Here is a 57,671-nt window from a genome sequence, read left to right as displayed (position 1 = left end):
CGCGAAACACCACCAAGGTTGCATACAACATCGTCGCTATCACTTGAAAAACAAGCAATACAACAAAAGGAAGTGCCAAACTTGTTAATGTCCAGAGTTGAATACTCATCAAAGACATCGCCAAGAATAAACCAAGACAGAGGTCAGAAATAAACGAAAGCGATGCACTATCACTCGGCCAAGAACGAATTTTGAATAAGTAAGGTACTGTATTGCTCAGTATAATGCCCACAAATAAGCAGCATACAAATAAGGGTAATTCAAAATTTAGATGTTGTAATAAAACGGCTAAATGATGGCCCAAACCAATCGCCGCTAAAATAATAAAAATACTTATTAAAAATTGGTCTATATTTACACTTGCAAACTTGGCGTTACGATATGACACACCAACCGCGAGCGGTTTTGCACTTCGTACCGTAGGTTTAAGTTTATGTCTTTCGACCAGGTATTTAGCAATTGGACCACCGAGAATACCACCAAAAATTAAGCCAAATGTGGCGCAGGCAAGTGCCAATTCTAATGCGCCATAAATGGCGTACTGCTCATGAAACTCTGAAGACCAAGCGATCGCTGTACCATGACCTCCGCTTAATGAAATCGAACCACCTAACAAGCCACTAATAGCAGGCATACCAAAAAAGCTAAACACACTCACACCAATAATATTCTGAACCACTAAGAACATCACTGCTAGTATGAGTAATAATAATAAGCTTTGGCCCCCTTTCACTAGACTCGAAATTTTCGCATTAAGGCCGATAGTAGTGAAAAAAACAATCAGGAATAGGTCACGAGATGCCAAAGAAAAGGTAATTTCTAAAGAAAAAAGATAGTATAAAAAAGCGCTAATCGAGGCTGCTAAAATGCCCCCAGTCACCGCTTCAGGAATATTAAACTGTTGTAGCACCTTAAAACGACGATTTAGCCATTTACCTAAAAAGTAAACGACAATGGCTGTCATTAATGTGGTCCGTTCATCTAAAACCATTGTTTAGTGTCCTAAAACTTTAGCAGGGTCCGTTTTGCTTGCTTTTATTGCGGGAAAAATACATGCAATAATTGCCATTAGGAATGTTATAGCTGATGTGATCAGTAGGTCAACCCATTTTAATTGGCTCGGTAAATAGTCGATAAAATAAACACCAGATAGCACATTATTACCACTTAATCTTGAAATCATTTCATAGATGTCACTGATACTTAGCGATAATAAGATGCCAAACAAGAGTCCAAAAAATAACCCTTGCGCTGCTTGATAGATGCCTTGTAACAAAAAGCATTTAATAATGGTGTTATCATTGGCACCCATGGTCTTGAGTATAGCGATGCTAGACTGCTTCTCTTTAACTTCCATCACCAGTGTAGAAACAATATTAAAACTTGCCACCGCCACAATTAAAAATACGGTGATATAGACAATAAGCCGTACCATTTGGATATCTTGATATAGGTTACCTTGCGAACGGTACCAAGTTTCAATGTAAACCAATTCATCGAGTGATTGCCCAATAGACAAAGCGCTTTGCCTTGCAGCAAACACATCAGCTACTTTGACTTGTAAGCCATCGAATTCAGCATTTGAAAAACGCTTTAGTTGCTGCGCTTTTCCTAAGGTAATTTGGCCAAAATTCATATCTAATTGACCACCTAAGTTTATCGTACCTGCTAGAGTTAAATTGATACGATTAATACTGGCGAGTGATTGCGTACCTGGCTCGGGTAATAGTACAGTTACCGTGTCACCTAGAGATAGTGCCAGTTTTTCAGCCAATGCTTTGCCTAAAACAACTTCGCCATCGGCTAAATTAATACTGGATTTTGGTGTAATGTAATCAGCACTTTTAGACACCGTTTGCTCAAGTGATGGATTGATGCCTTTAAGTACAACCCCATGCATTTTGCCTTTGTGCGACACCATTGCGTTTAATTTGATATAAGGTGCAACTGCTTTTACTTCGGGATGCGTTAATAAACGCTGTTGATGGTGAGTAAAATTATTGAGCGGTTTTGATGGTGCATAATATTCAATATGCGGTATTACACTGAGTAAGCGGTCTTTTAGAGCAAATTCAAAGCCATTAATCACCGACAGTGCCAGAATAAGTACGGCAACACCTAACGAAATACCAATGGTTGACGATTTACTAAAAAACCCACTAACGGATTTTTCACCCTTGCCTCGCCTAAACCCTTTTACCAAATAAACACTTAAACTCATTGGCTTACCAATTGCCCCTGTTTAATAAACATGGTTTTATCAAGTTTTGCCGCCAACTCTAAATCATGTGTAACAACAATAAATGCCGTGTTATGACAGACTTTTAATTGGTTAATGAGTTCGTAAATTTTCTCACCGTTTTCTTTGTCTAAATTACCTGTTGGCTCATCAGCCAATACTAATGCTGGTTTTGTTATGAGAGCACGAGCAATTGCAACACGTTGACGCTCACCACCAGAGAGTTGATCAGGTTTATGTGACACACGATGACTTAAACCCACGTTATGTAACATCTCAGTCGCTTGCAATTTTGCATCACTTTTAGCAACACCGCCGATTAACAATGGCAGCATCACATTTTCTAGCGCACTAAACTCCATCAATAAGTGATGAAATTGATAAATAAAGCCTATGTGTTTGTTACGAAACTCAGCCTGTTGTTTGCGATTGAGCTCCGTGGTATCAACCCCTTTGATTTTTATCGTACCTTGATTTGGTTTATCAAGTGTTCCTAGTAAATGCAGTAAGGTACTTTTGCCAGAACCAGAGCTGCCCACAATCGCTAATGTTGTACCCGCTTCAAGATCTAAATTAAGGTCATTTAAGATGTCGAGTTGCACTTCGCCATCTTGGTATGATTTAGTTAAATGCTCACATTTAACAACAACGTGATTATTCATAGCGTAATACCTGTGCTGGGGCTAATTTAGCTGCGCGGGTTGCGGGGTAAAAAGTAGCTAAATAACTCATAATAATACTTAAAGAAAAAATTACAGTAACTTGAAACCAAGATACATCTACTGGTAATTGCATGCCTGCGATAATTTGAACGCCTATTTGTGCCAGTATTTCATTAATATTAATTGCCACACTCAAGCCAAGCACAACGCCTAATACACTTCCTACTAAACCGTTATATAGTCCTTGCACCATAAAAACTTGTAACACACCACTTGGGCTTAACCCTAAGGTCTGCAATATCGCTATTTCTGATTGTTTTTCAGAAACCATCATTGTAAGTGCTGAAAGAATATTAAAAACGGCTACTAAAATAATTAAACCAAGCAATAAGCTCATAATGCGTTTTTCCATTGCAACCGCTGAAAATAGCGAGCCTTGGCTGTCTTTCCAATCGCCTACTTTGAGTGGCTGTAATTGAGGTAACTCAGTTAATAGGGTTTCAAGTTGAAATGGGTCATTAAGATAAACGGCGACTTCATTAAAGTCTTTCGGTTTCACTCTATTAAGGCGAAGTAAATCATTAGTGCTAGTTAAAATAACTTGGGAATGGAAAGCTGGATTATCAATCAATACAGCAACCGTGAAGAGACGTTGCGATGGCATGCGACCTACGGGTGTAAACGTAGTCACACTAGGTAGCATCAAACGCACTTTATCACCTACAGCAACATCTAACTGTGTGGCTAAACGGCGCGAAATCGCAACGGCATATTTGGTGTTGCTGAGTGCTTCAACAACGCTTGGATTTAACATGTTTTTGAGTGGGTTTTGTTGTTCTTTCTCCACGCCATATATTTGTGCTGCAAGTAATTTACTGTTCGAAACAACAAGCCCTTCACTGCTTTTGAATTTCGAAATCGCGTTCACGTGCGCATTACTACTGAGAGCTTCAATTACTGTGTGTTGATTATCACTATTCAGAGATAAGGTTAAATGAGGAACAATTTGAAGCATGGATTGTTTTAAACGGTTTTCAAAGCCATTCATAACACTGGTGACACAAATAAGCGCAATCATGCCTAGGATAATACCGGCTATCGAGAAAAATGAAATAAAAGAGATAAAGCCATTGCCTTTGGCTAATTTCGCATAGCGCATGCCAATAAACAAACTAACTGGCTGAAACATGATTAATGATTGTTTAATAAGTGTAATTTTCAGGAAGTTTAACACTTCTTAAGGATAATTGTATTTTTTTCTAGTACACGAATTGTTTTGTTACATAACAGATCTGATCAGTACAGTTTTATGCTTTAAATAACGTCATGCTACTGTAACTTATTGTACAGTCTGGTTAGAATACCGCGTCTGAAAAATTGGGGTAAAACTTTTGATTGAGCGATTTAAGCATTTTCAACTTCGTGGTGACTTATTTGGTGGTGTCACTACAGCAATCATTTCATTACCACTCGCCCTTGCATTTGGTGTTGCTTCTGGAGCCGGCGCTGAAGCAGGTATTTGGGGTGCTATTTTAGTCGGTTTATTTGCAGCCCTCTTTGGTGGTTCAAACTCGCTTATTTCAGAACCTACCGGTCCAATGACCGTTATTATGACAGCTGTGCTTACTGCCATGATGGCTAAACACCCTGAGCAAGGAATGGCCATGGCGTTTACCGTAGTCATGATGGCAGGTGCTTTTCAGTTTTTACTGGGGTCTTTAAAACTCGGGAAATATGTCACCTTAATGCCATACAGTGTTATTTCAGGCTTTATGTCTGGCATTGGTGTTATCTTAATTATTTTACAACTTGCCCCACTACTCGGCCATAAACCTCCGTCTGGCGGCGTCGTTGGTACGTTATCTGAATTACCAAGTTTAATTGCCAACCTTCATTTCTCAGAGCTCTTTTTAGGTCTCGCTACATTAGCTATTTTGTTTTACTTTCCTAAAAAGTATCGAAAATATATTCCTGCGCAATTAGTTGCATTAATCGCAATTACCTTAGTTTCTGTGATTCTATTCACTGACGAGGGCATTCGTCGTATTGGTGAAATCCCTACAGGTTTACCGAATATGGTATTCCCTACGTTTACCTCTGATCAATTCGTGACCATGATTATTGAAGCCATGGTACTTGGTACGCTTGGTTGTATCGACACTCTTTTAACTGCGGTTATTTCTGATTCACTTACGCGCCAAGAACACGATTCAAATAAAGAATTAAAAGGCCAAGGTATTGCGAACATGATCTCAGGCTTGTTTGGCGCATTACCTGGTGCAGGTGCCACAATGGGAACGGTTGTGAGTATTCAAGTAGGCTCTCGCTCCCCTGCTGCTGCAATCATTCGTGCAATTATTTTAATGCTTGTCGTTCTGGTTGCCGGGAGCTTAATCGAACCAATTCCAATGGCTGTCCTTGCAGGTATCGCACTCTATGTTGGTATTTCTATTCTTGATTGGAGCTTTTTACAACGTGCTCACAAAGCAAGTATGCAACAAACAGCGATTATGTATGGCGTTATGTTATTGACGGTCTTTGTAGACTTATTAATTGCTGTAGGCCTTGGTGTATTTATTTCGAATATTATTGTGATTGAACGCTTAAGCCGCGAACAAGCAAAACAGGTAAAAGCAATTAGTGACGCCGACGATGACGATGTGCCACTTAATAATGATGAGCGTGCGATTTTAGATAAAGCGAAAGGTAAAATTCTATTTTTCTATTTATCAGGGCCAATGATTTTCAGTGTATCGAAAGCGATATCTAGGCAGCATACCTCTGTGCATAAATATAAAGCGATGATACTCGATTTAAGTGATGTACCAATGATTGATATGACAGTAGGTCTCGCCCTTGAAAATGCAATAAAAGATGCCATTGAAGCGCACTGTGAAGTTTTCTTATACTGCCCAAATCAAGATGCAAAATATCAGTTAGAGCGTCTCGGCATTGATGAATTAATCGGAAAAGAACGCTTTGTAAATACCCGATTAGATGCACTCAACCAATCATTAGAGGTAGTTGAAAACGTACCTTTTACAGGCAGCTAACTGAAAAATAATAAATTCTTTGCCTGAACTTACATGTTCAGGCTAAGATATTAAATTATTTAGTCAAACAGCTTACGTTATGTCTTATCTGCTCGAGCAATTTAATCAATACTTTCAAATTGAACACGCGATTAGTGTTAATTTAGAACCAGTCGAAGAAGCTAACTTGCCAAAAGACGATAGCGACATAGATAAAATCATTCCCCCACTTTTTTTACTCGCCAATGAAGTCAATATACTTGAACAAACAGCCCTTAGACCACTTCGTCAACTAGGTGATGTGGCTGAAGATTTAGCCCAGTACCTTAAACTACAATCCCGTAAAATTGATTTGATCCTGTCGCATATTTTAGCTAGTGAAAATCAGCAAGAAGACCAACTTGAAACCCATAGTTTTGGTGGCAGTGGTTTTGTACTCAAAACAACTGAGCAATATCAAGCTAATGCGTTTTATCGTTGTAAATTATTTTTAGCAGATGAAGCCGCAGCCGTATTTTGTTTTGCGCAAGTGGTTGATTCACAATCTGGTGAAGGAAATTTTAAAACTCGCTTTATTTTTAGTCACATCCGAGAGCAAGATCAAGAGCTTATGGTAAGGGCGAGTCTACATGCGCAAGCAAAAGTGTTAAAAAAGAAGCAAACAAAGAAAAACATCAATTAAACACTAATAAATAACGCGCCCATTTGATAGTATTGGCCAAAATTCCCTTTGTAAAACATTATGAAAACAGTTTTTCCTGCAGAATGGGCTCCACAAGATGCCGTTCTTTTAACATGGCCGCATAAAGGTACTGACTGGGTAAATATAATAGATTCAGTAGAAGTAACCTATGTTGCTATTGCACGTGAAATTTTATCTGAACAAAGCTTAATCATTGTGGCGCATAACGACGCACTTAAAGCACATATTAGCCAGTTATTTATTGATAACAAAGTAGCTACAGATAACCTTCATTTTGTTGTTTGCCCAACTAACGATACTTGGGCACGTGATCATGGCCCTATTTGCACATATAAAGGTGATAGCTTGCATGCGCTTGATTTTACCTTTAATGGTTGGGGTAATAAGTACCAAGCAGATCTTGATAACGCGATAAACCAGCAGCTTTTTAACTCTGTGCTTGCGGCGGATGCATCAAGTAGCAAAGTTGAACTGGCACTTGAAGGTGGCGGCATTGAAACTGATGGTAAAGGAACATTACTTACTACCAGTGAGTGTTTGTTAAACGAAAACCGTGAAAACAATCTTTCTAAAGAAGCGCTTGAAGCCAAACTCAGTGAAGTATTAGGTGTTGATCATTTCCTTTGGGTTGATCATGGGTATCTTGCTGGTGACGATACAGATAGTCACATTGATACATTAGTGCGTTTTGCGCCAAATGATACTTTGGTTTATGTTGCCTGTGATGACAGTGATGATGAACACTTTAACGCATTACAAAACATGGCTTTGCAATTACAAACGCTTAAAACTCCTAGCGGCGATGCATACACTTTACATGCCCTACCTTGGCCAAGTGCAAAATTTAATGATGAAGGTGATCGCTTGCCGGCAACTTATGCCAATTACCTTATTATCAATAACAAAGTGTTAGTTCCTACATATCAAGATGCTAACGACCAAGCTGCACTTGATGTTATTGCTAAAGCATATCCAGAGCATCAAATTGTGGGAATTGACTGTCTGCCATTAATTCACCAATTTGGCAGTTTACATTGTATTACCATGCAATTACCTAACGGTTTTTTACGGAGCTAATCATGTCTCAGACAATTAAAGTTGCTGCGATTCAGCATTCTAATAGCGGTGATTTACAACATAACCAAGATAAAACGGTTCTTGGTATCAAAGAAGCGGCCAAAAATGGCGCAAAGCTAATTGTACTTCAAGAATTACACCGTAGTTTGTATTTTTGCCAAGTAGAAAGCACTGAAAATTTTGATCTTGCTGAACCTATTCCGGGCCCGAGCACAGCACTCTATGGCCAGTTAGCAAAAGAGCTGAATGTTATTATTGTGACGTCGCTTTTTGAAAAACGTGCAACCGGTTTATACCATAACACCGCTGTAGTGCTTGATACTGACGGCGAAATCGCAGGTACTTATCGTAAAATGCATATTCCTGATGACCCAGGTTTTTATGAGAAGTTTTACTTCACTCCAGGTGATTTAGGTTTTCAACCAATTGAAACATCTATAGGTAAATTAGGCGTATTAGTATGTTGGGATCAATGGTTCCCAGAAGCTGCTCGCTTGATGGCAATGGCAGGTGCTGAATTTTTAATATACCCAACAGCAATTGGTTGGGATTTAGATGATGAAAAAGCTGAGCAACAACGCCAACTTGATGCATGGGTAATCGCACAGCGCGCTCACGCTGTATCGAATGGTTTGCCAGTAATAGCTTGCAACCGTCAAGGTCATGAAGCCGACCCGAGTGGTCAATCTAAGGGAATTCAATTTTGGGGTAACAGTTTTATCACTGGTCCACAAGGTGAAATTTTAGCTCATGCTACCGATAATGACGACGAAATCCTTTATGCCGAAATCGATCGCGCTCGCAGTGAATCTGTTCGCCGTATTTGGCCGTATTTACGTGACCGTCGTATCGACCATTACCAAGATCTAACGAAATTATACCGAGATTAATACTAAGGAGTGACATTAATGCAAAGTCAGTGGCTTAACTTACCTTGGGTTAAAACACGTAATGACAAAATTGCCTGGGGCAATTTAGTTGGTTCGGCCCTAAGTTTAGCAATTTCAGATGCAGTACAAAGCCATACTGGATTTAAATTAATTGTCACTCAAAGTACGCAACAAGCTTTAAAACTTGAGGCTGAGCTCTCTTATTTAGTGCCAGATGTCCCGGTCAATTTATTTCCTGACTGGGAAACACTGCCTTATGACCATTTTTCACCCCATCAAGACATTATTTCGCAGCGTTTAAGCCTGCTTAGTCAACTGCGTAATCAGCATAACGGCGTGCTAATTGTGCCAATTGCCGGTTTGATGTTACGTACTGCGCCATGTGAATTTATTTATGGCAAAGCAATTAAGTACAGTGTTGGTGATACCTTAGATAGTATGACGCTTCGCAGTGCCCTCGAATCAGTTGGTTACATTAATGTGCAACAGGTAATGGCGCATGGTGAATTTGCGATACGTGGGTCGATTATTGATTTATTCCCAATGGGCAGTGATACGCCACTACGCATTGACTTATTCGACGATGAAATTGATTCAATTCGTCAATTCGACCCTGAAACACAACGCTCGCGCGACAACATTCAAGAAATCGACTTATTGCCTGCCCATGAGTTTGGCACAGACGAAGATGATATTGAGCGATTCCGTATTAATTACCGCGAAGCATTTGGTTTAGCACACGAAAAAGGTTCGATTTATTCTCAAGTGAGTCAAGGTAGTTTACCAGCGGGTATTGAATACTACTTGCCGCTCTTTTTTGATAATACAGCGACTCTGTTTGATTACTTACCCTCAGATAATGTAATTTTCACATTAGGCGATATTGAACACAGTTGCCGCGAAACCTGGCTTGATATAGAAAAACGTTTTGAAAATCGTAAAGTCGACCCATTACGCCCGCTTTTAGAACCCAACAAACTTTATCTAAATGTTGAGAATATATTTTCTAAACTCAATGAGTCGCCTCGCATTGCGTTATCACAAGGCAAGTTAGGTACCAAGGCAGCTAATCACAACATTGCACTCCTCGAGCTTCCTGATATTCGTGTAAATCATCAACTGAAACAACCGTTTGAGTTGGTGTTAAATTATATTTCAGCGCTTAAATCGGATAATCACCGCATCTTATTTAGTGTCGAAAGTGATGGCCGTCGTGAATCATTATTAACATTACTAAAGCCAACCGGTCTTAAACTAGCGGAATTTAATAATCTATCGCACTTTTTGAACAGTAACAGTGACGTTGGTCTGATTGTATCGCCACTTGAGCAAAGCATTTCATTACACACTGAAAAGCTCACAATTATTACTGAGCAAGAGTTACTGGGTGTAAAGATTTCTCAGCGTCGTCGCCGTAAACACAAATACGAAGTGAGCCAAGACGCTATTATCCGAAATCTTGCTGAGTTACAAATTGGTCAACCTATTGTTCACTTAGATCATGGTGTTGGTCGCTATCAAGGCTTAGAAACCATTGATGCCGGTGGTGTTACAACTGAATTTGTGACAATTCACTACCTTAATGAAGCTAAGCTTTATGTTCCAGTTGCCTCTTTGCATTTACTGTCGCGTTATTCAGGCGGTGATTTAGAAACAGCACCGCTCAATAAGCTCGGCTCTGAAGCATGGGAAAAAGCCAAGCGTCGAGCTGCTGAAAAAGTCCGCGATGTCGCCGCTGAATTATTAGATATTTACGCTCAGCGTGAAGTAAAACCGGGTTATGCTTTTAATCACGATAGCAAAGCATACCGTCAATTCGCCGATAGCTTTCCGTTTGAAGAAACTGATGACCAACAAAATGCCATTGGTGCCGTGCTTAATGACATGCAAAAACCGCAAGCGATGGACAGACTTGTGTGTGGTGATGTTGGTTTTGGTAAAACAGAAGTTGCCATGCGCGCCGCTTTTGTTGCGGTAAATGACTCAAAGCAAGTTGCTGTATTGGTACCAACCACCCTACTTGCTCAACAACATTTTGAAAATTTTAAAGACCGATTTGCCAATTCGGCGGTTGAAGTTGCTTTGCTCTCTCGCTTTAAAACAGCAAAAGAACAAAAACAAACCCTTGAAGGCTTAGCTGAAGGCAAAATTGATATTGTTGTTGGTACTCATAAGTTACTTCAGCAAGACATTAAGTTTGACGATTTAGGGCTTCTTATTGTTGATGAAGAGCACCGCTTTGGTGTACGCCAAAAAGAAAAAATAAAGTCGTTAAGAGCTGATGTAGATATTTTAACGCTTACTGCAACGCCAATTCCTCGAACGCTTAATATGGCGATGAGTGGCATGCGTGATCTATCTATTATTGCAACGCCACCTGCTAAACGTTTGGCAGTTAAAACCTTTGTTCGCCAAAATGATGATGAACTGACAAAAGAAGCCATCATTCGTGAAATTAAACGCGGTGGTCAAGTTTATTTCTTACATAATAATGTTGAAACTATTGAAAGCTTCGCAAACGATATCGCCGCGTTAGTACCTGAAGCAAATGTGCAATTCGCTCACGGACAAATGCGTGAAAAAGAGCTCGAATCTTTAATGTCAGATTTTTATCATCAAAAATTCAATGTACTTGTGTGTACCACAATTATTGAAACTGGTATTGATATTCCAACTGCAAATACCATTCTTATCGATAGAGCTGATCGTTTTGGTTTAGCGCAATTACACCAGTTGCGTGGTCGTGTTGGACGAAGCCACCATCAGGCTTACGCATATTTATTAACGCCACACGAAAAGCTATTAAGTAAAGATGCCAAAAAACGCCTTGAAGCTATCTCGTCTTTAGAAGATTTAGGTGCTGGTTTTACCCTAGCAACTCATGATTTAGAGATCCGCGGTGCAGGTGAACTACTTGGGGATGAACAGAGTGGTCAAATTGAAAGCATTGGCTTTAGCCTCTATATGGAAATGCTCGACCAAGCAGTTGAAGCATTAAAACAAGGTAAAGAGCCAAGCCTTGACAATTTATTGCGTAAACAAAGTGATATCGATTTAAAAATCCCAGCGCTTATTCCAAATGACTACATTCATGATGTAAACACACGTTTAAGCATGTATAAGCGTATTGCAAGCTGTACCGATAAAGATACAATGGACGAGTTAACAGTTGAATTAATTGACCGATTTGGTTTACTACCTGAAGCATTACAAAATTTGTTTGCAATTCAGCAACTCAAAATTACGGCAGGTGAAATAGGCATTACAAAAATTGATGCCAATATTAAAGGCGGCTATTTTGAATTTAGCCAAGATACCAAGGTTGATCCGAGTTTCATTATCGGGTTACTACAATCGAGCCCACAGTTTTATAAAATGGAAGGTGCAAGTAAGTTGCGTTTTATGATTGAAGAAAAGAATAATCAAGAACGCTTAAAACTTGTAACGGCAATGCTGAAAGACTTTGCACAAAAGGTTTTGAAATAATGATAATAAAATACGTTTTGCTATTTACGCTGCTAAGCGCAAGTTTTATGGCAAATGCCAATTTACGTTGGTTTGATATTGAATTGATCTTTTTTGAAAGACAACTTGATAGTGAATTAAAAGAAGACTTATCCGCTGATGATCTTGCTGCAATAGACTACAGCAAAACCAAAGATATCATCGCAGATGCATACCAAGAAATTCAAAAAATTAAATATAAAGAATGCACTGGTGAATTAGACATTACGGTTAATCAGGAAGAAGCCTCTTTGACCGGTGAGCAGCGTTTCGAACGCACTGTAACAGAGCCTGAAATGCAAACTACTGCTGAAGTGATACCAAAGCAAGATGCCCCGACTGAATTCGACGACGAGCAACTAGCGTGTCAAAAAGACATCGACATTACTGCACTCGAAGCACTCCCGTTAACACCTGAAGCCATTACTCATGAGCATACAGATTATATTTACTTGCTTTCAGAAGAACAACTCGAACTGAAAGCAACAGTAGCACGATTAAAACAGCGTGGTTTAAAACCGTTATTACACACAGGTTGGCGTCAGCCTGAAAGCAATGTCCGTAATGCAACTCCAATGTACCTTTACGGTGGTAAAAATTTATCTGCTGTTGTTAATAAAACAGAAAAAGCACAGTCATTAGAGCAAATGTTAGAAGAATACACGCAATTCGATACTTCATATGAAATGGATTATGGAATTGATGAGTCTTCTACTGAAACGCTTCATCAAGCAATACCTGCAATTGATAACGCCCCTAAAAAATCCATTTTAGCTAAGCAAACTTGGCAGTTAGAAGGTAAGTTCAAAGTGTTTATTCGCCACAACTACCTAAATATCGAAGCTGATTTTGACTTAAATGATTTAACTGAGCAAACTGTAGAACAAATAAATTTTGAGCAAAATCAAAATGCATTTTCTGCAGAGCAGCTTACTGAAACCGTATTAAAAACAGATCGTTTTTCACAATTTCGCCGTGTGATAAGTTCAGAAATTCATTATTTCGACCATCCAAGGCTCGGTGTGATTATGCAAATTCGACGTTATAACCATTAAGGAATAGCCATGAAAAAACTACTAATCACTGCTGCGGCACTGCTTACACTTACTGCTTGTTCAAAAGTGACTTTAGAAAACTACGAAAAAATCAAAGTAGGTCAGAACAAAGAAGAAATTGAAGCAATTTTAGGTGGCGCATCAAAATGTGAAGAGAAAACCATGCACACTGATTGTACTTGGGGAAATGATAGCACCAACATTAAAGTTACATTTGTTGGCGGCAAAGTTACTTTGTATTCAGAAAAAGGCCTGTAATCAGACTTTTTTACACAATAAAAAAGCCGAATCTATCGGCTTTTTTTATTTTTCAATACGTTGTACTCTAAATCAAATTTTAGTTTGTACAATCACTTATGAATATTCGCAATATTGATCTCAATTTACTGGTATACCTTAACGTTTTACTTGAAGAAAAAAGTGTATCTCGTGCAGCTAATAAACTAGCATTAACACAGCCTACCGTAAGTGCAGCATTAAAAAGATTAAGAGAGTATTTTTCAGACCCGCTATTGGTTAGAACATCTGGTGGTATGCAGCCAACGGAAAAGGCGTTAGCATTAAAACCTCAGATCAGCGAATTTATTCGTTTAAGTGAATCAATTACTCAATCTGACAGCCATTTTGATCCAACATCAGCAACTTATACTTTTAAAATTCTTACAAATGATTACATTGAAAGTTGCTTGCTTTTTCCTTTTATTGCAAGTACTGCAAGTAATTACCCAAATCTTAGCTACAATATCACTTCGCCAGGCGATACCCAGCTAACTGAACTACAAGAAGGCAGTGTTGATCTCGCAATTAATCGCTTTAAACAAGCCCCCACCTCTTTTCATCAAAAACGTTTATGGCGAGATAATTTTCGTGTTATTTGCCATCAAGACAACCCGTTTGCAACATCACCAACACTCGAGAGCTATTTATCACAGCCTCACATTTGGGTAAGTAGAAGTGGTATCACGAGTGAAAACCGTATCTCAAAAGATAGCCATCCAAATAAACTAGGAGAACTCGATGAAGCGCTATGGCAATTAGAGAAACGCCGCAATATTCAAGTTTTTACGCGCCATTTTCAAGCGCAAAAGTTAATTGAACAATCGCCTAGTTTACTACTCAGTATTCCAAATAGATTGGCAATTTCTAGCTTTCAGACAGATAACTTAGTCACATTGCCGTTGCCATTTCAAATGGTACCGCAAGAAATATCTATGGTGTGGAGCCCAATAAAACACTACGACCCTGCCCATACATGGTTACGGCAACAACTTAGTGAGTTCGCAACCACGTTAGCGAGTTAAATAACACATTATAGATAGTATCTATAACTACAATTGAATTATTCAATTTTTAAATTGTGATGTTGTTCGATACTCTTTTTGTTAAGGCAAATGCCTTTTATCAAAAAGAACGAGGAACATTACAATGAGTACAGGTCAATTTCATAAGCATCAATTTTTATACATTGAAGAAAACTTATTCAATCAATTAACTAAAACATATCATTTAGAAAACCCAGAATGCCAGGCACAATTTATTGAAAATTATATTAAATTATTAAAAGAGTTTGGTGGTCAAATTAGAAAAACAATCAATGAAACAAATACTCAAACAATTGGTAACGAAAGCTTATGTGAACTTGCCAGTATTTCAACACCATTAATTACTGAGCGTTTATTAACAGGTGAAACACTTGAAATTAAAGATAAATACAGCTGCCCTACACCAACACTTGTTTTTGCTGCATTTATCGCTGCTTCTGGCTCCGCACAAGTGGTAGATACATCGCAAGTACCAACCAAGCTTGCCACTATTTTTCAGCAATGTGTCAATTACTTACGCCCATTTTATCAAGCACAACTTAAGTTATCGGCTTAATTACAGCACCAATGTTTCTTGAAACTGCTTAAAGGATATCGGTTTATCCTTTAAGCTTTTTTCTACCTCAAACAAAGCCTTAGAAAGGCACCTTGCAGCCTCGTCACACTTTAAATGATAAAACAGCGAAACAACCGCATTGAGTAAAGCGACGGGTGTTATTTCATCTTGCCCCACAAGCGCGTGAAGCGGGCCATGTTTTGGCTCAACAATACAAATATTATTGCCATAGTTAGTTTGGCTCACCTTGTTAATCAAGCCTAAACTTCCCGTAAAATACTCATTTAAAATGGTTGCTAGATAATTTGCACACACAAAAATGGTGTCTTCTGATGCTGTGTTTTGATGGCTAAAAAATTGAAGCAGTGAACACACATCAACTGCAATATCATCTACGTATTTTGGCAATGTTTCACTGTCATCATTTGTACCTTGGCTATTGAGTGATGCCAACGCCCAGCGCACCACACTTCCCTCTGAAATCGGTAAACTATTGGCATGATGGACTATAATTATTTTTTTAACGTTTCTTGATTTTGCAAGCGCAATCGCAGATGTTAGAAGCTGTTCTATACTATTTTGTGACAAATATTTAAGTGCCATAACACTTTGCTCGGCTAGCGCTACTTTATTTACACCAAGTTCATCTTTTAAGAAATTAGCAAGTAGCTTGCCGTCGAACGATGCTGTTTGCCATTCAAGTTTTACAGGTAAATCTTCGCTATTATCTCGCAGCACATAAATATCATTTTGATTATTGGTTTGATAACGGGTGTAAGATGTTTTAAGACCAAGTTCATGGCGTAACGCAACGTTTAGAGATTTAAAGCCATAGCCAATGGGTGCGGTAATAGGCCCAATCAGCGCACATTTTTGTTGCTCAATAGTATTGAGGGTGTGTTCTGGAAACCAATCCCCTTGATATTCAAAAGCCGCTTTTTCACCACACAACACAGCTAACCATTCAATTTTCCTGTTGCCGTGATAACAATTAAGCATCACCTTGTCGGCAATTTTACGGGCATAGTTGATAAGCTCTGGACCTACACCGTCACCTTCAACATAGGGTACTGTGTAGTTTAATGTGTTGCTGTTTGTCATAGTGTAATTTATTGCTCTTTTTGATTTACACTATGACAAATTAACAGCCTGAGATTCAAGCTTTATAGCTAAAGTGTTGATAAAACCTTAGTAGCATAGCTTGATCATACTCTGTAAGTTGTAATTTTTGACCTAACTTATCGAGTAATTTGATTACTTTATTGATGTAAACCGCATAGCCAAATTTAACCGACGTCGATTCAGACATATAAAATACAATATGAGCTGCACTATTGGTATATTCATCTTCAATAATTTGAATCACTTCATGCTCAGTGTTGCCAAAATTTAAACTCACCAATTCACCTTTTTGATTCCCACTGCCAGTGACGAAATTCGATTTAACGACTGGATAACGATTTGATGCAACGTAAGCTAAATGATTAATTCCCACTTCTTGTGCAAGCTGAATAAGCAGATGTGAGATCTCTGCATGCATTTGACTCACTTCATAGTTTTGGCTTAGGACCTTTTCATTTAAAAGGTCGCTAAAATTAGCTTTTACAACAATAAACGCTTTGCTATTTCGCTCTTCTGGCAGCATTAAACCTGAACTTTCATAGCGCTTTTCAATCACTCTAAAACCATGGGCTTTTGATTGTGTCGCTGATGAATGCTTTTCTAAGCTAAAGCTAATATGTTGATGATCTTGTAGTTTTATTCCATCAATATAATTAAATGACTGTTTAATTTCAGATACTAAGTTAACTACTTTTTGATGAAATAATGCCGCATTTTCACGCAGGTTATTGCCTGTTGCAAAGCACACTAAACGAATTGATTTAAGTGATTCGGTGCCTTCTGGGCAAATACCAATGACCCCTTTGCTCTTTTCAGGGTTGAAATAAACAATGTGCTGCTCTTGGGTGGTGTTAATCTCATTATCCACACCATAGCGCACTCGTATAAATTTATTCGAAGCAAATAACGCGACAAAGTCGATATCATGCTGAGCAATCACACGACGTACTTTGTTTAATAGTAAACTTAGTAGTTCTTTTGGCGTTGGATTAAGTGTTTTGTCAGAAAGTTGTGCGATTAAATTATCGTTTATTACAAGTTCAGCGATAATGTATTGGTTGTCCCTTGCATCAGCCGGTACATATACGCGGTTATCTTGCTGTTTAATACGACTGATTAAATTTCTATTCCTGATGATACCCATTTACTTTCAACTCAGTTAACAATTTGCCGAGAGAATAGAATGAATGGGTGACAATTACTTTTCAGAACTATGACGCTTTAATGAAACAACTTAATTACTTAAATTAAAAGCCTTAAACACTCCTTTTTATCTTTTTTTAATCGACTGAATTGACATTAATATGACATTTAAGTGTCAATTTATTTAATGCAAAAAAAAACCGCACCAAAAGGTGCGGTTTTATACTGGTTAAATGTTATTAGAATTTAACATTAACACCAGCGTAGAAATAACGACCTAATACATCGTATGTATATGGGTCAGTATTTGAATCGTTGTTACCTGAATAGTATGGCGGTTGCTTATCAAATAAGTTATTGATGCCCGCAGATACTTTTACAGTTTCTGATACGTGGTATGCACCACCGATATCATGATACACAACAGAGCCTGTGCTTGGTGCGTAACATTTAGCTGGGTTATCTAGACATGAATAGCTGTCCATACCTGAGATGTAGCGTGCTTTATAGTTAGCATCCCACGCATCTCCTTTAACAGAAACAGATAGGTTTGATTTGATATCAGCATAACCACCTGAACCAGATGTGATTAAGCCAACATAATCTACTGTTTCATCAGTTAATGTAACTGTTGTTTCCATTAGGTAAGTTGTGTCTAGTGCAGTGCGCCAATCTAAACCAAGTGCTTCAAATGAGTATGCTAAGTTTAAGTCAATACCTTTCGCAGTTTCAGCACCAATGTTTTGTAATTGGTTGTTGAATGAAATACGACGAGAGTTATCCATTGAGATATCAGCAGATTTACAAAGCGCAGAATCTGTATTGATTGGTGTACCTGCAGCATCTAAACAGTTGTCAACAATGTACTGGTTATCTACAGTTGCAATTGAGTTTTCAATTGAAATATCGTAGTAGTCAACCGTCATTGAAGCGCCATCTAACCAGCTTGGCTCATAAACGAAACCAACCGTTAGTGTTTCAGCTTCTTCAGGTGTTAATGCTGCGTTACCGCCAACAGTTACTTCTGCTTGATCTTGACCTACTGGGTGAGATACTTGGTTAAACGAAGGTGATTTACCACCGTATAGCTCATCAACTGTTGGTGCACGGAATGCAGTAGACGCTACACCACGGAACATGATGTCGCTGTTCACTTTCCAAGTAAAACCTAACTTCCATGTTGCATCGCTACCGAATGTTGAGTAGTCAAATGCACGGATAGCAGCGCTTAGCTCTAGGTTTTCTGCAAATGCTTTGTCTGCAAGTACTGGGATAGCTAGTTCAACGAACGCTTCGTTTACATCGTAACGGCCTTCAGTTGGTTCAACTTTAGGGTCGTTAGCAAGACCTTGTGCAGTTAGTGAATCAGGAATGTACCATGCTTTTTCAGAACGGTGTTCAACACCAGCTGCAAAGCCTAAGTAACCTGCTGGTAATTCAAATAATTCTCCTGCAAGTGAACCACTAAACATTAACATTTGGCTGCCGCCAGTGTTTTGCTCAGTGTATAGGTAACCTTGCATGTTATCGTATTGCCATGAAGTTTGATCAAGCGGGTTAAATTCACCTAACTCGATATCTTCTTGGATTGACCCCATGTTATGAAGGTTTGATAAACGGTCAACAGAGTCATTACGACCAAAGTTTAATGCCGCATCCCATGACCAATCATTTGATAAAACACCTTCGGCACCGATCACAACACGTACTGTATCAACAACTTGAGAGAAGTCACGTGTACCTGTATCGCTCATACGACGACCGTAAGAAATCTCGTCACCGTAGTTAACACCGTGTTCAACTAGTGAATCACCCATCCAATCTTGGTAAGTGAAATCGAACCACACTGGCTGTGGTGCCATTTGTTGCTCAGACCAACGCTTTGAGTACATGCTTTCAGCGAATAGCATGGTATCGTCAGATAGTTCGTAAGTCGCAAGACCGGTAAGGTTTAAGCGCTTCATTGGTGTGAATAAGTAACTATCTTCTGAATAGTTGAATTTATCATCATCACCAAAGTCATGCCATGAGTTGTCTGGGTTACCTTGCAGTGACTCATCGCCTGACCAAATGTGGCCGTAAGGTGTGTAGCTAGAACCACCACAATATAACTCTATCGCACCCGAATCATTTGTGCGTTCTGATACAGGACATGAAGAGAAATCACGGTCTGCTTGAGACGCTTCACCACGATCCATGTATTGTACGCCAAGTACAATGTTACCTTTATCGAATGAAGTACCAACAGTGAAATCTACAGAGCTTTCTTCCGCATCGCCTTCACCTGAAATACCCGTTTGAGCATTCATGTCTAGGCCTTCAAAATCCTTTCTAAGAATAATGTTTACAACACCTGCAACTGCATCAGTACCGTATACTGCTGATGCACCATCTTTAAGCACTTCAACACGTTGGATCATCGATACAGGAATGGTATTTAAGTCTACAGTTGACGCAGCACCTGTACCTGAGTTGATCATACGACGACCGTTTACTAGTACTAGAGTACGCTGTGAACCTAAACCACGTAGGTTCATGCTTGCATTACCACCAGAGCCATTATTAATGCCTGGGTTTACCATCGCACCGCCAGCAGCTGTCATATCTTGTAAAATTGAATCAATTGATGTCGCACCTGAAGCACGAATTTCCTCTGCACCAATTACTGTTACTGGGCTTGCCGTCTCCATATCGGCACGCTTAATACGAGAACCTGTTACTTCGATTCGCTCTACGGCGTCTGCTGAGGTTTCTGCTGCGATTGCATTTGTTGCTGAAAACAACGGTAACGCGGTAGCAATAGCTAAACCCAATTTAGTTTTATTCATAATAAACCTTTATTAGTTGTATAACCCGATTAGTTGAATCCACATCAACTAAAGCGAATAACTTGTTGCATTACCCGTTCTAAGAAAGTGACTTTGTGTTTCTTGTATCACATGAGAAACGTGGCTTCGGATAAAAAACCAAGGAGAAATCTTACAACGGACGCTGCAAACTAGGCTTCTGAAAATGAACGAAAACTGAATGAGTGTTCAGCTTTTATTCAGGCACAAAAAATGGCGCTTAGATTGCGCCATTTGTTATTTAATTATTAACAGTAATAACATAACTAATTCATTAAAATCAGATACTTAAGGTTCTACATATGTTTTTTATTGATACTCGTTTTCGTGCGTTACTAGATGTAATCAATTGTAATCACGCTACAACTGTAGATGCTCGGTTAAGTATTTGTTACTACAAAGTTGAGTGTGGCAATTTTACCCTCTTGAGAGCCATTTTTGCGGTAATGTAAATAAATACGCCATACCATTTCTTTTTTACTGCACACGCCAACCATGCCGCTTGCAGTATATTGCATTTGCTTATTACGAGAAAAAAACAAAGGGATTTTCCCCATATACATGTCCACTCCCTCAATATGTGCATCAATTATTTCAACTTCACTGTCAGGGGTAAAAACGATACTAAACTCAGTTTCTGGTATTACTGATTCATCTATGATTTTTAACAATGAAGAAGACTGCAACCCTGATAACTTGGCTGATGGTCTGCTATTTAAATCATCGCAACCACAAATAATTAGTACTGAAAAAATAACTAGGAAAAACCGCATCTATTACTCTTTTATTAGGCGTGTTTAAACATTGGTCGCGAATTTAGACTAAATTTGCACAAAAATAAATCACACTCACTGAGAATATTTGATTGAGGTCATAATTTTGGGCAAATGCGCTATCTTTTTAAAAGCAAAAATTTTATCATTTCTCATGCAAAAAAAGGGTTTTACCGGGTTGGTTTTCTTGCTAACTCAAACTCTGACATCATTTGATGGCAAAAGTTCGAGTAAGTAAGGTAACGAATTTGGTAAATTTTTAGAGGCCCCATTTCTTTAATTAGAATTGGGAAATTCATTTCTTAATGCAATTTATTGCAGCGGAAACCGGAAAATGAGCCAAACAACAGTAGCATCACAAACAGAATACAACTATAAAGTTGTACGCCAATTCGCCATCATGACGGTGATTTGGGGCATTGTTGGCATGGGTGCAGGGGTTTTCATCGCAGCTCAGCTAGTATGGCCTGCGTTAAACTTCGACATTCCATGGTTAACTTACTCTCGTCTACGTCCGTTACATACGAACGCAGTTATTTTCGCATTTGGTACAAGTGCACTATTTGCAACGTCTTATTACGTTGTTCAGCGTACATGTCAAACGCGTTTATTCTCAGATAAGCTTGCATCTTTCACCTTCTGGGGCTGGCAGCTTATTATTCTTCTAGCAGCAATTACACTGCCTCTTGGTTTTACCAGTGGTAAAGAATACGCAGAGCTAGAGTGGCCAATCGACATTCTTATTACAGTTGTTTGGGTTGCTTATGCGGTTGTGTTCTTTGGTACTTTGATCAAGCGTAAAGTGTCGCATATTTATGTTGCTAACTGGTTCTATGGTGGTTTCATTATCACTGTTGCTGTTCTTCACATTGTTAACAGCATGGCAATTCCAGTTTCATTAACTAAATCATACTCAATCTACGCGGGTGCAGTAGATGCAATGGTTCAGTGGTGGTATGGCCACAACGCGGTAGGTTTCCTTCTTACTGCAGGTTTCTTAGGTATGATGTATTACTTCGTTCCTAAGCAAGCTGGTCGTCCAGTTTACTCTTACCGTTTATCAGTAGTTCACTTCTGGGCACTTGTTTCTCTTTATATTTGGGCAGGTCCTCACCACTTACATTACACAGCACTTCCTGACTGGACTCAGTCTTTAGGTATGGTAATGTCAGTAATTCTATTTGTTCCATCTTGGGGTGGTATGATCAACGGTATCATGACACTTTCTGGCGCATGGCATAAGCTTCGTCACGACCCAATCCTTCGTTTCTTAGTTGTTTCACTATCGTTCTACGGTATGTCAACGTTCGAAGGTCCAATGATGGCGATTAAATCTGTAAACGCATTATCTCACTACACTGACTGGACTGTAGGTCACGTTCACTCTGGTGCGTTAGGCTGGGTAGCGATGGTATCAATCGGTGCGGTTTACCACTTAATCCCTAACCTATTTGGTCAGGCTCGTATGTACAGCACTAAATTAATTAACACACATTTCTGGTTACACACAGTGGGTGTTGTTCTGTACATCGTAGCAATGTGGATCTCTGGTGTTATGCAAGGTCTAATGTGGCGTGCAGTTAACTCTGACGGTACATTAATGTACAGCTTTGTTCAGTCACTAGAAGCGTCTTGTGTATTCATCGTTGTTGGTATGTTCATCATGTTATACAACGTTGTTAAAACTGTTGCAGCTGAAAAAGGTGCATTACAAGCTGAAGCTCAGCCTGCGTAAGGAGTAATGTATGAGTCAGAATAATTCACAAAATAAACACGAGATTGTTGAAAAGAACGTTGGCCTTATGGCTATCCTGACTGTTTTCGCAATCAGCTTTGGTGCACTTGTGGAAATTACACCACTAATGTTCCAAAAAGACACTACTGAGCCTGTAGATGGTCTACGCCCACTAACTGCGTTAGAAATGGAAGGTCGTGACATTTATGTGCGTGAAGGTTGTTACAACTGTCACTCACAAATGATTCGCCCTTTCCGTGACGAAGTTGAGCGTTACGGTCACTACTCTGTTGCTGGTGAAAGTGTTTGGGATCACCCATTCCAGTGGGGTTCTAAGCGTACTGGTCCAGATCTAGCTCGTGTAGGTGGTCGTTACTCAGATGATTGGCACTATGCGCACTTGGTAAACCCACGTGACGTAGTTCCAGAGTCAAACATGCCAGGTTACCCTTGGTTAGCGAAAAACGAAGTTGACACCACGCATACACTTAAAAAACTACAAGTGTTCCGTGATAACTTCGGCATTAACCAAGAAGCGTATCCAGGTCGTGGTTACGGCAGTGATGCAGAACTACAAGCTGATGTTGATTCCATTAAAGGCAAAACTGAAATGGAAGCGCTAATTGCGTACCTTCAACAGCTTGGTACTCACTTAAAGTAAACCACTATGGATTACGGCACATTCAGAGGCATATTTACTCTGGTATTATTAGTACTTTTTATTGCCATTGTACTGTGGGCTTACAGCAAACGTTCTAAAAAGAACTTTGATGAAGCAGCAAACGCGATTTTCGAAGACGAAAACGTACATAACAATACAGTTGGCGAAAAGGAAAAAAAGGAGTCTGAGAAATGACTACGTTTTGGAGCATTTGGGTTATTGTATTAACCATAGCATGCTTAGCAATCTGCTTCGGACTACTAGTTTGGAACTTAAAGAACTACGTAGGCGTTGAAGAAAATGAAACATGTGGCCATGAGTTTGATGGCATCGAAGAAATTAACAACCCACTTCCTAAGTGGTGGACAATTATGTTCTTCGCTACTTTCGCATGGGGTGTGGTATACCTGATTCTTTATCCTGGTATGGGTAACTTTGAAGGTATTTCTAAGTGGACAAGTTCAAACCAAGGCATCAAATCAATTGCAGAATCAAAACAAGCTGTAATTGATAACGAAGCTGCAGGTAAACGTGTTCAACTTGACCAAGAAATCCGTAATGCGGATGAGCGTTTTGGTCCTGTTTTCCAACAATTCGCACAGCAAGATATTAAAGACCTTGCTACTAATGAAGAAGCGTTAGAAATCGGTCAGCGTTTATTCTCGCAAAACTGTGCTCAGTGTCACGGTTCAGATGCACGTGGTGGCCAAGGCTTCCCTAATCTGACTGACAATGACTGGTTATACGGCGGTACGCCTGATGCAATTAAAGCGTCACTACTACACGGTCGTATTGCAGCTATGCCAGCATGGCAAGATGCGCTAGGTGATCAAGGCATTCAAGAAATGACTGCTTACGTACTTAGCCTTTCAGGTCGTACAGTTAACCAAAAAGACGCAGCAGCTGGCCAAGCTAAGTTTGCAATGTGTGCAGCGTGTCACGGTATGGATGGTAAAGGTAACTACGCATTTGGTGCACCTAACCTAACAGATAACATCTGGTTATACGGTGGTTCACAACGTGCTGTAGAAGAAACGCTTCGCAATGGCCGTGCCGGTGTAATGCCTGCTTGGAAAGACATTCTTGGCGAAGATAAAGTGCACATTCTTACTGCATACGTTTACAGCTTATCTCAAGATAAGTAATTGATTAGTTATACTTAATGGGTTTTTTAAACTATTTTTAAATTGCCCTTAAGAGTACGAATCTAGATCAAAAAAGCTCCCAATTTGGGAGCTTTTTTTTACCTTTTTTTCAGCACTTCAAGTAGAATAACGCAACTTTTGTTTTTAATGATAAGTCGCTATGTCTACAACCCCTTGGTATAAACAATTTTGGCCTTGGTTTATTATTTTCATTCCTGCCGGTACCATCGTCGCCTGTATCACTTTACTCGTTTATATGTCTGACAAAGGCCCTTCAATGGTCGTTGATGACTATTACAAAAAAGGAAAAGCCATTAACCTAGAATTGTCTAAATTTGACCGTTCAAAGTCGCTTTACCTACATGCTGATTTATTCATTAATGATGGGGTTGTTAAAGTGAGCTTCACTAAGGGTGATTCCCTTAATCCCCCAGCCCTTAAAACATCTTTTTATCACACAACGCTTAAAGATAAAGATGTTGAAGTAACGCTAACACCAAATGCTAATGGTGATTATTCTGGTGTAACAGAGCTACTTGAGGATGGCCGCTATACTGTATTTATCGAACCAATTAACGGTGAATGGAAACTTAAAGAAAACATCACCTTACCTTACGAAAACGCGTTTAAAATTAAACCAGAATATAAGTAAGCCATGGCCAAAAACTGTTTTCACTGCTTGGAGCCTATTCCAAGCGGTATCTCGCTAAGCATTGAATTTGAAAATGAAGCTAAGCCGATGTGCTGTTTGGGTTGTCAAGCAGTCGCTGAAGCCATTATTGAACAAGGCATGTCGGATTACTATAAGTACCGCACAGAGAGTGCTGGCAAAGTTCAAGAGCTAGTACCGGAACAAATTAAAATGTTCCAAAGTTATGATGACGAAGATATTCAATCAGAGTTTTTAGTTAAGCAAGGCGATATTGCTGAAATTCTATTAAGTGTTGAAGGAATAAGTTGTGCAGCTTGTGCATGGCTTATTGAAAAACAGTTACTCAATTTAGGCCATGTGGTGCGCGTTGATGTTAATACATCTACTTATCGCGCTATGATTAAATGGGATCAGTCAAAACTAAAACTGAGTACCATTATAGAATCCTTAGCACGGATTGGCTATCGTGCTTACCCTTTCCAACAAGATCACGAAGAACAACAAAAAAAGCAAACCGCTAAATCTTATGTCAGACGCTTAGGTGTCGCTGGCCTGATGACAATGCAGGTGATGATGTTCGCTTTTGCTATGTATTTTGGCATGTTTTCTGGCATGGATGAGGACTTTGAACAGTATTTCCGCTGGATCAGCTTTATTTTAGCCACGCCTGTAATTCTTTATTCAGCGCTACCGTTTTTAACCTCGGCAGTGCGTGGTTTAAAAGCCAAACAGCTTAATATGGATTTACCCGTATCACTTGCCATTTTTGGTGCCTATGCCGCAAGCAGTTGGGCAACTATCTTTGAAACAGGTGAAGTGTATTTTGAATCCATCTGTATGTTTACCTTCTTATTATTGTTGGGTAAATACCTTGAATTCCGCGCCCGTTTGAAAGCATCTGAATTTACTGCCAATTTACAAAAATTGTTGCCGCTTACCGCTCGCTTGATAAACAACAATGAAGAAGAAATCATTGCGGCAAAACGCCTTCAATTAAATGACAAGGTGATGATCAAAGCCGGTGAAACCATTCCAGCTGATGGTATTTTAATTGACGGTAAAACCTCTGTAGACGAGGCAATGATGACCGGTGAGCACGCAGCAGTGGGCAAATCTAAAGGTGATCAAGTTTACGCTGGCACGGTAAATCACGATGGTGTAATTACTATTTGTGTTAATCAAATTGGGCAAGACACACTAATTAATCAAATTGTTCGTTTACAACATCAAGCGCTTACTTCTCGCCCTAAAATTGCTGAAATTACCGACAAAGTCGCACAGTGGTTTGTTGCATGTTTACTTATCTTTGCATCAATTACCGCTTTTTCGTGGTATCACATTGAGCCCGAACATGCATTTTGGGTGACTATCGCCGTATTGGTCGCTACCTGCCCTTGCGCACTCAGTTTGGCAATTCCCACAGCGCTCACCTGCGCAGTGGCAAAATTAACCCAACAAGGGGTGTTAATAAAACAAGCGCATGTATTAGAAACCCTGACCAAAGTCACAGATATTGCTTTTGATAAAACTGGTACCTTAACCGAAGGCAAATTCACATTACTAAATACAAAATTGTTTAATGCTGATTATTCTCTCGATGAAGTCTATGCAATTGCAAAGACGCTTGAAAATTATTCAGAGCACCCAATCAGCAAGGCTTTTATGGATCTCAATGTGGCACCAGTTGAGTTAAGTGATGTGGTTATTGAAACAGGTAAAGGCATTTCTGCCATTTATAACAAACAAGCCGTTGCAATTGGTAAGGCTAATTGGTTTTGTCAGTTTGATGAAGAGGGTTTTGACGTCTTCTTATACATCAATAACCAAGTAATTGCTGGCTTCAAACTACAAGACAAAATCCGCGATCATGCTAAGTCGACATTAAACGAGCTTAAACAAAGTGATCTAGCATTACAGGTATTAACGGGCGATCCATCGACTGCTGGAAAAGAGTTGGTTCATAGTTTGGGTATAAACAATATCCAAACTGGCTGTAGCCCATCAGATAAACAAAACGTTGTCGAGCAACTTGCAAGCAAAGGCAAAATTGTTGCAATGGTAGGCGATGGCGTTAACGATAGTCCTGTATTTAATAGTGCGCACCTCTCCATCGCAATGGCATCTGGTGCAGATATTTCCAAAAATACGGCAGACGTTGTTCTACTCAACAGTGAGATCAATGGCATCAGCCGGCTTTTTGAAACAGCTAAACTAACACGCCGCGTAATTAAGCAAAATTTGACAATTTCGCTGTGTTACAATGGCTCTATTCTACCATTAGCTGCGATGGGATTAGTTCCACCTTGGGTTGCAGTAATTGGTATGTCCGCAAGTTCACTTATCGTAATTGGTAACTCATTACGATTACTTAAGTAAGGGGCACTTAGTTGTGAGCATCATTTATGTATTAATACCAATTGCAATATTATTGGTTATTGTAGCAATCGGCATTTTCTTTTGGGCTGTGCGCAGTGACCAATTTAATAATCTCGACAAACAAGCCCACAGCATTTTGTTCGAAGACGATAAAGAACAACACAAAAAAAGTAATGACAACTAGTCAGTTGATATCCGCACTTATTATGGGATTGCTAGGCAGTGGGCACTGTTTAGCAATGTGCGGTGGTGTTGCGTCATCTCTTACGCTTGCAGTAAAAGATAAAGCGTTAGTTAAACGCTACACCCTACTCTACAATCTTGGTCGCATTTTAAGTTATTGCGTTGCAGGTGCGCTTGCAGCTGGCATTAGTCAACAGTTTGCATCTCGCTCAACCACATTTTCATTTGTTTTATCAATATTAAGCGGCGTGTTTATGATCTTGGTTGGTCTTTACATTATGCGCTTAACATTTTCTCTTAACTGGATAGAAAAAGTTGGAAAATATGCGATATGGCAACATCTAGTTAAATTTAATAAGCGTTTATTACCGGTTAATACCAATGGGAAAGCGCTTGCGTACGGTATACTTTGGGGCTGGTTACCCTGTGGTTTAGTCTATTCAGCCCTATTATTCTCCATATCAACACAATCGGCTATTTATGGTGCAACCTTTATGTTGTTGTTTGCACTCGGTACTTTACCGGCGATGGTTGGACTTGCTTTTGCAGCAGATAAATTTAAACAAATACTTAACCATAATTTCGTTCGAATGATGTTTGGTAACATCTTCATTTTCTACGGTTTATACCTTTTGATAATTGCGTTATTATAAGGTTTTATTATACATTATTCTGGTATTACGTTTTCTCTAGGTGTGTCATGGAATTGAGCAAAAAATCGGTGTCAAAAAACTGCGCTATTAAGTGTCAGGATTGTAGTATAAGTCAACTGTGTATCCCTGTTTCGTTAAACAGTGAAGAAATGGGTAAATTAGATGACATCATCGAGCGTAAAAAACCGCTACACAAAGGTGATTTCTTGTTTGAAGCAGGTCAACCGCTTCGCTCAATTTACGCTGTGCGTTCAGGTTCATTCAAATCTTACACATTAACTGAAAGCGGTGAAGAACAAATCACAGGTTTCCATTTAGCCGGTGATATTGTTGGCTTTGATGGTATTAGCACCATGAGCCACAGAAGCTATGCGCAGGCAATGGAAACTGCCATGGTATGTGAAATTCCATTTACCACCCTTGATGACTTATCTGGCAAATTACCTAAATTACGCCATCAGGTCATGCGTATGATGAGTAATGAAATCAATTACGACCAAGAAATGTTATTGATGCTTAACAAAAAGAGCGCTGAAGAACGTTTAGCTGCATTTTTAGCAAATCTCTCTACACGTTTTGGTGAACGCGGCTTTAGTAAAAAAGAATTCCGCTTAACAATGACTCGTGGTGAGATAGGTAATTATCTTGGTTTAACTGTTGAAACCATCAGCCGTTTATTAAGTCGCTTCCAAAAAGCGGAAATCATTAAGGTTGAAGGTAAGTTTATTACCATTCTTAATGCTGACGAATTATTCAAAGTCGCTTCTATTAAGTCTTGATCTAAAACAAAATATTCTATTAGAAACCTTTCAAATTAGTTTAGATCCATTACACTGGATTTATACTTTGGGAGGTTTTTATGAATACCATCAAAAAAATACTTGCGGTAATTGACCCAAGTAAAGAAAAACAAATTGCGTTAAACCGATCATTTGAGTTGGCCAGGAAGTCCGGCGCACAAATTACTGCTTTCTTATCTATTTACGATTTTTCTTATGAAATGACCACCATGCTGAGTCGCGAAGAACGTGATGCAATGCGTGATGCTGTGATAAATGATAGAAAAGAATGGATAAATTCACTTATTGAACAACAGGCTGGCGACTTAAACGTTGATTGTCAGGTGGTTTGGCATAACCGCCCTTTTGAATCGATAATTGAAACCGTGCTAGAGCAAGAATACGATATTGTTGTAAAAGGTACCCATCAACATGACACTTTAAAGTCCGTTATTTTTACACCCACTGATTGGCATTTGATCCGTAAATGCCCTGTTTCACTATTGCTTGTAAAAGAGCATGACTGGCCTGCAGGCGGCCAAATCTTAGCAGCAGTCAACGCTTCAAGTGAAGAAGAAACACATCAAGCACTTAATCACACCATTTTAAAAGAAGCGGCTTATCTTGCAGATTTAATTGATGGCAACCTTAATGTTGTTAATGCCTACCCGGGAACTCCTGTAAATATTGCAATTGAAATCCCAGAATTTGATGCTGGTCAATACAGTGAATCCGTAAAGGCACACCATATTGCAGCAACGCATAAACTTGCGGAGCAGTACCATGTGGATGGCAGTCACTGTTATATTAACGAAGGTCTTCCTGAAGATGTATTGCCGCAAGTAGCAAATCAGTTAGATGCAGAGCTCGTTGTAATGGGTACTGTTGGACGTACTGGTATTAGCGCTGCGCTTATCGGCAACACTGCTGAGCACGTGATTGATAGCTTAAACTGTGATGTATTGGCACTTAAACCACAAGGTTATAAAAGTCCATTAGATAAGTCTTAACCTCGCTAATATTTTCACCTATAATACGCCCCTTTATTTGTTTTAGGGGCGTATTTGTATGTCGCATTCAGCAGAAGCTAAAGCGAAATATAACCTTAATAAGTTACAGAAACGACTTCGTCGTTTTACCGGCCAAGCGATTGCAGACTTCAATATGATTGAAGAAGGCGACCGTATAATGGTGTGCTTATCAGGCGGTAAAGATAGCTACACACTGCTTGATATTTTGCAAAACCTACAACGCTCAGCGCCTGTTAACTTTGAGCTTTTTGCGATTAACCTAGATCAAAAACAGCCTGGTTTCCCAGAGCATATTCTGCCTGAATATCTTGATTCATTGGGCATTGAATACAAAATTGTAGAAGAAGATACCTACAGTATTGTTAAAGATATTATTCCTGAAGGTAAAACGACTTGTTCCCTGTGCTCACGTTTACGCCGTGGTATTTTATACCGTACAGCGAAAGAGATGGGCGCAACTAAAATCGCACTAGGCCATCACCGTGACGATATGATTGAAACCATGTTTTTAAACATGTTTTACGGTGGTAAATTAAAAGGCATGCCTGCTAAGTTATTAAGTGATGATGGCCAACATATGGTTATCCGCCCACTTGCCTATTGTAAAGAAAAAGACATTGTAAAATATGCAGAAGCCAAAGAGTTCCCAATCATTCCTTGCAATTTATGTGGCTCACAAGAGAACTTACAACGCAAACACATTAAAGCAATGCTTAATGAGTGGGATAAAACGCAACCAGGTCGCGTAGAAACTATTTTTACTGCAATGCAAAACGTGGTGCCGTCACACTTGGCTGATCCTTCTATTTTCAACTTTGCTGAGCTGAACAAAGATTCGCAAATAACTGAAGGTGATATTGCCCTTGATAAGCCAGAAGTACCAGCAGTACCAGTTGGCCTTGAAATAGAAGAGCAAGACGTCAACATTATTCAACTTTAAATTGTTTTCGTTGTTATCTGTTTAAAAAAGGAAGCGTAGGCTTCCTTTTTTTATTGCTTGAAATAAAGTTATCAACTATTTAATTTGAGTAGATTTTTTACTAGTATTGAGCATTATGCGCAGCCACTTAGTATCTTCATATGAATAAAAAAATTGCACTCATCACCTCTGGCGGCGATGCACCAGGCATGAATGCCGCGATCCGAGCCGTCACCCTGCAAGCAGAAAAGCATCACTACCAAGTACTCGGTTTTATCGGTGGTTATAACGGCCTTATTGACAACCATTTTATCGATTTAAATTGCCATCGTGTTGACGATATTATCCGTAAAGGTGGCACCATTTTAAAGTCAGCCCGCTGCAAAGAAATGTTAAATCCAAGCGGCCCAAATCAAGTTGTAGATACACTTAACGTCAATAATATTGATGCATTAATTGTAATTGGCGGTGATGGTAGCTTTAAAGGATGCCAAGCGATTAGTGCCATATGGCAAGGCAACATTATTGGTATTCCGGGTACTATTGATAACGATATCAATGGTACCGATCAAACCATTGGATTTTGGACTGCAGTTGAAACCGCGCTCGACAGCATAGATAAAATTCGTGATACGGCAAATGCCTTTGAGCGTATTTTTATCGTTGAAGTGATGGGACGAAATTGCGGTTTTCTTGCTGTTGAATCCGCAATCGGCTCAGGGGCTGAACATATTGTGTGTAAAGAAATAATAGAAGATGAAGTGCAATTTATTGATCACTTACTCGTTAATATCAACAAAGCCATTAAAAATCACCGTACAGATAGCTATATTATTGTTATGGCAGAGAATTCGTTAAGTTTTAGCGCTCACGAATTAAGTAAAAAAATTGAACGCTATACAGGCGTTGATAGCAAAGCCGCAATTTTGGGGTATATTCAGCGTGGTGGCAGCCCTGTTGCATCAGATCGTGTACTTGCAACACAACTGGGAGTTGCTGCTGTCGATGCGGTAAAAGAGAATAAAACCGACATAATGGTGGGAATGCTAAATAACTCACTCAATGAGATTGCACTAAGTGCTACCAGTTACAGTAATACTTATAACCAAGCCATTATTAGGCGTTTAAATAAGCTTAACTTCAATTTGGGATAATAAAAAAGCGCGTAAATCGCGCTTTTTTAAATCAACTGGCCAGTGCCGCCTTCACTTTATCGCGATAACTGCGGCTAACTTTCAGCTCTTGACCATTTTCTAGCACAAGTAAATATTCGCCACTTACTTGTGTTACTAATTTATTGATTTGTTTGCTGTTTACAATAGCACTTCTGTGCACACGTACAAACTCTTTCGGATCAAGTTCTGCTTCAAGCTCTTTCATTGTTTTGCGTAGAATGTGTGTTTTGCCATCGGCACAGTGTAAACACATATAATCGCCTGCAGCATCAACCCATTGAATACTGCTTACTTGCACACGTACAATTTCGCCCTGCTCTTTTACAGCAATTGATTCTGGGAAACGGGTTTCTTCTAATTTATCACCAGCAGCAAGCTTTTTAAGAATTTCTTCACAGTTGTTACCCGTAATACCCGCAACAAAGCTGGCAAGTTTACGTTTATGGCTTGTATCTTCTTGTGATTTTAAATATGTTTGCACTTTTTCTACCGCCTTCTTCAATCTGTCGTCATCTACTGGTTTCAGAAGGTAGTCTAATGCATGAATTTCAAACGCTTTTACAGCGTATTGGTCAAATGCAGTAACAAACACAATGGCGGGGATCCCTAACGCCGACTCAGAAAGTTGTTTTACTACTTCTAAACCCGACAACCCCGGCATTTGAATGTCTAAGAACATTAAATCTACTTGTTGGCTTTTACATTCAGCCAACGCTTCTTCACCGTTTTTACAAAGGCCCACTACTTCAATTTGTGGGAAATCTCTTAACCTTATTGATAACCCTTTTCGTGCAAGAGGTTCGTCATCAACAATAAGTGTTTTTATTGTGTTCATGGTTATCCTTTTTCAAACGGTATACGAATATTAACAACAAGACCTTGCGGCTGGTTGCTAGATAATACAAATGAATAGTTATGTTCGTAAAGCGTCTTTAAGCGATCTTGCGTATTTGCTAGACCAACTCCAGAACTTTTTACTAACGCACCATTCTTTATATCAGTGCCTGGACCGTTATCGGATACTTCTAATAGTAATTCGTTGGCAAATACTTGCCCTTTAATCGAGATCAATCCACCGCTAGCTAAATTTGCGATGGCATATTTAATCGAGTTTTCAATAAGTGGCTGTAAAATCATGCTGGGTACTAAGGCATGTTTCGCCTCGTCTGTCACATCAATTTCAATGCTTAAGCGGTCTTCAAATCGGACCTTTTCGATATCAAGATACAAGCCTAATACATGTAACTCTTGCTCAAATGGCACCCGCTTAATTGGGTCGGTATTGAGTGTGTAACGCAAGAATTCACTGAGTTTTGATACCATTTGATTGGCATTTTTATTTTCTTCAACCAGTATCAAAGTCGAAATCGCGTTAAGTGTGTTAAATAAGAAATGTGGGTTCAACTGATAGCGTAACATTTTAAGTTGCGCTTCATGTGCCATGGTATTCGCTTTAAGTGCGTTTTGTTTTTCACCTTGTAGCAATTGATAATATTTAATACCAAAGTACAAACCACTCCAACACAGCACAATGTAAACTGAATCTAAGCCTTGTTTAAAATAGTAAAACCACTCATCTGGGCGATAACCGTGGCGGTATATTTCCCATAGATTAAACTTTTGAATAACAGACCAAGTCGTACCAATCACATAGGATGCAACAAATACAATGAAGATTAGTAATAGCGGTTTTGCATTCCAAATTTTACGATACAAATATCGAAGTGGAATGGTGAGTAAGCAACCAGCATAGGCATTTAGCACGATAACAAATACATAGATGTCACGCATTTCGAAAACACGTGAACCAATATAGTTTACTAAGGCATAACCTACCCATCCGGCGATTTGTAATACCCAAAAAAACTTTTGTCTATCTTCTACTAGTCTTTGCCAGTTCAAAATTCTTACATTCATATATCTTTAGTAACGCTTATTATAAGAATGTGCCTCAAGAAAGGCACTGATAGCCATCCTGCTTTACGTGCAACTCATCGCATGACAGTTGCAATTTTCCATAAAAAAAGCTGGCAGTTGCCAGCTTTTTATCTTAAAGGTTAATTATTAACCTAATTTATCAGATGCAACTTTATATGTTGGATCTTCAATTACATTTACTTCCACTAAATCATTAGCGCGACTTAATAGCTTTTGACAATCTTTAGAAACATGACGTAAATGTAACTTTTTACCTTGCTTAGAATAGCGCTCAGCTAAGCTGTCGATTGCTTCAATTGCACTGTGATCAGCAACGCGGCTGTGTTTGAACTCAACAATCACATCTTGTGGATCATTTTTCACATCAAATAATTCTAAGAAGTTCTTAACTGAACCAAAGAATACAGGACCATGAAGTTCATATACTTTCGAGCCATTTTCATCAATATAAGAAGTTGTGTAGATATGTTTCGCATGCTCCCAAGCAAACACTAATGCAGATACAATCACACCAACACACACCGCTACCGCCAAGTCAGAAATAACCGTAACACCCGATACCAACACAATTACAAATGCATCTGTTTTAGGTACTTTGTTCATAATACGGAAGCTTGACCATTCAAATGTACCAAGTACTACCATAAACATTACACCAACAAGCGCCGCAAGCGGGATCATTTCAATTAAGCTTGCAGCAAACAGAATAAACATTAATAACATTAACGCTGCAGTAATGCCTGATAATCGCGAGCGACCGCCAGAATTAATATTAATCATTGATTGGCCGATCATCGCACAGCCACCCATCGCACCAAAAAAGCCACAAGTAACATTTGCTGCACCTTGGCCGATACATTCTTGGTTACCATTACCACGAGTTTCAGTAATTTCATCAATAAGTGTCAGCGTTAATAATGATTCAATTAAACCAATCGCGGCAAGCACTAACGCGTATGGGAAAATAATCCATAGTGTTTCAAGTGTCATTGGTACGTTCGGAATATGGAATTCAGGTAAACCGCCAGCCATTGTTGCATTTGCATCACCTGTCATATCTTTTAAGAAATCGACTACTGTACGTGCTTCTAAATCTAAACCAATCACTAAACCCGTTACCACCACAATCGCAGCAAGTGACGAAGGAATAGCCGATGTTAATTTAGGTAAAAAGTGAATAATAGCCATAGTTAGCGCAACAAGACCAGCCATAATATACATTGGCTCACCAGTCATCCATTGCATCTCACCATTTGCATCAGGCGCTTTAAATTGGCCAAGCTGAGCTAAGAAAATCACAATTGCTAACCCGTTCACAAAACCAAGCATTACCGGGTGTGGCACCATGCGGATAAACTTTCCAAGCTTCATTACCCCAGCTAGGATTTGCAAAATACCCATCAAGAGCACCGTTGCAAATAAGTATTCAACACCATGGGTCACTACCAAGCTCACCATTACAACGGCTAAGGCACCTGTTGCACCTGAGATCATGCCAGGGCGCCCACCAAATACAGCTGTGATTAAGCCAACAATAAATGCGGCATATAAACCAACAAGCGGTTCAACATGGGCAACGAATGCAAACGCAACAGCCTCTGGTACAAGGGCTAACGCAACTGTCAGACCTGATAAAATATCGTTTTTAGCCGACTTGGGGGCTTTGGATAATAAGTTAAACATGGATCTCCCATTGAATCGCACAACATTGAGCAAAATTTGCTGTTATGACTTTATTTTAGTCTATTTTGAGGGCGCGAATTTTAGCAGAATGAGCGGTTTATAACAATTTAATAAAATTCACAAAAAAACCGCCTAAATGGCGGCTTTTAAAAAGATAAAACGCGATATGTTATTAAATTGGTAACGATGTTGAGCGTTTTACACACGTCATAGTCACATTTGAATGAACTTCCTGCACATAATCCAAGCTTAATAACTTATCACGTACAAACAGCTCATAACCTTCAATGCCTTTTGAAATAATACGAAGCATAAAGTCCATAGTACCTGCCATAGTGTAACACTCTGTCACTTCATCATAACTTTGGATAAGCTCTTCAAACTCGGCTAATTGCGTACGCCCATGGCTTGAAAGTCTGACATGTGCATATACCAACATATCAAAGCCTAGCTTTTTAGGCTCTAAAATGGCGACTTTGCCTTTAATATACCCTTCTTGCTCTAAACGAGATATACGGCGCCAACATGGCGATTGCGACAATCCTACTTTGTCAGCAATTTCTGCCGTTGATAAGCTCGCGTCTTTTTGAATTAATGCGAGTATTTGACGATCTACTTGGTTTAATGACATAGCTTATTCTTAAATTAACTCATTAAGGATTAAATAATACTATATTATTCAGATCTCGTCTGCCAATTTATTTATATTTAGCCAAAACGACCACTAGTAAATGGGTTAGTTTGTTTTTCATAACCGACAGTTGTGCAAGGTCCATGCCCTGGAAATACCGTATAGTCATCTGGCAAACTGTATATTTCAGATTCAATCGAATTTTTTAATTGTGCGGCGTTTCCACCAGGAAAGTCAGTACGGCCAACAGAGCCTTTAAATAGTACATCACCGACAAATACACGTTTTGTTGTGTGTTCGACAAAGATAACATGGCCAGGCGTGTGGCCAGGGGTAAAGCGCACTTCAAGTGTTACATCACCAAAAGTAAAGCTATCACCCGCTTCCAACCATTTCGTTGGTGTAAACACCTCGGCCATCGGGAAATTAAACATCTCACTTTGTCTTGGTAATGCATCGAGCCAAAACTTATCGCCAAGATGTGGTCCAACAATATCGATATCGAATGTTTCTGATAATTGCTTTGCCGCACCAACATGATCTAGATGACCATGGGTTAGCAAAATAGCTTTAACTTCGGCATTTGCAGCGTCTACTGCTGCGACTAACTTTTCAATATCACCACCTGGATCAACAATAACTGCCTGCTTTGTTGTCTGGCACACAAGTAGATTTGCATTTTGTGCAAACGGTGTCACTGGATTTGTAAATACGTCTAACATCATTTACTCATAATCAATTAATACTGGGTAATGTAAATAACCACCATCATAGAATGGGGTTTTACTGTAAAGCCATTCTAAACGTTTTTTCGGGCTATTTTTAAACTCTTTATCTGCTGCCAGCTTATCTTCAAACTCTCTTTTTAATACAGCATTTTCTGCCAGCATTTTTTCAGCAAATGGCAAAAGCGCATAGTTTTCTGAATACTCAGTACGCTGGAAAATACTATTAAAGTAACCCCAGCTAAAAAATGAGTCTTCAGCTTCTGGCTGTAACAAGTGCACTGCAAGTTTACCACTGATTTGTGCTGTGCTTATCTTAAAATATTGACTTAAATCGACACTGGGTAGGTTTTGATAATCGAATTTACCAGATACTTGTAATCGGCCTTCAAATGGTGCTTTGGCAAATTGATGATCGACCACTTTAATTTGTTTTAAGTGATCAACAACACCATAAGCACGTTCCAATTTTATGCCATGGTTTTGTAATTTTGCAGCTATGTTGCTCCATGACTTTGGTAAATAATACGCAGTAGGCACCTTCACTTTTTCAACCACTTGCTCACGCCAAAATATGGGTAATTTAGCGTAAGTTTTGGCTTTACCTGTGTAGCGTACTTCTTGTTGATTACTTAACTCACTGAAGAATTTCTCGTACTCAATTCCCAAGAAATCAATATGCTTAGGCGTTTTGCTATAAGTTCGTGCAACCACAAGCTCACGCGGCATAAAATCTTTTTCTATTTTAATAACACGGCGCAATTGGGTTAGATTACTTGATACTGCATCAATAACACCGTCTAAAAACACATAAGTACCAAGTACACGCTGTTTATATGGTTTGAGTGAATGGTTCTCTAACAAAATGGTCGGTAAATTATTAAGGTCGCCCCAACCATTTGAATAACGAGGTGTTGCTACCCAGCCTGCCAGACCTTCAGTTAACTCTCGTTTGTTCATAACAAAGACTAATGGCCCCGGGGTATGGCCAAAACGTGACAACTTAGCGTCAATTACAGGATTAATTTTATCTTCAATAAACGCGGCAATTTTTGGTGAGTCTGAAGCAAACTTAGGCGTCGAGCCATAAGTAATGTCGTATTGATAATCAGCGCCGTCTGTAACATGCATATCAACATACATATCCGGTTGATATTGATTAATCACACGCATAACTGCTTGAACACCCAGCGTTTCAAGCTTAGTGTAATCTCGGTTTAAGTTTAAATTGCGACCATTAGTACGAAATCCCATGACCTCAGGGCCACGCTGATTAATGCGGTTAAAACGGCTGGCATTCTCGTGGCCATCAACATTTAAAATCGGAATAAACAATAAATTTACGCGTTTTAAAATATCATTTCGCTGCCCTTGAGCAATATCACGCAGCAACATAAAGGTGGCATCTTTGCCATCAATTTCACCAGAGTGAATACCCGCTTGTAGCAAAATAGTCGCTTTATTCTTATCGATTTGACCTGTTTCACTGGCGATAAGCATTTTTATTGGCCGACCCGCGTCACTGGTACCAATCGACTCGATTTTAAACTGCTTACTATTTGCCTCAACCAGTTTATCGAGATACACCATGGTATCGTGATAATTAGGGGATTCCATACCACCTGAACGTTCAAATTGTGTTGCCAGTGGATTAGTCGGTTGTAATAGGCGTTCACTTTGCCCTTGCCATGATGTAAGTGGCGGTAAGTGGTCAACTGCAGAAAGGCTCGCCGTCAGTAATAAAGCGTTTAAAAACATGCATGTTATTTCTTTATAATAATTTGGCTTTACGGTAATCAAATTAACTTGAATTTGCAATTGAACGCGTTAAGGTAGGGCCAATTATTCTTTAAAATCAGAACTTATGACTAAAACAGTACTAATAACAGGTAGTTCAAGCGGCATTGGCTATTACTGTGCAAAAGCGCTCGTTGAACGTGGCTATAAGGTTGTCGCCAGTTGCCGTAAATTAGAAGATGTTTCGCGCCTACAACAAGAAGGCATTCACAGTGTACAGCTTGATCTTGCAAGTGAAGCCAGTATTGAAAGTGGTTACCGCCAAGCTCTCGATATACTAGGTCATATTGATGTGCTGTTTAATAACGGTGCTTATGGTCAGCCTGGTGCCGTGGAAGATTTACCAACACAAGCGCTGAGAACGCAATTTGAAACAAATTTATTTGGTTGGCACCATTTAACCTGCCTTGCCATAAAACATATGCGTGAGCGTGGCCAAGGCCGCATTATTCAAAACTCGTCTGTGTTAGGTTTAGTCACTTTGCCTTATCGCGGTGCCTATAACGCCAGTAAATTTGCACTAGAAGGCTTAACCGACACACTTCGCCAAGAACTATCAAAAACTAATATTCAGGTCAGTTTAATTGAGCCAGGGCCAATTGAATCAAAATTCCGTGATAATGCGTTAGCCGCATTTTTTAGTGCTGAGATTGACGCTGAAAACAGTGCCCACTATGAAAACTATTTAAAACAACAAGCGCGCCTTGAAGTAAAAGGTAAAGCACAGCCATTTACACTTGGTCCAGAAGCCGTCTATAAAAAGTTACTGCATGCCATTGAAGCAAAACGTGCAAAGCCACGTTACTATGTGACCTTCCCTACCTATCTTTTTGGCTATTTAAAACGTATTTTATCAACCCGCTTAATGGACAGCATTTTAACGAAATCGAGATAGGGTTCAGGGTTCAGGCGAATTGTAACCACAATAATATCGGGAATATTATTGAACAGTAATACTGGCCCAGAGGGTGTAAGGCAGGATGCCTGGAGTAACCGAAGTCTTGCAGTGCAATGAGGTGAGGTCAAGGATGACCGATGTAACCCAGCTTCATGGACGAATTGTTAAAAACAATTCCTCATCAAGAACTAAGCATTAAAAAAGGGAGCAAAAGCTCCCTTTAAATCTGTAAAGCGTTTTAATCAAAGATTAAGCAGCTAGACCTTCTTTTGCTTTAGCAACTAGTGCTGCGAAAGCTACTTGGTCGTATACAGCGATATCTGCAAGGATCTTACGATCGATTTCAACAGATGACTTCTTAAGACCGTTAATGAAACGGCTGTAAGATAGACCGTTCTGACGTGCAGCCGCGTTGATACGTGCAATCCATAATTGACGGAAAGTACGTTTCTTAGCGCGACGGTCGCGGTAAGCGTATTGACCTGCTTTAGTTACTGCTTGGAACGCTACGCGATAAACACGTGAACGTGCTCCGTAGTAACCTTTAGCTTGCTTTAAAACTTTCTTGTGACGTGCACGTGCGATAACACCGCGTTTAACTCTTGCCATGACTAAAAACCCCTATTAAGCGAATGGTAACATACGGTTGATAAGGCCGATATCGTTCTTATGAACCATAGCCTTAGGACGTAAGTGAAGCTTACGCTTAGAAGATTTCTTAGTCAGAATGTGACGTAAGTGCGCTTGTTTACGCTTGAAACCGCCTGAAGCAGTCTTTTTGAAGCGCTTTGCAGCACCTCTGTGGCTTTTTAATTTATAGCCCATTGCAATAACTCCAATTGATATTGCTTTAATATTCAGCAAGTAGGCGGAATTTACATTCACTTTGCAGGCCTAACTTACTACCAATTACCGGTGGAACAAAGTTCACTTTAACCGGCTAAACAAGGTGGAGGCTAAAAGCCTCACTTTATACCTAGTTTATCTTTGCACCATTACTTTTTAGCAATCGGTGATAACATCATAATCATTTGACGACCTTCCACTTTCTTAGGGAAAGACTCAACTTGAGCGATGTCTTGTAAATCGTCTTTAATGCGGTTTAATAAATCAATACCGATTTCTTGGTGCGCCATTTCACGACCACGGAAACGAATAGTAACTTTTGCTTTATCGCCCGCTTCTAAGAACTTAGTTAAATTGCGTAATTTAACTTGATAATCGCCGATATCAGTACCTGGACGGAATTTAATTTCCTTGATCTGGATCTGCTTCTGCTTTTTCTTTTGTTCTTTTTGTGCTTTGCTTTTTTCAAAGATGAACTTACCGAAATCCATCACTTTACAAACAGGTGGCTCTGCATTTGGGCTAATTTCAACTAAATCAACACCGGCAGCATCTGCTTTATCAAATGCTTCTTGCAGGCTAACAATGCCTAAAGGCTCACCTTCAAAGCCAACTAAACGGACTTCTTTTGCTGTAATTTCTTCGTTGATACGATTTTTTTGAGCCGCTGGGCCCTTTTTTCCGCCTCTAATGGTTCGTTCCTCCACGAAATACCAAGATTAAAAACAAGGTGCGTAATGTACATTATTTATACACACCTTGCACTATTTTATTTTCTATTTTTAACTTCTTCAGCAAGCTTAGCAATAAAGTCATCAACTGATAACTTGCCAAGGTCTTCGCCAGTACGCGTTCTAACTGCTAGCTCTTGTTGCTCTACTTCTTTATCACCAACAACTAGTAAGTACGGAATACGTTTTAAAGTATGCTCGCGAATTTTAAAGCCTATCTTCTCATTTCTCAAGTCAGCACAGGCTCTAAATCCAAGATTATTCAATTTTTCTACAACTTCTGTCACATATTCAGACTGTTTGTCGGTAATATTCATTACCACAACCTGCTTTGGTGCTAACCAAGTTGGGAATAATCCCGCATATTCTTCAGTTAAAATACCGATGAAACGCTCGATTGAACCTAAAATTGCACGGTGGATCATTACCGGCGTTTTACGTTCGTTATTTTCGGCAACGTAAGTTGCACCTAAACGACCTGGTAATGCGAAGTCTAGCTGAACCGTACCACATTGCCATGCACGCTCTAAACAATCGTATAGTGTGAATTCAATTTTCGGACCGTAGAATGCACCTTCACCTGGTAGGTATTCAAACGCAATACCATTTGCATCAAGTGCATCAGCCAGTGCTTTTTCTGACTTGTCCCACATTTCGTCTTCACCAATGCGTTTTTCAGGACGGGTCGATAGTTTTACCACGATTTTTTCAAAGCCGAATGTTTCGTATGTGTCGTATACCATTTTGATACACGATGACACTTCTTCCATTACCTGCTCTTCTGTACAGAAAACGTGTGCATCATCTTGGGTAAAGCCACGTACACGCATTAGGCCGTGAAGTGCACCCGAAGGCTCGTTACGGTGACAACAACCAAATTCAGCCATACGAAGTGGTAAATCACGGTATGATTTTAAACCTTGGTTAAAAATTTGAACGTGGCCTGGGCAGTTCATTGGCTTAATTGCATATTCGCGCTTTTCAGATTCAGTGGTAAACATTGCATCGCCATATTTATCCCAGTGACCTGATTTTTCCCAAAGTACACGGTCCATCATCAGTGGGCCTTTTACTTCTTCGTACTTATATTCGCGAAGTTTTTCACGAACGAAATCTTCTAGTTCGCGATAAATGCTCCAGCCATCGTTATGCCAGAACACCATGCCTGGCGCTTCTTCTTGCCAGTGCCATAAATCAAGCGCTTTACCAATTTTACGGTGGTCACGCTTTTCAGCTTCTTCAAGACGCTTTAAGTAGGCTTTTAATTGCTTTTTATCTGCCCATGCTGTGCCGTAAACACGCTGTAGCATTTTGTTCTCTGAATCACCACGCCAGTATGCACCAGCTACTTTCATGATTTTGAAATGGTGACAGAACTTCATATTAGGTACGTGCGGACCACGACACATATCAATGTATTCTTCGTGGTGATATAGACCAGGTGTGTCATCACGGCTGATATTTTCGTCTAAGATTTCCATCTTATACGTTTCGCCACGCGCTTCAAACGTATCGCGAGCTTCTTGCCATGACACAACTTTTTTAACAACGTCGTAATTTGTTTTCGCAAGTTCTAACATGCGCTTTTCTAGTTTTTCTAGATCTTCCGCTGTTAATGAGTGCTCCATATCAATGTCATAGTAAAAACCATTGTCGATTGTTGGACCAATCGCCATTTTAACATCTGGGTAAAGTTGCTTAATTGCATGACCTAATAGGTGAGCACATGAGTGACGAATGATTTCTAAACCATCTTCGTCTTTTGCGGTAATGATTTCCAGTTGGCTATCTTCGGTGATTAGTTGGCATGCGTCTACACGCTCGCCATTAATGCGACCAGCAATCGTTGCCTTGGCAAGGCCAGGACCGATATCTGATGCTACGTCTAATACAGAAACAGGGTTTTCAAATGCTCGTTGTGAGCCATCTGGAAGAGTAATAATTGGCATGTTTAATCCTTGCTACAGTGGTGATGCCTACAATGCATCACTTGCAGTTAATAAAGTGAGTCCAGTATTTAAAACACTTTTACAATAAGTGTGGTTACTTAAATACTCGGCTCATGAAAGTAAAGCAGTTATTTTAACTAGCAAATTATTAAATACAAGGAGAAAGCGCAATGATTGACTAATTTTCCAAAAGCCACATACTTAAGTCAATCTTGTGAAGAAGTAACCCTAATGTCACTGACCATCGCCACGCTTAATTTATGTAATTATTGTGCACCGCCTTATTGCTTTTATGATTTTGAATCAAGCTACACAAAATCACAGTGGCAGCAAAAACAATCTTGGCTTTTTGAGTTACTAAACGCTACTTCTGCTGATGTTGTTTGTTTTCAAGAAGTCTTTTCACTCAATGAATTACGTGACTTAATTACGCCACTGGGTCTCTCTCACTTTGCCACCTGCGATGAACCGGTGTTAGATGCAAATAACCCTTACCTCTTTAAACGGCCAATAGTGGTCATTGCATCAAAATATCCGCTTACAAATATCCGCAGAATAAACCAACCCACTTTTATGAAAATGGCACCGTTATCGCGAGAAGTCATAAACTGTGAAATGGAACACCCTGTATATGGTCATATTAGGCTCTATGGCACACATTTAAAGTCAAAACGTGCCACTGATTTTGTCGAAGAACATCCAAATTACCAAACTATGCCAACAGATTGCATTCAACATATTGGGCGGTTGCTTTATTTTGACTTTATCACTCAGCAAGTTACTAATCCTTTAGCTACCTTTATTATGGGTGATTTTAATCAGCAAGCGATTCAATCTAACTTAGCTTTCTTTACCGAACATACTGAGTTTAAAGATAACCTAGATGTTGACCTTAAATTACTCGATAGTTTTTATCTCAGCTCTTTATTAATCCGTAAACCAACGCACTATTATTTTGGTAATGGCAGTGTGCTTGATTATATTGTTTGCCCTGAATCGATTTTAAGTCAGCTGAATTTACAAGAACTTAATTTTAATGTGCAGGATAGTCACATAAGCCAAGATGAAATTAATATCACCACGGATCACGCAATGGTCACTATCACCCTATGCTAACATTTAATGTTATTTGCTGACGCATTTACTTGTTATGCGCTAATGTTATTTGCTAACCCTGTGGTAAACTAGCCAAAATTTTTAGTTAGGAATGCCCCAATGAGAACATGTGGTGTTGAAATTAAAGGCTCTGAAGCCTTAATTTGTGTATTAGCAAAAGACAACGACGTATTTGATATTCGTGATGTACGTCAAACGCGTTTTGTTTTACCAAATAGTAAAGATGCTGAATCAATTCGTAAGTTTCAATTTGACTTTGCTAAGTTAATGCAAGATTACCAAGTAGATACGATTGCAATTAAAGAGCGTCAACAAAAAGGTAAATTTGCAGGCAGTGCGCAAGGGTTCAAATTAGAAGCTGCATTGCAACTTATCGACGGTATGCGTGTTGTATTACTCAACCCAACTGAAATGAAAGAGCAATTAAAGAAAAACCCGCTCCCAATTGATTTTGAGGATACAGGTCTTAAAAAGTTTCAAGAAACGGCTTTTGTAACTGCGTATATCGAACTGACACATCGCACTTACAACAAAGTATAAAAAAAGGCGCTTTAAGCGCCTTTTTTATACTTGAGTTTACTTAGTGTAAGCTCGAGGCATATTGCTTTCAGCCATGTAACGGTCACGAAGTTTATCGTGACGAGATTCTGTCGAAACTGCAACACCGTTAATCATCACTTTTTCAAGCGTCGTACTGATTTCAAATGGATCAGCTGACCAAATTGCTAAATCAGCAGCTTTACCAACAGCAATACTACCTGCATCTTCAATATTGAAAATGTCTGCAACATTACTTGTAATTGCTTTAAGCGCACCTTCTCGGCTCATGCCATAAGCAACAGCATTACCTGCATCATAACGTAATTGGTATACATTATGGCTGCTGTCACCTGCAATAGTTAGCGCAACTTGAACGCCTGCTTTTTCTAATTCACCCGCTGTTGTGAGTGACGCATTTAGAGAATCAAAGCTTCCAGGTAGGTTTGCCATTGCACTTAAAATAACAGGTACCTTAGCTGCTGCAAGTTCAGCTTTAATCGGTAATGCATCTTCTGCACCTGATAATACTAAATCAATACCAAAGCGCTCTTTCACTTTAATAAGCTCAAGCATATCTTGGGCACGTGATACACGAACAACAATCGGCTTTTCACCTTTAAGTGCTGCGGTTAATAGCTTTTCTTCTTTTGAAGGCTCAGCTTTATCGTCTTTTTTATCAGACTTTTTCTCAAGTTTCGTTTGCTGACCTTCAAGCTTATCAATGAACTTAGCAAGTGACGCTGCACGAGAACCGTCTTTAGTACCACCTAAATTTACGATAATGGCATTTTGGCTATCAACAACGCTCGTGCCAAACTCACCGCTTAAATTTACCGTAGAGCTTAAACCTACAAATGGACTTTCACCCCAACTTGGTGCGATAACATCACGGGTAATACCGCCTTTACGTGCATAAGCAATTAATGTTGATTTAGGGTTAAACGCCAGTGACGGATCAAATGTAATACCGCCTTTTTTCTCGTTACCATCGCGTGATGATGCAACTGCACCAACTTCCACTAAACCAAGTTGGTTCATGCTACCTATAAAGCCAGGTGTAACAATTTTACCCTGAGCATCAATAATCTCATCTGCATCAAGTTTAAGGTTACTAATTGCTGCAATTTTGCCATCTTCAATTAGTAAGCTGTAATTTTTAAGTACACCCTGCTCTGTTGCAGTATGAATATCAGCATTAATAATTGCGGTTGTTTTCGCCATTGCACCTGCAGAACTTAAAACCGCTGCAGCAAGTAAGGTCTTTTTAAATAGTTTCATTGTTATCATCCTTATTGCTGGCCTAACATAAAGTCACTTTTCGCTTGGTATTTTTCATCAGAACGATCATATACTTTTGCACCGTCGATAAATACTTGCTCAGCTTTAGCGTATACGCTGAAAGGACTTTGGTTCCAAATAACAACGTCAGCTTGTTTACCCGTTTCTAAGCTACCTACTTTGTCATCAACACCTAACGATTTAGCCGCATTTTGCGTGATCCAACGAATCGCATGCTCTTCTTTGATATCAAAACCGTTTTCATTAGCGCGGTACATTACTTTTGCAGCTTCTTGGTTTAGGCGCTGAATAGTTGTGTCAGAATCTGAGTGAACAATGGCACATGAATTTTTAACTGCATCAACAATCGCAATATTTTCTTGAACCATGTCGTAGGCTTCCATTTTAAAGCCCCACCAATCTGGCCAAAGTGCTGCACAGCTGCCGTTATCAGCTAGTAAATCTGCAATTTTGTATGCTTCAATACCGTGGTGGAAAGTACCCGCGTGATAACCAAACTCTTTTGATAGGTCAATCATCATTGCCATTTCTTCTGCTTTATAACAGTGGTTATGGATCATAATGTCACCGTCAAGCACACCGCGTAAGGTATCAAGCTTAATATCACGTTCAGGCGCATCAACAGCTAAACCTAATTGGTGATCAGCATCATACTTTTCCCAAGCGCGCTTGTATTCAGTCGCTTCAGCCCATGCGCTGCGATAGCCCGCCATATTACCCATACGTGTTGATGGCGAAATTTTACGAGAGCCATAAACGCGTTTCGGGTTTTCACCACAAGCCATTTTTAAGCCGTACGGTGCATCAGGGAATTTCATTGCTTGCATGGTATGCGCTGGTACATTTTTAAGTGTTACACCACGACCACCAAATAAGTTTGCAGAGCCAGGTAAAATTTGTAGCGACGTAATACCACCAGCACGTGCAGTATTAAAACCTGGGTCCTGTGGCCAAACTGAATGTTCAACCCAAACGTAAGCCGTGTTAGGGCTGGTCATTTCGTTACCATCTTGGTGCGATTCAACCGATGGGTTAGGATAAGCACCCAAATGAGAGTGAACATCAATGATACCTGGAGTTACCCACTTACCATTTGCGTCAATAACACGTGCACTTGCATGCGATAAATTTTCACCAACTTGTGAAATTTTACCATTTAAGATTAATACATCTGCATTATCTAAGCGCTCACCAGTACCAGTTAATACTGTGGCATTTTTAATTAGTAGCTCAGCACTTTCATACGGTTGATAAGTACTCGGGTATGGGTTTTTGTTAATTGATACATGCTCACCTTGCGGTGCTTGTTTGTTACAAGCAGCCAAACCAAGTGACATCGCAACAACTAACGCAGAAGGGATAAATCTTTGCATTATTGTTATTCTCCGAAAAAATACTGTTTAAATGTATCTAATAAAAACCGCAATTGCACACTTTTACGGTAAACACACACGTATTTGCCATAAACAAATGTAAACATTACAAATGCAATCGGAAATAAAGCTGATCCTTGTCTTCAATAACACTTATTTTTATTAAACTGGCATAGTCTAAATGAAGCGATTGATGACAAGATAAATGAGGTGGAATACCTAACACAAATTGCACAATTTCACGCATTACACCGGCATGGGTTACTAAAAGCACCTGCTTGCCTAAAGATTGTTTACATAAGCTATTAAATACCTTGATAACCCGTTGATTAAAGTGCGTCATAGTTTCACCGTTTGGCGGTGTAACTTCGTATGGGCATTCAAAAAAGTGCATTATATTAGTGTTTGATTCCTCGAACAGTTCACTCAATAGTTGACCATCCCAATCACCAAAGTTCATTTCTGCTAAATCAGGATTTTCAATAAAGTTAGCTTGTTGTTTTGTTGCTAATTGCTTTGCAAAGTATGCACAACGGCTAAGTGGCGATGAAATAACAGCATCAAATTGTAAATTGGCTACAGCAACTTCCATTTGCGCAAGTCCCAACTCTGTAATTGCAAAGTCAGTAATGCCTCTAAGGCAATTATCACCCTCTGGTAAACCATGGCGAAGCAAATAGATATTAGTCTTTTTTGAGCTCATAAGGGATGCCTGCAATGGTAAACGTCACATTATTTGAAATTGCGGCTACAGCTTGATTTAACCAACCTTGTTCATCTGCAAATTGTCTTGCTAGAGGGTTGTCAGGCGTAATTGAAAAGCCGACTTCATTAGTTACCATAATGACTGTGTGCTGAGTATCTTGAAGCCATTCAAGAAATAATGCTTTTTCATTTTGCCAATCAATTTCTTCGTAGTACAAACAGTTATTGAGCCAAACAGTTAGACAGTCGATAAGGATAACCGCTTTATTGTCGATTTTTGCTAGCGTATGTGTGAGCTTAGGGCCGCTTTCGCGTGTTTGCCAATGATCAGGACGCGCGTCTTTATGATGTTCAATTCGCTTTGTCATCTCATCATCAAATGCTTCAGCAGTGGCAACATAAACTACATTCGTGTTTTGCTCTTTTGCAAATTGATCCGCCAGTTTTTCAGCATGTCGTGACTTGCCAGAACGCACACCGCCAATCACTAAATATTTATTCATTCTTTCTAAAAGCCCTTGTTCCTCTTGGGTTTGTCACGCACAATAGCTAAAAAAATATTGGAAATCCAGATGTCTACTGGCATTGACTTGACACAACTCATTCAAAACACCATCAATGGTAAAATTAAACCCCTTGGTTCACTTGGCAAAATTGAAAGCCTTGCAGCGCAAATAGCTGGGGTTCAAATCACCGAACCATCACATAACAAACTCCATTTACAAAACCCAAGTTTACTTATTTTTGCAGGCGATCATGGCATTGCAAAACACAACGTAAGTATTGCACCAAGTGATGTTACAAGCTTAATGGTTAATTGTTTTATCAACGACCAAGCTGCTATAAACAGTTTTATTAAAGATACTGATTGGCAATTACACGTTATTGACTGCGGAATTCAAGTGGAGCTGCCAGCAAATAATAAGTTAATTAATGCGCGCTTGGGTAATTGCTGTGGCGATATTAGTGAAGTCCCTGCATTATCAGATTCACAATTTCAACAAGCCCAAATTAACGCTGAGCAAATTATTACTAATTTAAATACCAATATTATTGGCTTTGGTGAAATGGGTATCGCTAATACCAGCCCTGCGAGTGCGATTTTTGCAAAGCTGTTTGGTTTAAGTGCAAACGATATTGTCGGTGTTGGTACTGGGATCAATAATGATCAGCTAGCTATAAAACGCAGTCTTATAGATAAAGCGATTTCACGAATAGATTCAACCGAGCCTAAAAATATTTTAAGAGAGCTTGGCAGTTTCGAAATAGCAACAATGGCTTTTGCAATGCTTACAGCCTTTAAGAAGAATAAATTAATTATTGTCGATGGCTTTATTGTCACCGCTGCTGCAGCAATAGCGCTTGCTATTGAGCCAAAGATTAAAAGCCACCTTATTTTTGCCCATGTTTCAAATGAATCGGCTCATAAGCAGGTGCTAGCACGTTTAAAGGTTGAACCACTGCTAGACTTATCGCTTCGTCTTGGCGAAGGTACAGGGGCTGCGCTTTCGCTTCCTTTAATTCAAGCCGCCGTTAATTTTTATAATCATATGGCAAGCTTTGACGATTTAGGGATATCCCTTTAATGAAGCTATCCTATGAAATATCGCTATTTAAATTAGCCCTCAGCTTTTTAACGCGTATTCCAGTTAAGATAACTGATTACTCAGATGAAAAACTTAATGAGGCTACGGGCTATTTCCCATTAGTTGGTGCACTTATCGGGGCAATACTGGCAGCTAGCTTTTATGTTCTTTCGCTACTATTTCCAGTTGAACTCGCTGTTGTTTTGGTGATTGTAATTGGTTATATGCTAACAGGTGGCTTTCATGAAGATGGCCTTGCCGATGTTACAGATGGGTTTGGTGGTGCTTTCGAGCCTCATAAAAAGCTGGAAATAATGAAAGACTCTCGCTTGGGTACCTATGGCACGCTTACGCTTATTTCGTTATTTGCGATTAAATACCAAGTGTTAGTAGCAAGCAGCCATATTTTGCTTTTACTGGTTATAGCACATACCCTGAGTAGAACATTTGCCACCAGCATTATTGGTAAATGCCCATACGTTACAGCTGATTCGCTGAGTAAAGTAAAACCAGTGGCCAAACAGCTTTCTATTAGTGCAGAGAAACGACTTTGGCTAACCTTTGCTTGCGTTTGTATAGTGATATTATTTGTGGGCGTAACTATCGCTCAACTAATCATCTTGATTGTGAGCTGCTTTCTTTTAAGAGCCGTACTAATCGGTTGGTTTAAAAAACATATTAATGGTTATACCGGAGATTGCTTGGGCGCAGCTCAACAAATTTATGAAGTCTTTGTATATTGCCTGTTACTTCTCTTTTTGGATTAAAAATGTCAGATAAATTCGAACAACATCAAAAACGTCAAGAAAAAATCAAAAAAGCCGTCGACGAAAAAGTGGCAAAGGCCACCATTGAAAAAGGACTTTTTCTAGTAATTACAGGTAATGGTAAAGGCAAATCCACCAGCGCTTTTGGTACCGTTGCACGTGCTGTTGGTCATGGCCAAAAAGCCGTTGTTGCACAGTTTGTTAAAGGAGGTTGGGAGTGCGGTGAGCGTAATCTTTTAGAAGGTGCAGGCACTACTTTCCACGTGATGTCTACTGGCTTTACTTGGGAGACTCAAAACCGCGATTCGGATACCGCAGCGGCACAAGCTGTTTGGCAAGAAGTTAAAAAATCCCTTAGTGATGACAAGATTGATTTAGTGGTACTCGATGAAATCACCTATATGATCAACTACGACTATATTGATCTTGATGATGTACTTGAAGCAATAAGTAATCGCCCTAAAGAGCAATCAGTGATAGTTACAGGGCGAGCGGCACATCGAAAATTAGAAGAACTTGCTGATACGGTTTCTGAAGTGCGTAACGTAAAACACGCTTTTGATAACGGCGTAAAAGCCCGTAAAGGCATCGACTGGTAAATAATTTAAAAATAATTTTCCCAATTTATTGCAAACTACACATATTAACGCCATGAAAAATGGCGTTTTTTCTATTTCCTCGACACATTTGAAATACTCTTTTACACCCTGTCACGTTAGGTTAACAGCATTTTTTTAAATTTCAGCGACTATATATGTACGTTCAAACAAAACGTGAACACTTTAAATTTAAACAATGTTGGAATGAGGAATTTGACATGAAAGTTTTAGCTGCAACCTTAGTTAGCGCAACACTACTAGCATCAGCAAACGCATCAGCAGATACACAATTTGTGGCACTTGATAATTCGCCAGGCACTGAGCTTTGTATGGCGTTTGCATCAAATAAACCGTTAAAAATGCAAAAAGCGATTAAGAACAATCGTGTTAAAAAGCATCAAATTGATGACAAACTAGCTTGCAATAATATGTCACTCGCAGAATTTGCAAGTGTGTATGGCCTTAACCGTACTAGTAAGTTTATGAATTTAGATGTGAGTACATCAACAAGCATTAAAGATTTAGCAATGGCAAAAAAAGAATTGGTGTATATCTCAGGCAGTAAGTAATGACGAGACAAAAAAAAACGGAGGGACAACCCTCCGTTTTCTCAAGAAGCTAACAGCAAGCTGTTAAATAAAATGGGCAAGTAGGCCAAATAAACCACCAAACACCCCACCCCATACAACAAGCCAACCCAAGTGTTCCTTGATAAGGTTTTGGATAAGCTCTTTTACAAGTTCAGGCGTTAATTCCGCAAGACGCGCTTCTATAATCGCTTCAATTTTTGACTGTAGCTTCTCGGCACTGGTATTTGAGGTTAATTGTGTTTGCACCGTGTTATGAAATACTTCTGAGCTACTAATTTCAATCAGTGAAGATTGCATTTTTTCGATAAACGGTTGTTTCATCGGCTCAAGCACAGCAGTACCACCAAACATACCAAGCATCGCACCAAACTGTGAGTTTTCGATTACATCAACCAACGAATCAAATGCTGGGTTTAAATCGGTGTTTTCAATAATAGGTGTAAAGTCGATGCCTGTTTCACTACTATCAAGCTCTGCCGACATTAACTTGTTAATGTTTTCTTGTGTGAAGAATTGCGACATAAACAAGCGCTTTATCGCGTCTTTAATTTGTTCAAATTGATTTGGAATAACCCCTGAGCCATAAAGACCTGGCACCTTTTCAAATAGCATATGTACCGCAAGCCAGTTTGTCAGTGCACCTGACAATGCAAATAAACCAATACTTAACAGCCATGGTAACGACAAGAAAAAACCAGCAACTGTTAATAAAACTGCGACAACATTGGTGATAGCGTGCTTGTTCAACTAACCCTCCAAAATAAGCTAAATCCAAATCGCGGCTATTTTAAAGTTTGCCTTTAACCCTAGGCAAGGCAAAAAACAAATAATCGCCATATTTATGTGCTTTTTTGTAAACAAAGCTCAAAATTTATCTGCCTTGACTATAGTTACTTTGTGCAACTACTTCAGGCTTAGATGAATTCACCATATAGTTGTGAAAGTATGCTTACGATTTCATTAGGTCTTTATGCTAAAGCGTTAAAGGAACCCCTATGTGGAACTCATTACTCAATGAATTATCAGTTGTGTTACACAGAGATTTCTCATCTGCAACGAAAAGCCAATTGGCCTCTTCGCGTAAAGAACGACTTTATAAATTAAGTGATGACAAACAGTCTTTCTTTATAAAAGTGGCAACAAAAGACTATTTAGATAAGTTTGAACAAGAACGTATATGTTTAAACACTCTCACAACAGAAAGTGTATTTTATGTTGCCGACTCGATATTAGTCGGCCAAAGCACTGAGTTTGCATACCATGTTATTGAATGGTTGGATTTAAGCGAAGGAACTCCTGAAAACTGGTATGCATTTGGGGTTACGCTTGCAAAGTTGCATAAAAAACACCGTCAAGAAATGTTTGGTTTTGACACTGATAACTATATTGGCGACTCTCCTCAGCCAAACGAATGGCATAAACATTGGGATATTTTCTTTGCTGAAAAGCGCATAGGATACCAACTACAACTTCTTGCTGATAAACAGATACATTTAGTCGACATTGACCAATTTGTTGATACTGTTAAACAGATTTTACACCCCCACCATTGTTTACCTTCTCTTTTACACGGTGATTTATGGCGCGGTAATCTTGGTTTTTGTAAAGGGAACCCGTCAGTATTCGACCCTGCTTGTTATTATGGTGACAGAGAAGCCGATATTGCGATGACAGAACTGTTTGGTAAATTTCATAACGAGTTTTATCAAGGGTACAACGATACCTACCCTTTATCAGATAAATACCAGCAGCGTAAACACATCTATAACCTTTATCATTTACTCAATCATGGAAATTTATTTGGTAATCAATACATTGAAGATGCCCATTTAAGCATCGTTAAAATCCAGCAAAATTATGGTCTAGACTGAGCGCAAAAACAGGTGAAATATCAGTTTTCAACTACACTTAAACAAGTATTACTGTTGTTGGAAACTGTTATGCGAGACCATAAATTTCAACGTATTTCATGCCCTCATTGTGGCCATCATGTTGATGTAGAGATGGACACCACTTCTGGCGATCAAGATTACTATGAAGATTGTGCTGCATGTTGCAACCCTATCCATCTCAATATGCATATTGATAGGATTTACAACAAAATAGAGCTAAGCGTCGACAGCGACGACGAACAAGTTTTTTAAGTTTATTGGGCAAAAAAAGAGGCGCAATGCGCCCCTTATAGCCCTTTTGATTTCATATATCGCTCAATGGTTTCAACAATAGTATAGGTTTGTTGATCAACCTCGATATTAAACTCGGTACCAATTTGTGCTAAGCCCAAGTTGGTAACTTCGAGCGTTTCTGGGATCAAATGCAAATAAAAGCCATTTTGGTGCACTTCACCAACCGTTAAGCTACAGCCGTTAACACTGATAAAACCTTTATAATTAATATATTTAAGCCACTTTTCTGGTAACGATAAGTAAATTGCACAATTATCTTGCTCACGCTCAATTGATTCAACACGTGCTACTGTGTGTATATGACCCGATACAATATGCCCGCCGATTTCAGTACCAAATGTCACTGAGCGTTCAAAGTTTACTTTTTGCCCTTGTTTAAGCTGCCCCAAATTAGTCAGTTTTAAAGTTTCATCAATCACATCAAAATGTACTTGGCCAACCACATCTTTATTACCAAGCTCATAATGCACTACTGTTAAACAGCAACCATTGATTGAAATGCTCGCGCCAATATCTAAATGGTTCAAATACGCATTGGGTGTAGACAAAACTAGGCGCATTACTTCACCACTTGTGGAAACAGATACCACCGACGCCTTTGTTTGTACAATACCAGTAAACATTTAATTCCTATCTATCTCTGCATTCAGTAAAATACGATTTTCCTGATTTTGCTAGAATGCGCAAGTATGACGTTTAATGTTTTTGAGGCGAGGTATATTCTTCGCTTAGCTGTTCCTGTTTTTATTGCCCAAGTAACCATGATCTTGATGGGCGTTGTTGATACTGTAATGGCAGGTCAAGTAAGCGCATATGACTTGGCAGCACTTGCGATTGCACTAGGTATATGGAACCCTGTATTACTTACTTTATTGGGTGTACTTTTGGCACTTACTGGCATGGTGGCGCAAAATTTTGGCGCCAAAAAGCTGTTTGCAATTCGTCATGATATGTTCCAGGGCTTTTTCTTAGCCTTTGTACTTACAGCATTAGGCTTATTACTTATCAACTTTGTCGAAATCCCAATATCCTATATCCAAATGGAGCCTGAAGTAGCAGGTTTGGCTCTTGGTTACATTAATTATGTCAAATGGGGATTACTCGGTTTTTTGATTTACAATGTACTGCGCTGTGTGTGTGAAGGCATGGCTTACACAAAGCCTGCCGTGTACATTGCTGCGATAGGGCTTGCGATAAATATTCCTGCAAACTACGTTTTCATTCACGGAAAACTCGGTTTTGATGCATATGGCAGCGCAGGCTGTGGTATAGCAACAGCTATTGTTTATTGGTGTATGGCACTTAGTTTGTTTGTGTATATGCTTTACTCTAAGCGTTTGAGAGGCAGGTTTTTATTTTCTCGCGCCATCAAACCAAAACTATCTACTATCGCAAGCATTACCAAGCTTGGCACTCCCATTGCCCTAGCACACTTTTTTGAAGTAACGCTATTTGCCTGTATTCCGCTCTTTATCGCACCACTTGGTGCTATTGCCGTCTCAGGTCACCAAGTAGCTGCAAGTGTCTCTACCGTATTATTTATGATCCCACTCAGTCTAGCACTCGCTATTTGTATCCGCGTTGGTAATCTAGCGGGGCAAAAAAACTATGATGCGGTTAAAAAAACCGTTTCTACTAGCCTTTTACTTGCGTTAATGATTTCGACTGTCGTTGCGCTTATAACCTTTTTATCGCGAAGCGTCATTGGCAGTGTGTACAGTGATAACGCTGAGGTAATCGCCCTTGCCAGTGCCATTTTAATATTGGCCTGTTTTTATCAATTACCTGATGCTTTGCAAGTTGCAGCAACGGGTATTTTAAGGGGCTTAAAATACACTGCGCCTATCTCCTACATTACATTTATTTCGTATTGGTTAATCGGATTTAGTTTAGGCTACGTATTGGCATTAACAGATATCATCGTAGAACCAATGGGGCCAGAAGGTTTTTGGCTCGGCATTATTGTTGGATTATCTACCGCTGCGGTTTTACTAATAGCGACAGTGAGAAAACGACTTGCTCAAGCACCTTTTAATATTTCTTAGTATTGTTGTTACCAGCTTCACCTTTGTTGGGTGCTCAAAAGCACCCAATTCACTTAATGCGGATTATCATTCGCGCCTGCAAAGCCAGATTAACCTACCCCCATTGATCACCTACTCTGATAGCCACAAACTTATAACGCCACAATTGAGCATTGAGCATAGTGCTACCATAGGCATTCTACAGTTAGCAAAAATTCAGCATTGCCAACTAGGGCAGTTAATCGCAGAGCGTAATTCACAACTTGGTAAAGTTGCAGGAGCAAGTGCTCAGTTTGCTTATCATGTTAAATTTATTCAGTTGTTACCCAAATGTTTCGATACTTTGAATGATAATGCGCTTAAAAATCAACTAAACACCGTTTACAGAGATAAAATCGCCACACTTTTCATTAGTTGGCAGCACATGATCTTTCAAGATCCGCAGCTAGCATCACTCCATAAGCCTACCTCTTACTCACTTATGGACATTAACGAGGATGATAAACAAGCCGCATTAAATAGTTTGCGTTTTTTCAATCAAACAAAACAGGCAATTTTGACTAAACAATTTGATGCAGTTGAAATAAACCAATTAGAAAATCACTTACATGCACTTTATAAAAATAGCTATGTTGCAAGCTTATTGAGGGCTATATATGAACAAATCGATATATTGAAGCAGCAAAATGAAGCGTTGAAAACTATCCCAATCGACGTTTTATGTAAGAAAGGTCACAACACACAAAAGGCAGAGGTGTTAAGTAATATTTTTACAAAGTTTTATGGCAGTAAAATACAGCAATATCACAATTTGCTCCTTCGTGAATATGCGTTGATCCATCCTGAACTTACCTCCCTTTGGCTAAATGAGATTTCTCAGCCTTATGATAGCGACTTGCCTTTTCACCCACTTGCTTTAGAAAGCAGTTTAAAATCACTATCTGTAAAGCATGTTACATGGTGGCAAACCCTGTATAAATCCTGCGGTATTGTTCCGGGTAGATGAGCACGCATACAATTTGCATATAAATCCATCAGTTAAACGGGGTTATGCAAAATTATGCTTGTACAACAAAAAATTCTATGTAGAATGCGAAGCATAAATAGAGGGTCTGTAGCTCAGTTGGTTAGAGCGCCACGTTGACATCGTGGAGGTCGGTGATTCGAATTCACTCAGACCCACCATTTATCTTCATCTACTTCAAATTAAAGTATTATCTCAAGTAATTCATCTTAAATTAACAATCTTTTATATTTAATTCTGTACTTTGGTTTAGCCAAGGATTAGCAGCCAACTCTTCAATTTTACGTTTTACACCCGAAAGACTATCGATCAATTCACCATCGACCAAAAAGCGACAACCCTTCGACGGGTGTGTTGGCATCATTCTTACTGCCGCCGTGTATTTACCATGAGATACAAGCAGATTTTTAGATTGTGCAAAATCACCATAT

Annotated in this window: 57 protein-coding genes and 1 tRNA gene (2 of these 58 cut by a window edge); 33 read left to right on the top strand and 25 right to left on the bottom strand. The window is 39.4% G+C overall.

Annotation, left to right across the window (positions count from 1 at the left end; genetic code table 11):
* The 4 genes in view from gltS to ON073_RS01635 are tightly spaced (at most 3 nt apart) and all read right to left on the bottom strand, a layout consistent with a single transcriptional unit that may run on beyond the window.
* Positions 1-991, bottom strand: the 5' portion of a protein-coding gene (gene gltS, locus ON073_RS01650; RefSeq protein WP_274760118.1) for a sodium/glutamate symporter. It extends 215 nt beyond the left edge of the window; only the first 991 of its 1,206 coding nucleotides appear in the window; it begins with the start codon at positions 989-991; its stop codon lies beyond the left edge, outside the window.
* A gap of 3 nt (positions 992-994) precedes the next feature.
* Positions 995-2,221 (bottom strand): FtsX-like permease family protein, encoded by a 1,227-nt coding sequence (locus ON073_RS01645; protein ID WP_274760117.1) that lies wholly within the window; start codon positions 2,219-2,221, stop codon positions 995-997.
* Positions 2,218-2,901 carry a lipoprotein-releasing ABC transporter ATP-binding protein LolD gene (gene lolD, locus ON073_RS01640; protein WP_274760116.1) on the bottom strand — a complete coding sequence of 228 codons (684 nt, stop codon included), beginning with the start codon at positions 2,899-2,901 and terminating at the stop codon, positions 2,218-2,220. The genes ON073_RS01645 and lolD overlap by 4 nt, the downstream gene beginning before the upstream one ends.
* Positions 2,894-4,090 (bottom strand): lipoprotein-releasing ABC transporter permease subunit, encoded by a 1,197-nt coding sequence (locus ON073_RS01635; protein ID WP_274760115.1) that lies wholly within the window; start codon positions 4,088-4,090, stop codon positions 2,894-2,896. Before ON073_RS01635 ends, lolD begins: the two co-directional genes overlap by 8 nt.
* Before the next feature lie 202 nt (positions 4,091-4,292).
* Between ON073_RS01635 and ON073_RS01630 the strand changes: the two genes are divergently transcribed.
* From ON073_RS01630 to ON073_RS01590, 9 genes are all read left to right on the top strand, one after another.
* Positions 4,293-5,954, top strand: a complete 1,662-nt coding sequence (locus ON073_RS01630) for a SulP family inorganic anion transporter (RefSeq protein ID WP_274760114.1) — start codon at positions 4,293-4,295, stop codon at positions 5,952-5,954.
* 79 nt (positions 5,955-6,033) lie between these two features.
* Positions 6,034-6,615 (top strand): PilZ domain-containing protein, encoded by a 582-nt coding sequence (locus ON073_RS01625; RefSeq protein ID WP_274760113.1) that lies wholly within the window; start codon positions 6,034-6,036, stop codon positions 6,613-6,615.
* A 60-nt stretch (positions 6,616-6,675) separates the two neighbouring features.
* Positions 6,676-7,713, top strand: coding sequence for an agmatine deiminase family protein (locus tag ON073_RS01620; RefSeq protein ID WP_274760112.1), 1,038 nt, complete (start codon positions 6,676-6,678; stop codon positions 7,711-7,713).
* Between the two features lie 2 nt (positions 7,714-7,715).
* Positions 7,716-8,603: a carbon-nitrogen hydrolase gene (locus tag ON073_RS01615; RefSeq protein ID WP_274760111.1), complete on the top strand. Its 888-nt coding sequence runs from the start codon at positions 7,716-7,718 to the stop codon at positions 8,601-8,603.
* 18 nt (positions 8,604-8,621) lie between these two features.
* Complete coding sequence (gene mfd, locus ON073_RS01610) at positions 8,622-12,089, top strand: transcription-repair coupling factor (RefSeq protein ID WP_274760110.1); 3,468 nt, start codon at positions 8,622-8,624, stop codon at positions 12,087-12,089.
* Positions 12,089-13,162, top strand: a complete 1,074-nt coding sequence (locus ON073_RS01605) for a CsiV family protein (protein WP_274760109.1) — start codon at positions 12,089-12,091, stop codon at positions 13,160-13,162. The genes mfd and ON073_RS01605 overlap by 1 nt, the downstream gene beginning before the upstream one ends.
* Positions 13,163-13,171: 9 nt before the next feature.
* Positions 13,172-13,420 carry a DUF3862 domain-containing protein gene (locus tag ON073_RS01600; RefSeq protein WP_274760108.1) on the top strand — a complete coding sequence of 83 codons (249 nt, stop codon included), beginning with the start codon at positions 13,172-13,174 and terminating at the stop codon, positions 13,418-13,420.
* 98 nt (positions 13,421-13,518) lie between these two features.
* Entirely contained in the window at positions 13,519-14,463 is a 945-nt protein-coding gene (locus ON073_RS01595; protein ID WP_274760107.1) for a LysR family transcriptional regulator, read from the top strand.
* Positions 14,464-14,587: 124 nt separating this feature from the next.
* Entirely contained in the window at positions 14,588-15,040 is a 453-nt protein-coding gene (locus ON073_RS01590; protein ID WP_274760106.1) for a hypothetical protein, read from the top strand.
* On the opposite strand, the gene ON073_RS01585 is transcribed toward ON073_RS01590, so the two are convergent.
* The 4 genes from ON073_RS01585 to ON073_RS01570 form a co-directional block, all read right to left on the bottom strand.
* Entirely contained in the window at positions 15,041-16,141 is a 1,101-nt protein-coding gene (locus ON073_RS01585) for an isocitrate/isopropylmalate family dehydrogenase (RefSeq protein WP_274760105.1), read from the bottom strand. It abuts the gene before it with no gap.
* A 55-nt stretch (positions 16,142-16,196) separates the two neighbouring features.
* A complete protein-coding gene (locus ON073_RS01580; protein WP_274760104.1) occupies positions 16,197-17,306 on the bottom strand; it encodes a DUF3083 family protein in 1,110 nt (369 codons plus the stop codon).
* A gap of 238 nt (positions 17,307-17,544) precedes the next feature.
* Complete coding sequence (locus tag ON073_RS01575) at positions 17,545-20,133, bottom strand: TonB-dependent receptor (RefSeq protein WP_274760103.1); 2,589 nt, start codon at positions 20,131-20,133, stop codon at positions 17,545-17,547.
* A gap of 398 nt (positions 20,134-20,531) precedes the next feature.
* A complete protein-coding gene (locus ON073_RS01570; protein WP_274760102.1) occupies positions 20,532-20,924 on the bottom strand; it encodes a hypothetical protein in 393 nt (130 codons plus the stop codon).
* A gap of 334 nt (positions 20,925-21,258) precedes the next feature.
* Here ON073_RS01570 and ccoN point away from each other — a divergent pair, with 334 nt between their 5' ends.
* The 12 genes from ccoN to ON073_RS01510 all read left to right on the top strand — a co-directional run bounded on the left by ccoN (position 21,259) and on the right by ON073_RS01510 (position 32,212).
* On the top strand, positions 21,259-22,659 hold the full coding sequence (gene ccoN / locus ON073_RS01565) for a cytochrome-c oxidase, cbb3-type subunit I (RefSeq protein ID WP_274760101.1): 1,401 nt from the start codon (positions 21,259-21,261) through the stop codon (positions 22,657-22,659).
* A gap of 10 nt (positions 22,660-22,669) precedes the next feature.
* Positions 22,670-23,320 carry a cytochrome-c oxidase, cbb3-type subunit II gene (gene ccoO / locus ON073_RS01560; protein WP_038641409.1) on the top strand — a complete coding sequence of 217 codons (651 nt, stop codon included), beginning with the start codon at positions 22,670-22,672 and terminating at the stop codon, positions 23,318-23,320.
* A 6-nt stretch (positions 23,321-23,326) separates the two neighbouring features.
* The gene (locus ON073_RS01555) at positions 23,327-23,515 is read left to right on the top strand and encodes a cbb3-type cytochrome oxidase subunit 3 (protein ID WP_038641407.1); all 189 of its coding nucleotides are present in this window, start codon (positions 23,327-23,329) and stop codon (positions 23,513-23,515) included.
* The gene (gene ccoP, locus ON073_RS01550; RefSeq protein ID WP_274760100.1) at positions 23,512-24,465 is read left to right on the top strand and encodes a cytochrome-c oxidase, cbb3-type subunit III; all 954 of its coding nucleotides are present in this window, start codon (positions 23,512-23,514) and stop codon (positions 24,463-24,465) included. The genes ON073_RS01555 and ccoP overlap by 4 nt, the downstream gene beginning before the upstream one ends.
* Before the next feature lie 160 nt (positions 24,466-24,625).
* Positions 24,626-25,117, top strand: coding sequence for a FixH family protein (locus ON073_RS01545; RefSeq protein ID WP_274760099.1), 492 nt, complete (start codon positions 24,626-24,628; stop codon positions 25,115-25,117).
* Positions 25,118-25,120: 3 nt separating this feature from the next.
* Entirely contained in the window at positions 25,121-27,493 is a 2,373-nt protein-coding gene (locus tag ON073_RS01540) for a heavy metal translocating P-type ATPase (RefSeq protein WP_274760098.1), read from the top strand.
* 13 nt (positions 27,494-27,506) lie between these two features.
* Complete coding sequence (ccoS, locus tag ON073_RS01535; RefSeq protein WP_274760097.1) at positions 27,507-27,677, top strand: cbb3-type cytochrome oxidase assembly protein CcoS; 171 nt, start codon at positions 27,507-27,509, stop codon at positions 27,675-27,677.
* Entirely contained in the window at positions 27,667-28,329 is a 663-nt protein-coding gene (locus ON073_RS01530; protein WP_274760096.1) for a sulfite exporter TauE/SafE family protein, read from the top strand. The genes ccoS and ON073_RS01530 overlap by 11 nt, the downstream gene beginning before the upstream one ends.
* Before the next feature lie 47 nt (positions 28,330-28,376).
* Positions 28,377-29,108, top strand: a complete 732-nt coding sequence (locus tag ON073_RS01525) for an FNR family transcription factor (RefSeq protein WP_274760095.1) — start codon at positions 28,377-28,379, stop codon at positions 29,106-29,108.
* Between the two features lie 80 nt (positions 29,109-29,188).
* Positions 29,189-30,118 carry a universal stress protein UspE gene (gene uspE / locus ON073_RS01520; RefSeq protein ID WP_274760094.1) on the top strand — a complete coding sequence of 310 codons (930 nt, stop codon included), beginning with the start codon at positions 29,189-29,191 and terminating at the stop codon, positions 30,116-30,118.
* 58 nt (positions 30,119-30,176) lie between these two features.
* A complete protein-coding gene (ttcA, locus tag ON073_RS01515; RefSeq protein ID WP_274760093.1) occupies positions 30,177-31,079 on the top strand; it encodes a tRNA 2-thiocytidine(32) synthetase TtcA in 903 nt (300 codons plus the stop codon).
* 140 nt (positions 31,080-31,219) lie between these two features.
* Positions 31,220-32,212, top strand: a complete 993-nt coding sequence (locus ON073_RS01510; RefSeq protein ID WP_274760092.1) for a 6-phosphofructokinase — start codon at positions 31,220-31,222, stop codon at positions 32,210-32,212.
* Positions 32,213-32,243: 31 nt separating this feature from the next.
* Here the strand turns inward: ON073_RS01510 and ON073_RS01505 are convergent, their stop codons facing one another.
* The 6 genes from ON073_RS01505 to ON073_RS01480 all read right to left on the bottom strand — a co-directional run bounded on the left by ON073_RS01505 (position 32,244) and on the right by ON073_RS01480 (position 38,968).
* Positions 32,244-33,068: a LytR/AlgR family response regulator transcription factor gene (locus ON073_RS01505; RefSeq protein WP_274760091.1), complete on the bottom strand. Its 825-nt coding sequence runs from the start codon at positions 33,066-33,068 to the stop codon at positions 32,244-32,246.
* Between the two features lie 2 nt (positions 33,069-33,070).
* Positions 33,071-34,135: a sensor histidine kinase gene (locus ON073_RS01500; protein WP_274760090.1), complete on the bottom strand. Its 1,065-nt coding sequence runs from the start codon at positions 34,133-34,135 to the stop codon at positions 33,071-33,073.
* A 162-nt stretch (positions 34,136-34,297) separates the two neighbouring features.
* The gene (locus ON073_RS01495) at positions 34,298-35,854 is read right to left on the bottom strand and encodes a SulP family inorganic anion transporter (protein ID WP_274760089.1); all 1,557 of its coding nucleotides are present in this window, start codon (positions 35,852-35,854) and stop codon (positions 34,298-34,300) included.
* 172 nt (positions 35,855-36,026) lie between these two features.
* On the bottom strand, positions 36,027-36,485 hold the full coding sequence (locus tag ON073_RS01490) for an Lrp/AsnC family transcriptional regulator (RefSeq protein WP_274760088.1): 459 nt from the start codon (positions 36,483-36,485) through the stop codon (positions 36,027-36,029).
* Positions 36,486-36,562: 77 nt separating this feature from the next.
* Positions 36,563-37,207, bottom strand: coding sequence for an MBL fold metallo-hydrolase (locus ON073_RS01485; protein ID WP_274760177.1), 645 nt, complete (start codon positions 37,205-37,207; stop codon positions 36,563-36,565).
* A 3-nt stretch (positions 37,208-37,210) separates the two neighbouring features.
* Complete coding sequence (locus tag ON073_RS01480) at positions 37,211-38,968, bottom strand: M14 family metallopeptidase (protein WP_274760087.1); 1,758 nt, start codon at positions 38,966-38,968, stop codon at positions 37,211-37,213.
* Between the two features lie 106 nt (positions 38,969-39,074).
* On the opposite strand from ON073_RS01480, the gene ON073_RS01475 reads away from it, so the two are divergent.
* Entirely contained in the window at positions 39,075-39,902 is an 828-nt protein-coding gene (locus ON073_RS01475; protein ID WP_274760086.1) for an SDR family oxidoreductase, read from the top strand.
* A 252-nt stretch (positions 39,903-40,154) separates the two neighbouring features.
* On the opposite strand, the gene rplT is transcribed toward ON073_RS01475, so the two are convergent.
* The 4 genes from rplT to thrS form a co-directional block, all read right to left on the bottom strand.
* Complete coding sequence (gene rplT / locus ON073_RS01470) at positions 40,155-40,514, bottom strand: 50S ribosomal protein L20 (RefSeq protein WP_010387194.1); 360 nt, start codon at positions 40,512-40,514, stop codon at positions 40,155-40,157.
* A 15-nt stretch (positions 40,515-40,529) separates the two neighbouring features.
* A complete protein-coding gene (gene rpmI, locus ON073_RS01465) occupies positions 40,530-40,730 on the bottom strand; it encodes a 50S ribosomal protein L35 (protein ID WP_010560234.1) in 201 nt (66 codons plus the stop codon).
* A gap of 170 nt (positions 40,731-40,900) precedes the next feature.
* Positions 40,901-41,458, bottom strand: a complete 558-nt coding sequence (infC, locus tag ON073_RS01460) for a translation initiation factor IF-3 (protein ID WP_081991049.1) — start codon at positions 41,456-41,458, stop codon at positions 40,901-40,903.
* A 62-nt stretch (positions 41,459-41,520) separates the two neighbouring features.
* Positions 41,521-43,431 (bottom strand): threonine--tRNA ligase, encoded by a 1,911-nt coding sequence (gene thrS / locus ON073_RS01455; protein WP_274760085.1) that lies wholly within the window; start codon positions 43,429-43,431, stop codon positions 41,521-41,523.
* Positions 43,432-43,605: 174 nt separating this feature from the next.
* On the opposite strand from thrS, the gene ON073_RS01450 reads away from it, so the two are divergent.
* Positions 43,606-44,547, top strand: a complete 942-nt coding sequence (locus ON073_RS01450) for an endonuclease/exonuclease/phosphatase family protein (protein WP_274760084.1) — start codon at positions 43,606-43,608, stop codon at positions 44,545-44,547.
* Positions 44,548-44,646: 99 nt separating this feature from the next.
* Positions 44,647-45,087 (top strand): DUF3010 family protein, encoded by a 441-nt coding sequence (locus ON073_RS01445; protein ID WP_274760083.1) that lies wholly within the window; start codon positions 44,647-44,649, stop codon positions 45,085-45,087.
* Positions 45,088-45,123: 36 nt separating this feature from the next.
* Here the strand turns inward: ON073_RS01445 and ON073_RS01440 are convergent, their stop codons facing one another.
* From ON073_RS01440 to cobU, 4 genes are all read right to left on the bottom strand, one after another.
* Positions 45,124-46,365: an amidohydrolase family protein gene (locus ON073_RS01440; protein ID WP_274760082.1), complete on the bottom strand. Its 1,242-nt coding sequence runs from the start codon at positions 46,363-46,365 to the stop codon at positions 45,124-45,126.
* 11 nt (positions 46,366-46,376) lie between these two features.
* Positions 46,377-47,759 (bottom strand): amidohydrolase, encoded by a 1,383-nt coding sequence (locus ON073_RS01435; RefSeq protein ID WP_274760081.1) that lies wholly within the window; start codon positions 47,757-47,759, stop codon positions 46,377-46,379.
* Between the two features lie 106 nt (positions 47,760-47,865).
* Complete coding sequence (locus ON073_RS01430) at positions 47,866-48,462, bottom strand: histidine phosphatase family protein (protein ID WP_274760080.1); 597 nt, start codon at positions 48,460-48,462, stop codon at positions 47,866-47,868.
* The gene (gene cobU / locus ON073_RS01425) at positions 48,443-48,967 is read right to left on the bottom strand and encodes a bifunctional adenosylcobinamide kinase/adenosylcobinamide-phosphate guanylyltransferase (protein WP_274760079.1); all 525 of its coding nucleotides are present in this window, start codon (positions 48,965-48,967) and stop codon (positions 48,443-48,445) included. The genes ON073_RS01430 and cobU overlap by 20 nt, the downstream gene beginning before the upstream one ends.
* A 69-nt stretch (positions 48,968-49,036) precedes the next feature.
* Between cobU and cobT the strand changes: the two genes are divergently transcribed.
* From cobT to ON073_RS01405, 4 genes are all read left to right on the top strand, one after another.
* Positions 49,037-50,050, top strand: a complete 1,014-nt coding sequence (gene cobT / locus ON073_RS01420; RefSeq protein WP_274760078.1) for a nicotinate-nucleotide--dimethylbenzimidazole phosphoribosyltransferase — start codon at positions 49,037-49,039, stop codon at positions 50,048-50,050.
* The gene (gene cobS / locus ON073_RS01415) at positions 50,050-50,817 is read left to right on the top strand and encodes an adenosylcobinamide-GDP ribazoletransferase (protein ID WP_274760077.1); all 768 of its coding nucleotides are present in this window, start codon (positions 50,050-50,052) and stop codon (positions 50,815-50,817) included. The genes cobT and cobS overlap by 1 nt, the downstream gene beginning before the upstream one ends.
* A gap of 2 nt (positions 50,818-50,819) precedes the next feature.
* Entirely contained in the window at positions 50,820-51,416 is a 597-nt protein-coding gene (gene cobO / locus ON073_RS01410) for a cob(I)yrinic acid a,c-diamide adenosyltransferase (protein ID WP_274760076.1), read from the top strand.
* Between the two features lie 218 nt (positions 51,417-51,634).
* Positions 51,635-51,985: a DUF3718 domain-containing protein gene (locus ON073_RS01405; RefSeq protein WP_274760075.1), complete on the top strand. Its 351-nt coding sequence runs from the start codon at positions 51,635-51,637 to the stop codon at positions 51,983-51,985.
* 63 nt (positions 51,986-52,048) lie between these two features.
* On the opposite strand, the gene ON073_RS01400 is transcribed toward ON073_RS01405, so the two are convergent.
* Positions 52,049-52,753, bottom strand: a complete 705-nt coding sequence (locus tag ON073_RS01400; protein ID WP_274760074.1) for a DUF445 domain-containing protein — start codon at positions 52,751-52,753, stop codon at positions 52,049-52,051.
* Positions 52,754-53,001: 248 nt separating this feature from the next.
* Here ON073_RS01400 and ON073_RS01395 point away from each other — a divergent pair, with 248 nt between their 5' ends.
* Both ON073_RS01395 and ON073_RS01390 read left to right on the top strand, forming a co-directional pair.
* A complete protein-coding gene (locus tag ON073_RS01395; protein WP_274760073.1) occupies positions 53,002-53,877 on the top strand; it encodes a fructosamine kinase family protein in 876 nt (291 codons plus the stop codon).
* A 69-nt stretch (positions 53,878-53,946) separates the two neighbouring features.
* A complete protein-coding gene (locus ON073_RS01390) occupies positions 53,947-54,150 on the top strand; it encodes a CPXCG motif-containing cysteine-rich protein (protein ID WP_274760072.1) in 204 nt (67 codons plus the stop codon).
* Positions 54,151-54,185: 35 nt separating this feature from the next.
* Here the strand turns inward: ON073_RS01390 and ON073_RS01385 are convergent, their stop codons facing one another.
* Positions 54,186-54,815 carry a riboflavin synthase subunit alpha gene (locus ON073_RS01385; RefSeq protein WP_274760071.1) on the bottom strand — a complete coding sequence of 210 codons (630 nt, stop codon included), beginning with the start codon at positions 54,813-54,815 and terminating at the stop codon, positions 54,186-54,188.
* Between the two features lie 66 nt (positions 54,816-54,881).
* On the opposite strand from ON073_RS01385, the gene ON073_RS01380 reads away from it, so the two are divergent.
* The 3 genes from ON073_RS01380 (at position 54,882) to ON073_RS01370 (ending at position 57,401) form a co-directional block, all read left to right on the top strand.
* The gene (locus tag ON073_RS01380) at positions 54,882-56,237 is read left to right on the top strand and encodes an MATE family efflux transporter (RefSeq protein ID WP_274760070.1); all 1,356 of its coding nucleotides are present in this window, start codon (positions 54,882-54,884) and stop codon (positions 56,235-56,237) included.
* Positions 56,209-57,222 carry a DUF3080 family protein gene (locus ON073_RS01375; RefSeq protein ID WP_274760069.1) on the top strand — a complete coding sequence of 338 codons (1,014 nt, stop codon included), beginning with the start codon at positions 56,209-56,211 and terminating at the stop codon, positions 57,220-57,222. The genes ON073_RS01380 and ON073_RS01375 overlap by 29 nt, the downstream gene beginning before the upstream one ends.
* A gap of 102 nt (positions 57,223-57,324) precedes the next feature.
* Positions 57,325-57,401, top strand: a tRNA-Val gene (locus tag ON073_RS01370).
* Between the two features lie 53 nt (positions 57,402-57,454).
* Here the strand turns inward: ON073_RS01370 and ON073_RS01365 are convergent.
* Positions 57,455-57,671 carry the 3' portion of a hypothetical protein gene (locus ON073_RS01365; protein ID WP_274760068.1) on the bottom strand. Its footprint extends 41 nt past the window's final position, so only the last 217 of its 258 coding nucleotides appear in the window; the start codon falls outside the window, past its right edge; the stop codon is at positions 57,455-57,457.

The sequence above is a fragment of the Pseudoalteromonas sp. G4 genome (assembly GCF_028875915.1).
Lineage (GTDB): Bacteria > Pseudomonadota > Gammaproteobacteria > Enterobacterales > Alteromonadaceae > Pseudoalteromonas.
This window is presented reverse-complemented; position numbering and strand designations above follow the sequence as displayed.

Coding starts and splice junctions, on each gene's coding strand:
- ON073_RS01595 (WP_274760107.1), top strand. CDS start 13,519: ATGAATATTCGCAATATTGATCTCAATTTACTGGTATACCTTAACGTT.
- ON073_RS01545 (WP_274760099.1), top strand. CDS start 24,626: ATGTCTACAACCCCTTGGTATAAACAATTTTGGCCTTGGTTTATTATT.
- ON073_RS01480 (WP_274760087.1), bottom strand. CDS start 38,968: ATGTTTTTAAACGCTTTATTACTGACGGCGAGCCTTTCTGCAGTTGAC.
- ON073_RS01620 (WP_274760112.1), top strand. CDS start 6,676: ATGAAAACAGTTTTTCCTGCAGAATGGGCTCCACAAGATGCCGTTCTT.
- thrS (WP_274760085.1), bottom strand. CDS start 43,431: ATGCCAATTATTACTCTTCCAGATGGCTCACAACGAGCATTTGAAAAC.
- ON073_RS01555 (WP_038641407.1), top strand. CDS start 23,327: ATGGATTACGGCACATTCAGAGGCATATTTACTCTGGTATTATTAGTA.
- ON073_RS01645 (WP_274760117.1), bottom strand. CDS start 2,221: ATGAGTTTAAGTGTTTATTTGGTAAAAGGGTTTAGGCGAGGCAAGGGT.
- ON073_RS01575 (WP_274760103.1), bottom strand. CDS start 20,133: ATGAATAAAACTAAATTGGGTTTAGCTATTGCTACCGCGTTACCGTTG.
- ON073_RS01385 (WP_274760071.1), bottom strand. CDS start 54,815: ATGTTTACTGGTATTGTACAAACAAAGGCGTCGGTGGTATCTGTTTCC.
- ON073_RS01435 (WP_274760081.1), bottom strand. CDS start 47,759: ATGCAAAGATTTATCCCTTCTGCGTTAGTTGTTGCGATGTCACTTGGT.
- ON073_RS01510 (WP_274760092.1), top strand. CDS start 31,220: ATGAATAAAAAAATTGCACTCATCACCTCTGGCGGCGATGCACCAGGC.
- rplT (WP_010387194.1), bottom strand. CDS start 40,514: ATGGCAAGAGTTAAACGCGGTGTTATCGCACGTGCACGTCACAAGAAA.
- ON073_RS01600 (WP_274760108.1), top strand. CDS start 13,172: ATGAAAAAACTACTAATCACTGCTGCGGCACTGCTTACACTTACTGCT.
- ON073_RS01570 (WP_274760102.1), bottom strand. CDS start 20,924: ATGCGGTTTTTCCTAGTTATTTTTTCAGTACTAATTATTTGTGGTTGC.
- cobO (WP_274760076.1), top strand. CDS start 50,820: ATGTCAGATAAATTCGAACAACATCAAAAACGTCAAGAAAAAATCAAA.
- ON073_RS01590 (WP_274760106.1), top strand. CDS start 14,588: ATGAGTACAGGTCAATTTCATAAGCATCAATTTTTATACATTGAAGAA.
- ccoN (WP_274760101.1), top strand. CDS start 21,259: ATGAGCCAAACAACAGTAGCATCACAAACAGAATACAACTATAAAGTT.
- ON073_RS01380 (WP_274760070.1), top strand. CDS start 54,882: ATGACGTTTAATGTTTTTGAGGCGAGGTATATTCTTCGCTTAGCTGTT.
- ON073_RS01495 (WP_274760089.1), bottom strand. CDS start 35,854: ATGTTTAACTTATTATCCAAAGCCCCCAAGTCGGCTAAAAACGATATT.
- ON073_RS01635 (WP_274760115.1), bottom strand. CDS start 4,090: ATGTTTCAGCCAGTTAGTTTGTTTATTGGCATGCGCTATGCGAAATTA.
- ON073_RS01485 (WP_274760177.1), bottom strand. CDS start 37,207: ATGTTAGACGTATTTACAAATCCAGTGACACCGTTTGCACAAAATGCA.
- ON073_RS01440 (WP_274760082.1), bottom strand. CDS start 46,365: ATGAAACTATTTAAAAAGACCTTACTTGCTGCAGCGGTTTTAAGTTCT.
- ON073_RS01445 (WP_274760083.1), top strand. CDS start 44,647: ATGAGAACATGTGGTGTTGAAATTAAAGGCTCTGAAGCCTTAATTTGT.
- cobT (WP_274760078.1), top strand. CDS start 49,037: ATGTCTACTGGCATTGACTTGACACAACTCATTCAAAACACCATCAAT.
- ON073_RS01580 (WP_274760104.1), bottom strand. CDS start 17,306: ATGGGTATCATCAGGAATAGAAATTTAATCAGTCGTATTAAACAGCAA.
- ON073_RS01625 (WP_274760113.1), top strand. CDS start 6,034: ATGTCTTATCTGCTCGAGCAATTTAATCAATACTTTCAAATTGAACAC.
- ON073_RS01390 (WP_274760072.1), top strand. CDS start 53,947: ATGCGAGACCATAAATTTCAACGTATTTCATGCCCTCATTGTGGCCAT.
- ON073_RS01615 (WP_274760111.1), top strand. CDS start 7,716: ATGTCTCAGACAATTAAAGTTGCTGCGATTCAGCATTCTAATAGCGGT.
- lolD (WP_274760116.1), bottom strand. CDS start 2,901: ATGAATAATCACGTTGTTGTTAAATGTGAGCATTTAACTAAATCATAC.
- ttcA (WP_274760093.1), top strand. CDS start 30,177: ATGTCGCATTCAGCAGAAGCTAAAGCGAAATATAACCTTAATAAGTTA.
- mfd (WP_274760110.1), top strand. CDS start 8,622: ATGCAAAGTCAGTGGCTTAACTTACCTTGGGTTAAAACACGTAATGAC.
- ON073_RS01525 (WP_274760095.1), top strand. CDS start 28,377: ATGGAATTGAGCAAAAAATCGGTGTCAAAAAACTGCGCTATTAAGTGT.
- ON073_RS01540 (WP_274760098.1), top strand. CDS start 25,121: ATGGCCAAAAACTGTTTTCACTGCTTGGAGCCTATTCCAAGCGGTATC.
- ON073_RS01530 (WP_274760096.1), top strand. CDS start 27,667: ATGACAACTAGTCAGTTGATATCCGCACTTATTATGGGATTGCTAGGC.
- ON073_RS01505 (WP_274760091.1), bottom strand. CDS start 33,068: ATGAACACAATAAAAACACTTATTGTTGATGACGAACCTCTTGCACGA.
- cobS (WP_274760077.1), top strand. CDS start 50,050: ATGAAGCTATCCTATGAAATATCGCTATTTAAATTAGCCCTCAGCTTT.
- ON073_RS01585 (WP_274760105.1), bottom strand. CDS start 16,141: ATGACAAACAGCAACACATTAAACTACACAGTACCCTATGTTGAAGGT.
- rpmI (WP_010560234.1), bottom strand. CDS start 40,730: ATGGGCTATAAATTAAAAAGCCACAGAGGTGCTGCAAAGCGCTTCAAA.
- ON073_RS01490 (WP_274760088.1), bottom strand. CDS start 36,485: ATGTCATTAAACCAAGTAGATCGTCAAATACTCGCATTAATTCAAAAA.
- ON073_RS01475 (WP_274760086.1), top strand. CDS start 39,075: ATGACTAAAACAGTACTAATAACAGGTAGTTCAAGCGGCATTGGCTAT.
- ccoO (WP_038641409.1), top strand. CDS start 22,670: ATGAGTCAGAATAATTCACAAAATAAACACGAGATTGTTGAAAAGAAC.
- ccoP (WP_274760100.1), top strand. CDS start 23,512: ATGACTACGTTTTGGAGCATTTGGGTTATTGTATTAACCATAGCATGC.
- ON073_RS01605 (WP_274760109.1), top strand. CDS start 12,089: ATGATAATAAAATACGTTTTGCTATTTACGCTGCTAAGCGCAAGTTTT.
- ON073_RS01430 (WP_274760080.1), bottom strand. CDS start 48,462: ATGAGCTCAAAAAAGACTAATATCTATTTGCTTCGCCATGGTTTACCA.
- uspE (WP_274760094.1), top strand. CDS start 29,189: ATGAATACCATCAAAAAAATACTTGCGGTAATTGACCCAAGTAAAGAA.
- cobU (WP_274760079.1), bottom strand. CDS start 48,967: ATGAATAAATATTTAGTGATTGGCGGTGTGCGTTCTGGCAAGTCACGA.
- ON073_RS01395 (WP_274760073.1), top strand. CDS start 53,002: ATGTGGAACTCATTACTCAATGAATTATCAGTTGTGTTACACAGAGAT.
- ON073_RS01405 (WP_274760075.1), top strand. CDS start 51,635: ATGAAAGTTTTAGCTGCAACCTTAGTTAGCGCAACACTACTAGCATCA.